Origin of the sequence: Streptomyces viridochromogenes, from assembly GCF_001270495.1 — a bacterium.
GTDB classification, from domain to species: Bacteria; Actinomycetota; Actinomycetes; order Streptomycetales; family Streptomycetaceae; genus Streptomyces; species Streptomyces viridochromogenes_A.
The window spans coordinates 57,672-113,462 of record NZ_LGUR01000072.1; the positions used below are offsets into that span (position 1 = coordinate 57,672).

53 protein-coding genes and 1 tRNA gene (2 of these 54 running past the window's edge) are annotated in these 55,791 nt (G+C 71.7%); 29 read left to right on the forward strand and 25 right to left on the reverse strand.

From position 1 onward, the window contains the following. On the reverse strand, positions 1 to 649 hold the beginning of the coding sequence (locus tag ADK36_RS09070; protein ID WP_048584550.1) for a sugar ABC transporter ATP-binding protein. 911 nt of this gene lie to the left of the window's left edge; 649 of the gene's 1,560 nt are visible here — the first part of the coding sequence; its start codon is at positions 647 to 649; its stop codon lies beyond the left edge, outside the window. After that, complete coding sequence (locus tag ADK36_RS09075) at positions 636 to 1,733, reverse strand: substrate-binding domain-containing protein (protein WP_048584551.1); 1,098 nt, start codon at positions 1,731 to 1,733, stop codon at positions 636 to 638. Before ADK36_RS09075 ends, ADK36_RS09070 begins: the two co-directional genes overlap by 14 nt. Before the next feature lie 541 nt (positions 1,734 to 2,274). Between ADK36_RS09075 and ADK36_RS09080 the strand changes: the two genes are divergently transcribed. From ADK36_RS09080 to mtnB, 3 genes are read left to right on the forward strand one after another with little or no spacing between them, the layout of a single operon-like run. Then, positions 2,275 to 2,874 (forward strand): 1,2-dihydroxy-3-keto-5-methylthiopentene dioxygenase, encoded by a 600-nt coding sequence (locus tag ADK36_RS09080; protein ID WP_048584552.1) that lies wholly within the window; start codon positions 2,275 to 2,277, stop codon positions 2,872 to 2,874. Continuing rightward, positions 2,871 to 3,623 (forward strand): acireductone synthase, encoded by a 753-nt coding sequence (gene mtnC, locus ADK36_RS09085; protein WP_078916509.1) that lies wholly within the window; start codon positions 2,871 to 2,873, stop codon positions 3,621 to 3,623. Before ADK36_RS09080 ends, mtnC begins: the two co-directional genes overlap by 4 nt. Continuing rightward, positions 3,620 to 4,228 carry a methylthioribulose 1-phosphate dehydratase gene (mtnB, locus tag ADK36_RS09090; protein WP_048584553.1) on the forward strand — a complete coding sequence of 203 codons (609 nt, stop codon included), beginning with the start codon at positions 3,620 to 3,622 and terminating at the stop codon, positions 4,226 to 4,228. Before mtnC ends, mtnB begins: the two co-directional genes overlap by 4 nt. A 33-nt stretch (positions 4,229 to 4,261) precedes the next feature. Here mtnB and ADK36_RS09095 read toward each other — a convergent pair whose 3' ends face one another. From ADK36_RS09095 to mtnA, 3 genes are all read right to left on the reverse strand, one after another. Next, entirely contained in the window at positions 4,262 to 5,146 is an 885-nt protein-coding gene (locus ADK36_RS09095; protein ID WP_048584554.1) for a TIGR03620 family F420-dependent LLM class oxidoreductase, read from the reverse strand. Positions 5,147 to 5,217: 71 nt separating this feature from the next. After that, positions 5,218 to 5,550 (reverse strand): ArsR/SmtB family transcription factor, encoded by a 333-nt coding sequence (locus tag ADK36_RS09100; RefSeq protein ID WP_048584555.1) that lies wholly within the window; start codon positions 5,548 to 5,550, stop codon positions 5,218 to 5,220. Between the two features lie 35 nt (positions 5,551 to 5,585). Further along, positions 5,586 to 6,617 (reverse strand): S-methyl-5-thioribose-1-phosphate isomerase, encoded by a 1,032-nt coding sequence (gene mtnA / locus ADK36_RS09105; RefSeq protein WP_048584556.1) that lies wholly within the window; start codon positions 6,615 to 6,617, stop codon positions 5,586 to 5,588. A gap of 234 nt (positions 6,618 to 6,851) precedes the next feature. Between mtnA and ADK36_RS09110 the strand changes: the two genes are divergently transcribed. After that, positions 6,852 to 7,523 carry a FadR/GntR family transcriptional regulator gene (locus tag ADK36_RS09110; RefSeq protein WP_048584557.1) on the forward strand — a complete coding sequence of 224 codons (672 nt, stop codon included), beginning with the start codon at positions 6,852 to 6,854 and terminating at the stop codon, positions 7,521 to 7,523. 244 nt (positions 7,524 to 7,767) lie between these two features. After that, positions 7,768 to 8,754: a PAC2 family protein gene (locus ADK36_RS09115; protein WP_048584558.1), complete on the forward strand. Its 987-nt coding sequence runs from the start codon at positions 7,768 to 7,770 to the stop codon at positions 8,752 to 8,754. Positions 8,755 to 8,820: 66 nt separating this feature from the next. Here ADK36_RS09115 and ADK36_RS09120 read toward each other — a convergent pair whose 3' ends face one another. Then, positions 8,821 to 9,795: an SMP-30/gluconolactonase/LRE family protein gene (locus tag ADK36_RS09120; protein ID WP_048584559.1), complete on the reverse strand. Its 975-nt coding sequence runs from the start codon at positions 9,793 to 9,795 to the stop codon at positions 8,821 to 8,823. A 310-nt stretch (positions 9,796 to 10,105) separates the two neighbouring features. Between ADK36_RS09120 and ADK36_RS09125 the strand changes: the two genes are divergently transcribed. Further along, positions 10,106 to 11,839 carry a S8 family peptidase gene (locus ADK36_RS09125; RefSeq protein WP_048584560.1) on the forward strand — a complete coding sequence of 578 codons (1,734 nt, stop codon included), beginning with the start codon at positions 10,106 to 10,108 and terminating at the stop codon, positions 11,837 to 11,839. 35 nt (positions 11,840 to 11,874) lie between these two features. Then, positions 11,875 to 12,450 (forward strand): hypothetical protein, encoded by a 576-nt coding sequence (locus ADK36_RS09130; protein ID WP_048584561.1) that lies wholly within the window; start codon positions 11,875 to 11,877, stop codon positions 12,448 to 12,450. A gap of 93 nt (positions 12,451 to 12,543) precedes the next feature. On the opposite strand, the gene mshC is transcribed toward ADK36_RS09130, so the two are convergent. The 4 genes from mshC to ADK36_RS09150 all read right to left on the reverse strand — a co-directional run bounded on the left by mshC (position 12,544) and on the right by ADK36_RS09150 (position 16,046). Continuing rightward, complete coding sequence (gene mshC, locus ADK36_RS09135; RefSeq protein ID WP_048584562.1) at positions 12,544 to 13,773, reverse strand: cysteine--1-D-myo-inosityl 2-amino-2-deoxy-alpha-D-glucopyranoside ligase; 1,230 nt, start codon at positions 13,771 to 13,773, stop codon at positions 12,544 to 12,546. Positions 13,774 to 13,874: 101 nt separating this feature from the next. After that, on the reverse strand, positions 13,875 to 14,693 hold the full coding sequence (locus ADK36_RS09140; RefSeq protein WP_048584563.1) for an SCO1664 family protein: 819 nt from the start codon (positions 14,691 to 14,693) through the stop codon (positions 13,875 to 13,877). Then, on the reverse strand, positions 14,657 to 15,247 hold the full coding sequence (locus ADK36_RS09145) for a DUF3090 domain-containing protein (protein WP_048584564.1): 591 nt from the start codon (positions 15,245 to 15,247) through the stop codon (positions 14,657 to 14,659). The genes ADK36_RS09140 and ADK36_RS09145 overlap by 37 nt, the downstream gene beginning before the upstream one ends. 112 nt (positions 15,248 to 15,359) lie before the next feature. Continuing rightward, entirely contained in the window at positions 15,360 to 16,046 is a 687-nt protein-coding gene (locus tag ADK36_RS09150; RefSeq protein ID WP_048584565.1) for a histidine phosphatase family protein, read from the reverse strand. A 62-nt stretch (positions 16,047 to 16,108) separates the two neighbouring features. Here ADK36_RS09150 and ADK36_RS09155 point away from each other — a divergent pair, with 62 nt between their 5' ends. Next, on the forward strand, positions 16,109 to 17,107 hold the full coding sequence (locus ADK36_RS09155; protein ID WP_048584566.1) for a magnesium and cobalt transport protein CorA: 999 nt from the start codon (positions 16,109 to 16,111) through the stop codon (positions 17,105 to 17,107). Between the two features lie 18 nt (positions 17,108 to 17,125). Here the strand turns inward: ADK36_RS09155 and ADK36_RS09160 are convergent, their stop codons facing one another. Further along, positions 17,126 to 17,914 (reverse strand): ferritin-like domain-containing protein, encoded by a 789-nt coding sequence (locus ADK36_RS09160; protein ID WP_048584567.1) that lies wholly within the window; start codon positions 17,912 to 17,914, stop codon positions 17,126 to 17,128. 249 nt (positions 17,915 to 18,163) lie between these two features. Next, on the reverse strand, positions 18,164 to 19,219 hold the full coding sequence (locus ADK36_RS09165; protein WP_048584568.1) for an LLM class F420-dependent oxidoreductase: 1,056 nt from the start codon (positions 19,217 to 19,219) through the stop codon (positions 18,164 to 18,166). A 185-nt stretch (positions 19,220 to 19,404) separates the two neighbouring features. Between ADK36_RS09165 and ADK36_RS09170 the strand changes: the two genes are divergently transcribed. Both ADK36_RS09170 and ADK36_RS09175 read left to right on the forward strand, forming a co-directional pair. Beyond that, positions 19,405 to 20,388, forward strand: a complete 984-nt coding sequence (locus ADK36_RS09170) for an aldo/keto reductase (RefSeq protein WP_048584569.1) — start codon at positions 19,405 to 19,407, stop codon at positions 20,386 to 20,388. Continuing rightward, a complete protein-coding gene (locus ADK36_RS09175) occupies positions 20,385 to 22,592 on the forward strand; it encodes a helix-hairpin-helix domain-containing protein (protein ID WP_048584570.1) in 2,208 nt (735 codons plus the stop codon). The genes ADK36_RS09170 and ADK36_RS09175 overlap by 4 nt, the downstream gene beginning before the upstream one ends. 124 nt (positions 22,593 to 22,716) lie before the next feature. Here the strand turns inward: ADK36_RS09175 and ADK36_RS09180 are convergent, their stop codons facing one another. Next, positions 22,717 to 23,394: a hypothetical protein gene (locus ADK36_RS09180; protein ID WP_048584571.1), complete on the reverse strand. Its 678-nt coding sequence runs from the start codon at positions 23,392 to 23,394 to the stop codon at positions 22,717 to 22,719. A gap of 47 nt (positions 23,395 to 23,441) precedes the next feature. On the opposite strand from ADK36_RS09180, the gene ADK36_RS09185 reads away from it, so the two are divergent. After that, positions 23,442 to 23,630, forward strand: a complete 189-nt coding sequence (locus ADK36_RS09185; protein ID WP_030053310.1) for a DUF5703 family protein — start codon at positions 23,442 to 23,444, stop codon at positions 23,628 to 23,630. 102 nt (positions 23,631 to 23,732) lie between these two features. Here the strand turns inward: ADK36_RS09185 and ADK36_RS09190 are convergent, their stop codons facing one another. The 3 genes from ADK36_RS09190 to ADK36_RS09200 form a co-directional block, all read right to left on the reverse strand. Then, entirely contained in the window at positions 23,733 to 24,569 is an 837-nt protein-coding gene (locus tag ADK36_RS09190) for a chaplin (protein ID WP_053196954.1), read from the reverse strand. 144 nt (positions 24,570 to 24,713) lie between these two features. Further along, positions 24,714 to 24,947: a chaplin ChpH gene (gene chpH / locus ADK36_RS09195; RefSeq protein ID WP_048584573.1), complete on the reverse strand. Its 234-nt coding sequence runs from the start codon at positions 24,945 to 24,947 to the stop codon at positions 24,714 to 24,716. Positions 24,948 to 25,104: 157 nt separating this feature from the next. Then, on the reverse strand, positions 25,105 to 26,430 hold the full coding sequence (locus ADK36_RS09200; protein ID WP_030053307.1) for a M20/M25/M40 family metallo-hydrolase: 1,326 nt from the start codon (positions 26,428 to 26,430) through the stop codon (positions 25,105 to 25,107). 188 nt (positions 26,431 to 26,618) lie between these two features. On the opposite strand from ADK36_RS09200, the gene ADK36_RS09205 reads away from it, so the two are divergent. The 6 genes from ADK36_RS09205 (at position 26,619) to ADK36_RS09230 (ending at position 36,477) form a co-directional block, all read left to right on the forward strand. Further along, a tRNA-Leu gene (locus tag ADK36_RS09205) sits at positions 26,619 to 26,706 on the forward strand. A 125-nt stretch (positions 26,707 to 26,831) separates the two neighbouring features. Then, the gene (locus tag ADK36_RS09210; protein ID WP_048586033.1) at positions 26,832 to 27,182 is read left to right on the forward strand and encodes a hypothetical protein; all 351 of its coding nucleotides are present in this window, start codon (positions 26,832 to 26,834) and stop codon (positions 27,180 to 27,182) included. 153 nt (positions 27,183 to 27,335) lie between these two features. Further along, positions 27,336 to 30,542, forward strand: a complete 3,207-nt coding sequence (locus ADK36_RS09215) for a hypothetical protein (protein WP_053196956.1) — start codon at positions 27,336 to 27,338, stop codon at positions 30,540 to 30,542. 229 nt (positions 30,543 to 30,771) lie between these two features. Further along, on the forward strand, positions 30,772 to 34,632 hold the full coding sequence (locus tag ADK36_RS09220; RefSeq protein ID WP_053196958.1) for a Pls/PosA family non-ribosomal peptide synthetase: 3,861 nt from the start codon (positions 30,772 to 30,774) through the stop codon (positions 34,630 to 34,632). 77 nt (positions 34,633 to 34,709) lie between these two features. Beyond that, entirely contained in the window at positions 34,710 to 36,053 is a 1,344-nt protein-coding gene (locus ADK36_RS09225) for a M1 family metallopeptidase (RefSeq protein ID WP_048586036.1), read from the forward strand. Between the two features lie 4 nt (positions 36,054 to 36,057). Then, a complete protein-coding gene (locus tag ADK36_RS09230; RefSeq protein WP_078916647.1) occupies positions 36,058 to 36,477 on the forward strand; it encodes a YchJ family protein in 420 nt (139 codons plus the stop codon). 25 nt (positions 36,478 to 36,502) lie between these two features. Here ADK36_RS09230 and ADK36_RS09235 read toward each other — a convergent pair whose 3' ends face one another. Beyond that, complete coding sequence (locus ADK36_RS09235) at positions 36,503 to 37,204, reverse strand: FadR/GntR family transcriptional regulator (protein ID WP_048586038.1); 702 nt, start codon at positions 37,202 to 37,204, stop codon at positions 36,503 to 36,505. A 137-nt stretch (positions 37,205 to 37,341) separates the two neighbouring features. On the opposite strand from ADK36_RS09235, the gene ADK36_RS09240 reads away from it, so the two are divergent. The 4 genes from ADK36_RS09240 (at position 37,342) to ADK36_RS09255 (ending at position 41,188) form a co-directional block, all read left to right on the forward strand. Further along, the gene (locus ADK36_RS09240; RefSeq protein WP_048586039.1) at positions 37,342 to 37,860 is read left to right on the forward strand and encodes a gluconokinase; all 519 of its coding nucleotides are present in this window, start codon (positions 37,342 to 37,344) and stop codon (positions 37,858 to 37,860) included. A 115-nt stretch (positions 37,861 to 37,975) separates the two neighbouring features. Next, positions 37,976 to 39,373, forward strand: a complete 1,398-nt coding sequence (locus tag ADK36_RS09245; protein ID WP_048586040.1) for a GntP family permease — start codon at positions 37,976 to 37,978, stop codon at positions 39,371 to 39,373. Positions 39,374 to 39,383: 10 nt separating this feature from the next. Beyond that, complete coding sequence (locus ADK36_RS09250) at positions 39,384 to 40,148, forward strand: SDR family oxidoreductase (RefSeq protein WP_048586041.1); 765 nt, start codon at positions 39,384 to 39,386, stop codon at positions 40,146 to 40,148. A gap of 14 nt (positions 40,149 to 40,162) precedes the next feature. After that, positions 40,163 to 41,188, forward strand: coding sequence for an L-idonate 5-dehydrogenase (locus ADK36_RS09255; protein ID WP_048586042.1), 1,026 nt, complete (start codon positions 40,163 to 40,165; stop codon positions 41,186 to 41,188). 20 nt (positions 41,189 to 41,208) lie between these two features. Here ADK36_RS09255 and ADK36_RS09260 read toward each other — a convergent pair whose 3' ends face one another. The 4 genes from ADK36_RS09260 to ADK36_RS09275 form a co-directional block, all read right to left on the reverse strand. Next, positions 41,209 to 41,832 carry a cytochrome b/b6 domain-containing protein gene (locus ADK36_RS09260; protein WP_048586043.1) on the reverse strand — a complete coding sequence of 208 codons (624 nt, stop codon included), beginning with the start codon at positions 41,830 to 41,832 and terminating at the stop codon, positions 41,209 to 41,211. Further along, positions 41,816 to 42,544 carry a molybdopterin-dependent oxidoreductase gene (locus tag ADK36_RS09265; RefSeq protein ID WP_048586073.1) on the reverse strand — a complete coding sequence of 243 codons (729 nt, stop codon included), beginning with the start codon at positions 42,542 to 42,544 and terminating at the stop codon, positions 41,816 to 41,818. Before ADK36_RS09265 ends, ADK36_RS09260 begins: the two co-directional genes overlap by 17 nt. 85 nt (positions 42,545 to 42,629) lie before the next feature. Then, positions 42,630 to 44,177, reverse strand: a complete 1,548-nt coding sequence (locus tag ADK36_RS09270; RefSeq protein WP_048586044.1) for an APC family permease — start codon at positions 44,175 to 44,177, stop codon at positions 42,630 to 42,632. 36 nt (positions 44,178 to 44,213) lie between these two features. Next, complete coding sequence (locus ADK36_RS09275) at positions 44,214 to 45,164, reverse strand: hypothetical protein (protein ID WP_048586045.1); 951 nt, start codon at positions 45,162 to 45,164, stop codon at positions 44,214 to 44,216. Between the two features lie 306 nt (positions 45,165 to 45,470). On the opposite strand from ADK36_RS09275, the gene ADK36_RS09280 reads away from it, so the two are divergent. The 4 genes from ADK36_RS09280 to ADK36_RS09295 are packed head-to-tail and all read left to right on the forward strand — an operon-like array spanning position 45,471 to position 47,675. Beyond that, positions 45,471 to 46,367: a DMT family transporter gene (locus ADK36_RS09280; RefSeq protein ID WP_048586046.1), complete on the forward strand. Its 897-nt coding sequence runs from the start codon at positions 45,471 to 45,473 to the stop codon at positions 46,365 to 46,367. Positions 46,368 to 46,400: 33 nt separating this feature from the next. Then, positions 46,401 to 46,931 (forward strand): NUDIX hydrolase, encoded by a 531-nt coding sequence (locus ADK36_RS09285; protein WP_048586047.1) that lies wholly within the window; start codon positions 46,401 to 46,403, stop codon positions 46,929 to 46,931. A gap of 25 nt (positions 46,932 to 46,956) precedes the next feature. Continuing rightward, positions 46,957 to 47,349 (forward strand): YidH family protein, encoded by a 393-nt coding sequence (locus ADK36_RS09290; RefSeq protein ID WP_048586074.1) that lies wholly within the window; start codon positions 46,957 to 46,959, stop codon positions 47,347 to 47,349. Next, entirely contained in the window at positions 47,346 to 47,675 is a 330-nt protein-coding gene (locus ADK36_RS09295; RefSeq protein ID WP_048586048.1) for a DUF202 domain-containing protein, read from the forward strand. The genes ADK36_RS09290 and ADK36_RS09295 overlap by 4 nt, the downstream gene beginning before the upstream one ends. Positions 47,676 to 47,699: 24 nt before the next feature. Here ADK36_RS09295 and ADK36_RS09300 read toward each other — a convergent pair whose 3' ends face one another. Beyond that, positions 47,700 to 48,689 carry an NADP-dependent oxidoreductase gene (locus tag ADK36_RS09300; RefSeq protein ID WP_048586049.1) on the reverse strand — a complete coding sequence of 330 codons (990 nt, stop codon included), beginning with the start codon at positions 48,687 to 48,689 and terminating at the stop codon, positions 47,700 to 47,702. A 112-nt stretch (positions 48,690 to 48,801) separates the two neighbouring features. Here ADK36_RS09300 and ADK36_RS09305 point away from each other — a divergent pair, with 112 nt between their 5' ends. The 3 genes from ADK36_RS09305 (at position 48,802) to ADK36_RS09315 (ending at position 51,560) form a co-directional block, all read left to right on the forward strand. Then, positions 48,802 to 49,098 carry a hypothetical protein gene (locus tag ADK36_RS09305; RefSeq protein WP_048586050.1) on the forward strand — a complete coding sequence of 99 codons (297 nt, stop codon included), beginning with the start codon at positions 48,802 to 48,804 and terminating at the stop codon, positions 49,096 to 49,098. A gap of 218 nt (positions 49,099 to 49,316) precedes the next feature. Then, positions 49,317 to 50,339, forward strand: a complete 1,023-nt coding sequence (locus tag ADK36_RS09310) for a phosphotransferase family protein (RefSeq protein WP_048586051.1) — start codon at positions 49,317 to 49,319, stop codon at positions 50,337 to 50,339. A gap of 6 nt (positions 50,340 to 50,345) precedes the next feature. After that, positions 50,346 to 51,560 (forward strand): acyl-CoA dehydrogenase, encoded by a 1,215-nt coding sequence (locus ADK36_RS09315; protein WP_048586052.1) that lies wholly within the window; start codon positions 50,346 to 50,348, stop codon positions 51,558 to 51,560. 203 nt (positions 51,561 to 51,763) lie between these two features. On the opposite strand, the gene ADK36_RS09320 is transcribed toward ADK36_RS09315, so the two are convergent. Genes ADK36_RS09320 through ADK36_RS09330 form a run of 3 tightly spaced genes read right to left on the reverse strand, consistent with a single transcriptional unit; the run spans position 51,764 to position 54,840 of the window. Continuing rightward, positions 51,764 to 52,357 (reverse strand): TetR/AcrR family transcriptional regulator, encoded by a 594-nt coding sequence (locus tag ADK36_RS09320; protein ID WP_048586053.1) that lies wholly within the window; start codon positions 52,355 to 52,357, stop codon positions 51,764 to 51,766. Between the two features lie 48 nt (positions 52,358 to 52,405). Further along, entirely contained in the window at positions 52,406 to 54,070 is a 1,665-nt protein-coding gene (locus ADK36_RS09325; RefSeq protein ID WP_048586054.1) for a class I adenylate-forming enzyme family protein, read from the reverse strand. Further along, on the reverse strand, positions 54,067 to 54,840 hold the full coding sequence (locus ADK36_RS09330; RefSeq protein ID WP_048586055.1) for an SDR family oxidoreductase: 774 nt from the start codon (positions 54,838 to 54,840) through the stop codon (positions 54,067 to 54,069). The genes ADK36_RS09325 and ADK36_RS09330 overlap by 4 nt, the downstream gene beginning before the upstream one ends. A 163-nt stretch (positions 54,841 to 55,003) precedes the next feature. Here ADK36_RS09330 and ADK36_RS09335 point away from each other — a divergent pair, with 163 nt between their 5' ends. Then, a protein-coding gene (locus tag ADK36_RS09335) for an exo-beta-N-acetylmuramidase NamZ family protein (RefSeq protein ID WP_048586056.1) crosses the window boundary here: on the forward strand, positions 55,004 to 55,791 show its 5' portion. The gene runs 445 nt beyond the window's last position; 788 of the gene's 1,233 nt are visible here — the first part of the coding sequence; its start codon is at positions 55,004 to 55,006; its stop codon lies off the right edge, out of view.

The following is a 55,791-nucleotide window of genomic DNA, read 5'->3' on the forward strand; positions in this document are numbered from 1 at the left end:
CCGCGATGCCGTCGTCGCGCATCCTCTCGACCAGCGCGAAGAGGCGTTCGGCCTCGGCGGCGGACAGGGCCGAGGTCGGTTCGTCCAGGATGAGCAGGCGCGGGCGGGTGGCGAGGGCGCGGGCGAGGATCAGCAACTGGCGGTCGGAGAGACCGAGTTCGGTGACGTCCTTGCGCAGCACCGAGTCGCTCCAGTCCAGGCCGAGGCCCGCCTGGATCTCGCGGGCGCGGGCCAACAGTCGGCCGCCGTTCAGGAACGGGTTGCCGCGCGCCTGCGCCAGTTCCTCGAAGACCAGGTTCTCGGCGACCGAGAGGCCCGGCACGATGCCCTCGCCGATGCGCTGGTGGACCGTCTGGATGCCCAGCTGGCGGGCGGCCAGCGGGGAGTGGAGGGCCGCGGGTTCCCCGGCGACCCGCACCTCTCCCCCGTGGTCGGTGTGGACGCCCGAAAGGATCTTGATCAGGGTGGACTTGCCGGCGCCGTTCGCGCCGAGCAGCGCGACCACGCTGCCCGGGGCGATGTCGAGCGTGACGGAGGCGAGGACCGTCTTCCCGCCGAACGCCATGCTGACGTCGGTCAGGCTGACGGCCGCCTTCGCGCGGCCGATGTCATGGCTGATGTCACGGCCGCCGCGGTCAGTGGGCGACATTCGAGATCCAGTCGGCGGTGCTGACCTGGGACAGGTTCAGCGCGGGCAGCGCCTCGCGCAGCTGGTCCATGTTCTCGATCTTCTTCTCACGCAGGAAGCCCTGGGTGATGGCGACGGCCGGGAACTCGACCGAGGTCTTGCCCAGTTGACCGGCCAGTTCCAGCGCGGTCGTGCGGACGACGGCGGCGCCGACGGCGGACGGGTCGGTGCCCGCGGTGGCGACCCAGGGGCTGCCGTCGGCGGTCATGTTCTGGATGTCGGCGTTGGAGACGTCCGCGCCGAAGACCTTCACCTTGTCCTGGAGCTTCTTGTTCTGGACGGCGAGGACGGTGCCCTTGGCGAGTTCGTCGTACGGGGCGAAGACGCCGGTGACGTCGGAGTGCTGGGTGAGGGCGGCGGACACCAGCGGCACGTTGTCGGTCGCCGTGGAGTCGGTGACCTTGCCGACCTTGAACTGCTGCTTCCAGCCCTGGGCGCCGACCGTCGACTTCCAGACACTGTCGCGCTTGTCGAGGGCGGCGTAGCCGGCGACGTTGACGTAGCCGACCTTGGCGTCCTTGCCGACCTCCCTGGCCATCACGTCGAGGACGGCCTGGGCCATGCTCGCGTCGTTCTGCCTGGTGGAGACGACGCCCTTGGTGGCGGTCTCGACGTCGTAGACGACGACCTTGACACCCTTCTTCACGGCCTTGTCGATCTCCGGCTGGATGGTGGCCGGAAATCCATGGTCGACGATGATGGCCTGCGCGCCGGAGTTGATGGCCGAGGACAGGTCGGTGGCCTGCTTGGCGTTGTCGGCCTGGGCGTCGTACACGGTCAGGTCGATCCCGAGGGCCTTGGCCTGGGCCTTGGCGCCGTTGCCCCACTGCTCGAAGTAGTCACCGGCGCCGCTCTGCCGCACCAGGGCCACCTTGACGGCGCCCTTGCTGAAGGGGGCCGGCTTCGCGCCGGTGGCGGCCGCGGCAGAGGCGGCGGTGTCGCCGGTGTTCTTGGAGGCGTCCGTGGACTGCGAGCAGCCCGCGAGGAGCAGGGCGGAGACGGACGCGAGGGAGAGCGCGGCGAGGGGAAGTCGGACACGGGACATGGCGGGGCTCCAGGTGCGGGGAAAGGGTGGGGAGTTGCTGGACCCGGAGCCGGGGACACCGATCGTGGACGGGGGCGCCCCGGGACACGGGGGCGCGGGAGAGCTCCGGATGAGGTCAGCGACAGCTGGCTGTGGTCGACCGGAGCAAGTCCACGTACAGCCGCCGCACGAGCAGCAGCGTCTTCATACGGAGATCATGGGAACGATTTCAGCCACTCGTCAAAGCGGAGCAAGCGGTTTCTCACCACGTGAGACAACGACTTGGTCACACCCTGTCGACACCTCGGCAGGGCCCGGACGGAGTTACGATCACCGGACCGGCACCCCGAACCGGCACAGTGAGGCCCTGATGACGACACCCCGCGCGACAGCGATGCGCATGCCCCGCATGCTCTGCTGTCCCGGCGCGCGGTGTCGCGGCTGACCGACGCCCGACCAGCCGTCCGCCACTGCGCCCTTCCCTCCTCCCCCTGCCGGGTGCTTGTCTCGGTACCCGGACCCACGTTTCCAGCCCCCCGTTCCCTCTCCAGGAGTTGCACCCATGACCCTGCTGACGACCTGGCCCGAGTCCGGACCGCAGACCCTGATCCGCCGCACCTCGGACCCCGCCGAGATCGCCGCGGCCCTGAAGCCGCTGGGCGTGCGCTACGAGCAGTGGCCGATCCGGGAGGACGTCCCGTTCGACGCGGACAGCGACACCGTGTTCGCGGCGTACGGCCCCGAGATCGACCGGCTCAACGCCGAGGAGGGCTTCACCACCGTCGACGTCCTGGGTCTGCACCCCAGCGACGACCCGGAGTTCCCGGCGAAGGCGAAGGCCGCGCGCGAGAAGTTCCTCCAGGAGCACACGCACGACGACGATGACGAGGTGCGCTTCTTCGTCTCCGGTTCCGGCATCTTCTACCTCCATGTGAACGGCGAGGTGCACGCCGTCTTCTGCGAGAAGGGCGACCTGCTGGGCGTGCCGCGCGGCACGACGCACTGGTTCGACATGGGCACGAAGCCGTCCTTCACCGCGATCCGCTTCTTCCACGAGGCGGACGGCTGGATCGGCAACTTCACCGGTTCCACCATCGCCGGCCGCTTCCCGGACTACGACACGATCGCGGCCGGCTACGAGGCCGACAGGGCCGCGGCGTGACCGTGCGGGACATCCGCTTCGACGTGGACGCCGGGAACGCCGTGGACGCCGTGGTGCTCGACATCGAGGGCACCACGAGCGCCACCGGATTCGTCGTGGACGTGCTGTACCCGTACTCGCGCTCGCGGTTCGGGGCGCTGCTCGCCGAGCGCGGGGACGATCCGGCGGTGGCACGGGCGGTCGCGCAGGTGCGGGAGCTGACGGGCGACCCGGACGCCGACGCCGTACGGATCGAGAAGACCCTCAACACCTGGCTGGACGAGGACCGCAAGGCCACCCCGCTGAAGACCCTCCAGGGCATCATCTGGTCCGAGGGCTTCGCGCGCGGTGACCTCGTGTCGCACTTCTACGACGACGTGGTCCCGCGGTTGCGCGCGTGGCACGCGGCGGGCGTACGGCTGTACGTCTACTCGTCCGGGTCGGTGGCCGCCCAGCGGGCGTGGTTCACGAACAGCCCGGAGGGCGACCTGACCTCGCTCGTCTCCGGTCTGTACGACACCGAGAACGCGGGCCCCAAGCAGGAGCCGGAGTCCTACCGGCGTATCGCCGAGGCGACCGGCGTCGCGCCCGCCGGTCTCCTCTTCCTCTCCGACCGCCCCGGCGAGCTGGACGCGGCTCGCGCGGCGGGCTGGCGGACGGTCGGCGTCCGGCGGCCCGGGGAGCCGTACTACGAGCAGGGTGTCGGCGACCACGCGCAGGCGGGGACGTTCGACGAGATCACCATCATCACTTCCGGGAGCAGCACGTGACCGCCGACATAAGCCAACTCGACCTTGAGGAGGCGGGCGCGGTCCTGGCCGCCGAGTCCGCCCGGTTCGCCTCCTTCGGCTGGATGCGGGGCACCTCCGGCAATCTGTCCGTGGTGCTGACCCGTGACCCGCTGCGGCTCGCGGTCACGGCCAGCGGCCACGACAAGGGCGAACTGACACCCTCGGACGTGGTGCTGGTCGACGGGCAGGGTGCCGCGGTGCACGGCGGCAAGCCGTCCGCCGAGGCGGAACTGCACGCGCGCGTGGCCGCGCTGACCGGTGCCGGGGCCGTCGTCCACGTCCACACGGTCGCCTCCGTGGCGATGGGCCGGCGCGAGCCCGGCGGCGTCGTCTTCAAGGACCTGGAGATGCTCAAGGGCGTCGGCCAGCCCGCCCACGACGTCGAGGTGACGTTGCCGGTCATCGCCAACAGCCAGGACATGAAGGTCCTCGGCGACCGTCTGGAGGCCGCGCGCGACCCCCGTATGCCCGCGGTGGTCGTGGCCGGACACGGCCTCTACGTCTGGGGCGACAACCCGCGCCAGGCCCGGCACCACACCGAAGTGGTGGAGTGGCTGCTGGAGTTGGAGCTCACGCGGCGGTAAGGCGACAAGGCACGACGAGAAACGCGCCCGCGGTCAGGCCCCGTACGGCAGCAGCGCCTCGCCGAGCCGCCGCCAGTGCGGCATCGCGGAGCCGCCCGGCGGGGTGCCGATGACCTGTACCGCGACATGGTCGGCGCCCGCCCGGACATGGTCGTGGAGCCGCTCCGCCACCGTGTCCACGTCCCCCCAGAACACGAGGTCGTCCACGAGGCGGTCGCTGCCACCGTGGGCGATCTCGTCGTCCGTGTAACCGAGACGGCGGAACTTGGCGATGTTGTACGAGGAGTCGAGGTACGGGCGCAGATGCTCGCGTGCCGTCGCGCGGGCCTTGTCGGGCTCCGCCTCGAAGAGCACCGCGTGCTCGACGCCGAGGAACGCGTCGGGGCCGAGGATGTCCCTCGCCTGGGCGGTGTGGGCCGTGTTGACGTGGTAGGTGTGGGCGCCTGCGGAGCGGTCCCGGGCCAGGGCGAGCATCTTGGGGCCGTAGGCGGCCAGGATGCGGCGGGCCGGCGTTTGCGGCGCGGGCACGGGTGACTGCTTGGCGAGCGTGTCCAACTCGTCGAGGTACCCGGCCATGGCCGCGAGGGGTTTGACGCCCGGCCTGTGCGCGCCGAATCCCAGACCCAGGACATGCCGGCCCGGGTAGGCGTCGGCCAGCAGCGCGCTCGCGGCGTGGGTCGCGCCCGCCTCCCGCGACCAGATCTGTGCGATGCCGTTGACCACGTGCAGCCGCTCGGTCGAGGCGAGCAGATAGCCGGCCTGGGTGAGCGCCTCGCGCCCGCCCACCTCGGGGAACCACACCGCCCGCCAGCCCAGTTGTTCCAGCTCCTGTACGGAGTCGCGCACCCGCGCGGCAGGCTGGTGCTCGAAGTCGAAGGTGTAGATGCCGAAGGTCCCCAGGTTCCCCAGATTCTCCATGCATCGAAATATTGCAGATTCTCGATATCAAGTCCAACAGGGCGGCACTCGCACGCCCACGTGTCCAACTGCTAGAGGGTTCGCCCGAGTTGGGCCACCAGCTCGGCGATGCGCTCCTCGTCCCGCTTGTAGTGGGTCCACTTGCCCACCCGCGTCGCCCGCACCAGACCCGCCCGCTGAAGCTCCGCCATGTACGCCGACACCGTCGACTGGGCCAGCCCGGCCTTGGCCTGGATGTGGCTCACACAGACCCCGACCTCGGCCGGGTCCGCGATCGCCTCGTACTGCGAGAAGTGCCGCTCGGGCTCACGCAGCCACACCAACAGCTGTAGCCGCACCGGGTTGGCCAGCGCCTTCAGGGCGCCGACCAGATCCGCGTCCGGTGAGATCGCAGCGTCGGCCATGGGTCCGGAGTATAGGTCGCCACCTCCCACGGACTTCAGCGCAGCCTCTCCCCCGGCAGCTCCCCCGCCGACACCTCCAGCACCCCACGCTCGGTGACCAGCCCGGTCACCAGACGCCCCGGCGTGACGTCGAACGCCGGGTTGTGGCCGCGCGAGGCCGCCGGAGCGGTCCGTATGCCACCCCACTCCAGCACCTCGTCCTCGCCCCGGAGTTCGATGTGGATGTCGTCGCCGGTCTTCGTGGCCAGGTCGACGGTCGTCGTCGGCGCCGCCACCAGGAACGGGATCCCTGCGTCCGCGCAGGCCAGGGCGACCCCCACGGTGCCGACCTTGTTCGCGGTGTCGCCGTTCGCGGCGATCCGGTCGGCGCCGACGACCGCCGCGTCGACCTCGCCGCGCAGGATGGTGCCGGCCGCGGCGCCGTCGGCCTGGACGTAGTGCGGGATGCCCTCCTGGACCAGCTCCCAGGCGGTCAGGCGGGAGCCCTGGAGCAGCGGGCGCGTCTCGTCGGCGTACACGACCTCCAGGCGGCCACGGGCGTGCAGTTCGCGGATGACGCCGAGCGCCGTGCCCCAGCCGGAGGTGGCGAGCGCGCCGGTGTTGCAGTGGGTGAGGATGCGCAACGGCCGCTCGACGCCGACCCGTCCGAGCAGCCAGTCGGCGCCGAACGCGGCCATGGCGCGGTTCGCGTCGACGTCCTCCTGCTGGACGGCGGCGGCCTCCTCCAGCACCGCGTCGAGGCCCTCGTCGAAGCGGGTCATGACGCGGTCCACGCACACCATGAGGTTGACCGCGGTGGGCCGGGCGTCACGGACGCGGGCCACGGCCGCGCGTATCTCGTCGGCCGACCAGCCCTCCCGCTCGCCCTGGAGCAGCGCGAGCGCGACGCCGTAGGCTCCCGCGGCGCCGATCGCGGGCGCACCGCGCACGACGAGCCGCTGGATCGCGTCGACCAGGGTGTCCACATCACGGACGTCCATCGTCTCGGTGCGGTGCGGGAGCACGGTCTGGTCGATCAGCGCGAGGCTCGTTCCGGTCCACTGGACGGCACGCAATTCCTCGGGCATGGGCCGCACTTCCTGGGACATAAGAGGACACTCCTAGTACTCCTGTGGGTGTCCGTCACCGTACATGACCTTGGGGAACCACAGTTCGAGACAGCCGCTCCCCCCGGAGGGGGCGCGGCGTGGGCGCGATCGACCTGTTGGTCCACGGCGGAGGCGCTCATCTGAACAGACCGCATAATGTGCCTGAGACGTCGGATGTCTTGCACGACATCCTGAACGACCGGGAGGGCGGCCATGGCAGTCACCGACGAGGCGATCGAGAAGATCAAGGGCATGATCGTCTCCGGCGCGCTGCGCCCCGGCGACCGGCTCCCCAAGGAGAGCGAGCTGGCCGCCGATCTCGGGCTGTCCCGCAACTCCCTGCGCGAGGCCGTGCGCGCTCTGTCACTGATCCGGATCCTGGACGTGCGGCAGGGCGACGGCACGTATGTCACGAGTCTGGATCCGCAGCTGTTGCTGGAGGCGCTGAGCTTCGTCGTCGACTTCCACCGCGACGACACGGTGCTGGAGTTCCTCGCCGTACGCCGCATCCTGGAGCCGGCCGCCACGGCGATGGCCGCGTCCCGGATCAGCGAGCAGCAACTGAACGCGCTGACCAACCAGTTGGACAAGCTCGGCAACGATCCGTCGGTGGAGGAGCTCGTCGCCTGCGACCTGGAGTTCCACCGGGGCATCGTGCAGAGCTCGGGGAACTCGGTGCTCTGTTCGCTCCTCGACGGGCTGTCGGGGCCGACGACTCGGGCCCGCATCTGGCGCGGGCTGACCCAGGAGGACGCGGTCAGCCGGACCCTGCACGAGCACCGGGCGATCCTGGCGGCGCTGCGGGACCGCGACGCGGAGGCGGCGAAGTCGTGGGCGACGGTGCACATCGCGAGCGTGGAGCAGTGGCTGCGGTCCACTCTGTGAGTTCGGCCAGGTGCGCCATGGGAGTGCGCGTCGTCTTGCGGGTGCCGGTTCGTTGTGGCCGCTCGCGCAGTTCCCCGCGCTGCTGGGTCGGCCCACTCGCCCGGGTGAGAGGCTCCGGGGTGTTCCCCGGTGACGAACGGGGCAGTGATCCGTTCACTCCCCCGTGCAAGGGGGCTGCGGGCGCCCCCGCCGCACGCCGTAAGGTTGGGTGGTCAAGCGAGGGCACGTCGGAAGGAGGCACTGGGTGATCGAGCTCGAGGGGGTTCCCGAGCTGATCGACCCGGTCATGGTGGCCGCGTTCGAGGGCTGGAACGATGCCGGCGACGCCGCTTCCACCGCGGTCGCGCATCTGGACAGGGAGTGGAAGGGCGAGGTGTTCGCGGCGCTGGACGCCGAGGACTACTACGACTTCCAAGTGAACCGCCCCACGGTATGGATGGACGCGGGCGTCCGCAAGATCACTTGGCCCACGACCAGGCTTTCGGTGGTCCGCGTCGGCGGCGAGAAGCCGCGTGACCTCGTGCTCGTCCGAGGTATCGAACCGTCCATGCGCTGGCGCTCGTTCTGCAACGAGCTCCTCGGCTTCGCGCACGAACTGGGCGTGGAGCTGGTGGTCATCCTGGGCGCCCTGCTCGGTGACACCCCGCACACGCGTCCGGTCCCGATCAGCGGGACCACGTCCGACGCGGACCTGGCCCAGCGAATGGATCTGGAGGAGACCAAGTACGAGGGCCCGACGGGCATCGTCGGCGTCCTCCAGGAGGCGTGCACACACGCAGGCGTCCCGGCGGTGTCGCTGTGGGCGGCCGTACCGCACTACGTCTCGCAGCCGCCGAACCCGAAGGCGACGCTGGCCCTGCTCAACCGCCTGGAAGACCTGATCGACGTGCGCATCCCGCTGGGCGAGCTGCCCGAGGACGCGCGCGCCTGGCAGGTCGGTGTGGACCAGCTGGCCGCCGAGGACAGCGAGGTCGCCGAGTACGTGCAGTCGCTGGAGGAGGCCCGGGACACCGCGGAGCTGCCGGAGGCGTCGGGCGAGGCGATCGCCCGCGAGTTCGAGCGGTATCTGCGCCGACGGGACGGCGGCGGCCCGACGCCGGGCGGGCACGCCACGGCGGACGGCGGGGAGTCCCCCGGCCCCTTCCTGAGGGACAACCCGAGCGGTCGCGCGAAGCCGCCCAAGCCACCGAAGCCGGGCACCACGGACGACGACGAGTCGTCGGAGGACTGAGAAAGAGACGAAGGAGGGCGGTGCGCGGACTGCGCACCGCCCTCCTTCGTCATACGGGCAGGATCGTCACGCGGGCACGGAGATCACGTCGTACGTCGTCTCCGGTGTCGGTGTCGTGGTGAAGCGCGCGTTGGGCAGGTAGAGGCGGCCCCGGTACGCGGCCACCGTGGTCGGCACGTCGAAGAGCGGGTCGGTGACACGGCGCCGGAAGACGCCGCTGCGGCCGTCCGCGGAGAGCCTGAACACGTCGATCGCGTTCTGCCGGTTCTGCACGACGTACAGCGTGCGTCCGTCCAGCAGCAGTCCGTCGCCGTTGGAGAGCGGGGCCGCGTCGCCGAGGTCGACGAGCCGGGTGACGCCGGTGCGCGGGTTCACGCGGTGCAGGCCGCCCACCCCGGACTGCACGACCAGCAGCGCGGAGCCGTCAGGGGTGCTCGTGATGCCGTTGGCGTTCACGACCTCGCCGGGGACCTGGCTCCAGTCGCCGCTCAGGGTGATCGTCACGACGTCGTCCGCGCCCGGCAGTTCCCCGTGCCGGCCGAGCGGCAGGGCGTACAGCGCGGGCTGGAAGGAGTCGGTGAACCAGGCCGTGCGCGGGGTCAGGAACACGTCGTTGGCGAAGGACGGGGTCGCCGTGGTGAGGACGTACGAGGCGAGGACCTCGCCGGTGCGGGTGTCCACGACGCGGGTGCCCTGGCCGCGTGCGGCGACGAACAGGCGTCCCCGGTGATCGAGTTTGAGGCCGACCGAGGGCGTGCCGGGTCCGGCCGAGATGATGCCGCCCTCGCCGGTGCGCAGGTCGGCGCGGTAGATCGAGCCGTCGCCGAGCGAGCCGAGGTAGGCGTACGGTCCGCCGCCGATGGTGATGCCCTCCGGGCGGAAGCCGTTCGGGAGGTGGATCACGACGGGCCGGGTCTTCCCGGCCGCGGCGGCGGGGGTGCCGGCCGACCCGACGAGCACGGCTCCGGCGGTGGCGGCGCCGGCCGTGAGGAGTCTGCGGCGGGTGGGGCGAGCTGCGAAGGAGCGGTGTTCGGGGGCCACTGTGCGTCCTTCCACGAAGAGGACCAGCCGACAGCTGGTCCAACGGTCAACTGACTCGTCCACCCCACCACACGCCGGATGCCTCCGCAGCCGTAGACAGCCTCTCGACAGCGACTGGGCACATCTGGCCCGATTGTGGCGTGACATCTCTTTCACGCCGGATTGCACACGGTGCCCAATTCAACTTGTTTCAAACCGAGTTGGCGAAATAAGTCTGGACGGACCGGGCCGCGCGTGCTTGGTTGTCCTGCGAAGGCGCGCCGCACCACCCGCACTTGGTATCCGCAGGAACCGAAGGGAGCGGCAGACGATGACCGACCAGGCAGAGCCGGCGCAGGGCCCGGGAGCGTCCGGGCCGGGGCCCGACGGAGCGGGATTCACCTATCGAGGAGCCGAGCGGGAGCTGATCGTCGTCGCCCGCCCGGAGGTCCGGCTGCGGGCCCGGGCCGAGGGCGTCCGCTCGGTGGCGGGCGCCGACGTGTCGGCCCTCGACATGTTCCTCAGTGACGAACAACTCACGCTGGAGCCGCTGTTCGGCAGCGAGGAGCGGCTGCAGCAGGCCGCCCCGCAAGCAGGCGCCGAGGAGGTCCCCGACCTCGCGCTGTTCTACCGGGTACGCGGCGGGGAGAGCCGCGCCGAGGAGCTGCGGGCCCGTATCGCCGCGCTGCCGGGGATCGACACGGCGTATGTGAAGCCGGGCGCGGTACCGGCCGGGTTCGGGCCGATGGGGGCGGAGAGCGGGCGCCTGAAGGAGGGCGCGCCGGTCACGCCCGACTACAGCGGCCGCCAGGGCTATCTGCGGCCCGCGCCCGAGGGCGTGGACGCGCACTGGGCCTGGCAGCGCCCCGGCGGCACCGGTGAGGGCGTGACCGTGATCGACGTGGAGGGCTCCTGGCAGCTGGGCCACGAGGACCTGGCCGCCAAGCTGGCCGGAGTCGTCGTCGGCACCCCGCTGTCCGACCTCGCCTGGCGCAACCACGGCACCGCCGTGATCGGGGTCATCGGCGGTGACCGCACCGAGTACGGCATCACCGGCATCGTGCCGGACACGGTGACCGCGGCCGCGTCCTTCCAGGGCATCGGGACGGCGCCCGCGATCCACGCGGCGGCCGACCGGCTGAGCCCCGGCGACATCCTGCTGATCGAACTGCACCGCCCCGGGCCGCGGTTCGAGTACGCCCAGCGCGACGACCAGCGCGGCTACATCGCGCTGGAATGGTGGCCGGACGACCTCGCCGCCGTCCGCTACGCCACCGCCAAGGGGGTCCTCGTGGTGGCCGCCGCGGGCAACGGCGCCGAGTCGCTGGACGACGCGCTCTACGAGCGTCGCCCGGACGACTTCCCGGAGTCGTGGCGCAACCCGTTCAACCCGTCCAACCCGTCCTCCGGCGCCGTACTGGTCGGGGCGGGCGCCCCACCGCCGGGCACGCACGGCCGTGACCACGGCCCGGACCGCTCACGGCTCGCGTTCTCCAACTACGGCGCCCGCGTGGACGCGCAGGGCTGGGGGCGCGAGGTGACGACCACCGGCGGCTTCTGGGACCGGCCCGGCGACCTTCAGGGCGGGCCCGAGGAGATCGCCTGGTACACCGACACGTTCTCGGGGACGTCGTCCGCCTCCCCGGTCGTGGTCGGCGCGCTGGCCGCCTTGCAGGGCATGCTCAAAGCCGCGGGCCAGCCGCCGATGACCCCCGAGCGCGCGTGTGCCGTGCTGCGGGCGACGGGTTCCCCGCAGCAGGACGCGCCTGGCCGGCCCGCCTCCCAGCGGATCGGCAACCGCCCCGACATCAGGGCGGCGGTCACCCATCTGGTGCCGCAGGCGGTCGGCTCGGGCCTGGCCGAACGCTACTGGGACGAGCTCCTGCCCTACCCACGCGAACTCCCGCCCAGGCTCCGGCTGTTCGTGGCCGGCGGCTGGCGGAACCTCAACCACCCGTCCCCGGAGATCCGCCAGGCGGTCCATACCGCCTTCGCGGGGGGACGGCCCGAAGTCCGAGTGTGGTTCTCGGACGACGAGATCGTCGGCCTGGTGATCACCGGCTGACGCAGCCCATCACATCAAGGGAAGGTGACACCCGAATGAGCACCACCCCGCAGATGAGTCACATGGGACAACAGCAAGGCCAGCAGTTCCCCAGCACATCGCCCTACCAGCAGCAGCCGTTCGGGCAGCAACAGGGCTTCGGCCAGCAGCAGGGCTTCGGCCAGCAGCAGCCGTACGGCATGAGCGGCTCCCTGGAACAGCTCCAGCAGCTCGGCCAGCAGCAGCCGTACCAGCAGTTGCTTCAGCAGCTGGGCCAGCAGCAGTTCGGCGGCCAGCAGCAGGACCAGCAGGCGCAGCAGAACGAGCAGCAGATGCAGCAGCAGTTGCAGCAGGTCGCGCTGGCGGCGGTGCAGCAGGCCGCCCAGCAGCTCCAGGCGCAGGCTCTGGCCTCCGGTGTGGCGGACGGCTTCGTCGACATCGTCCACCCGCTCCAGGGGCAGCCGCATCAGATCTTCCTGCGCATCGACAACCAGTTCCGGGTCCTGAACAACCCGAACCCGCAGATCCACCAGCAGATCCAGCAGGCGTTCGCGTTCGGCCACCAGGTGATCGGCATCTGGGACACCCAGTCGCCGAGCGTGCTGCGCGGCGTCCGGATCCAGCGACTCTGACGGGCACCTGAACGAACGGACGGGCACCTGAGCAAAGGGATCGGGGCGCTTCCTCCCGCGGAGAGGAAGCGCCCCTCTCTCGGTTCCGGATCCCTACAGGGCGACGCCCAGCAGCGCGTCCACGGCGCGCGACACGACGCCGGGGGCGCCGATGTCCGTACCGCCGCTCTCCTCCTGTGCGGCGGCCCAGCGGTCGACCGCCACGAGCGCGGCCGGGGCGTCCAGGTCGTGTCCGAGGGCCTCGCGGATCTCCTCGACGAGCGCCTCGGCGGGCGGCCCGTCGGGCCGGGACACGGCGGCACGCCACCGGTCCAGGCGGGCGACGGCGTCCTGGAGCACCTGGTCGGTCCACTCCCAGTCGGCCCGGTAGTGGTGGGCGAGGAGGGCGAGCCGGATGGCGGCGGGGTCGACGCCGTCGCGCCGCAGCTGCGACACGAAGACCAGGTTCCCCTTGGACTTGGACATCTTCTCGCCGTGCAGGGCGACCATGCCGGCGTGGACGTACGCCTTGGCCATGGGGAACTCGCCGGTCAGCACCTGGGCGTGCGAGGCGCCCATCTCGTGGTGCGGGAAGGCCAGGTCGGAACCGCCGCCCTGGACGTCGAAGCCCATGCCGAGGTGGTCGAGGGCGATGGCGACGCACTCGATGTGCCAGCCGGGGCGGCCGCGCCCGAGCGAACCGCCGTCCCAGCTGGGCTCCCCGGGACGGGCGGCCATCCACAGCATCGGGTCGAGCGGGTTCTTCTTGCCCGGACGGTCCGGGTCACCGCCGCGCTCGGCCGAGAGCAGCCGCATGGCGGCGGCGTCGAGGCCGGAGACCTTGCCGAAGTTCGGGTCGGACTCGACGGAGAAGTAGACGTCCCCGTCGAGTTCGTACGCGGCGCCGGCGTCCCGCAGCCGCTCGACCAGCGGCACGATCCCGGGTATCGCCTCGACCGCGCCGATGTAGTGCCGCGGGGGCAGCATGCGCAGGGCGGTCATGTCCTCGCGGAAGAGGGCGGTCTCCTTCTCGGCGAGGGCGGCCCAGTCGATGTCGTCGCGCTCGGCCCGCTCCAGGAGCGGATCGTCGATGTCGGTGACGTTCTGGACGTAGTGAACCTGCCGCTTGGTGTCGAGCCACACGCGCTGCACGAGGTCGAACGCGTTGTAGGTCGCCGCGTGACCCAGGTGGGTCGCGTCGTACGGGGTGATGCCGCAGACGTAGATACGGGCGACGGGACCGGGGTCGAGGGTGACCAGACCGCCGGTCGCGGTGTCGTGGATCCTCAGGTCGCGGCCCTGACCAGGCAGGGCGGGGACCTCAGAAGCGGGCCAGGCATACATGCCATGAGCCTAACCGGACGGATGTTCCGGATACGAACCGGACCAGGCCGGATGGCCGGTAAGGCCCTCTTGCGCGATACGGCCCTCCATGCAGTACCCCGCTAGACGGGCGGCCACGGAATGGCCGGCCACTCCCCGCTCGGCTCCGGGTACTTCCCGGACGTCAGAAGCGCCTCCACGCGCGCGCGTGTGGCCTCCACCTCGGCGGGGGTGATCAGCCCGGCCAGCCGCACGGCCAGCTCACCGCCCTCCTTCAGCCCCTCCCGCAGGGCGCCGAGCACCTCGCCGGCCTCCCCTCCCAGCGGCTCCCCCGCCCACCCCCACAGCAGCGTCCGCAGCTTGTTCTCGACGTTGAACGTGACGCCGTGGTCGATGCCGTACAGGTGGCCGCCCTCGGTGGGCAGCAGGTGCCCGCCCTTGCGGTCGGCGTTGTTGATCACGGCGTCCAGGACGGCGAGCCGCCGCAGCCGCTCGTCGTCGGCGTGCACCAGCAGGGCGGTCTTCCCCTCGCCGACCTCGGCGAAGGCGATCGCCCTCCAGCCGGGCCCGGGCTCCTCGCCGTCGACCAGGGCGAGCAGCTCGGCCTCGGGCGTCGCCTCGATCCACAGCTGGACCATGCCCTCGCCGTACGGCCCGTCCCGCAGCACGGTGGGCGGTACGAGCCCCCAGCCGGTCGCCTCGGAGACCTCGTACGCGGCGACCTCGCGCTGCGCGAGCGTCCCGTCGGGGAAGTCCCACAGCGGCCGCTCACCGGCGACGGGCTTGTAGACGCAGGACGCCTCCTGCCCCTCGTACGCGACCGTGCAGAACAGGGCCGCGTTGGACGCCTCGCGGATGCGTCCGCGCATCGTCAGCTCACCCTCGGTGAGCAGCTCCACCGAGGTCACGCTCCGCGGCGGTATCCGTTCTGGCGCGGACATACGTGTCCTTCCGGGTCGAGCGGGAGGCTGCACAGCGGACACGGCGGCCGCCCGGCGTTGACGACGTCCAGGGCGCGCTTGGCGAAGGCCCTCGCCTGCGCGCCGGTGAGCCGGACCCGCAGCATCGGGGGCCCGTTCTCCTCGTCCTGGAGGAGCCGCTCCTCGGCCTCGGCCAGGTCCTCCTCGGAGTCGGCGTCGAGCTCCACGAGGGCCTGCGCCTCGACGATCATGCGCTGCTCGTCGCCGTCCCAGGCGAGGGCCATGGTGCCGACGCGGAACTCCTCCTCGACGGGGGTGTCCAGCGGGTCGGTGTCGGCGACCTCGGCGGGCGCCATGGCGGGGACGGCGGCGCTGCCGCCACTACGCCGTACGACCTCGTCGAGCAGTTCGTCCATGCGCTCGGCGAGGGCGGCGACCTGGGTCTTCTCCAGGGCCACGCTGGTCACCCGGGAGCCTGCGGTGGCCTGGAGGAAGAACGTACGGCGCCCGGGCAGTCCGACCGTACCGGCCACGAAGCGGTCCGGGGGGTCGTAGAGGAACACCTGACGGGACACGTCCTGTCTCCATGGGAATCGTGAGTACGGCGACAACTGGGAACGGCTGGATCGACGGCGAGAGCGTGGGTGCGGCGCTGCTTCGACCGCTTCACCCTACTGCGCCGGACGATCACGGTGCGCCCGCGCCGCCTCCGACCGTCGCGTCGCCGGCCGGCGGCTCCTCGCGCGGGGCGAGGGACGCGAAATCACCGGTGTCCCCGAGGCGTACGAGGAACGGCCTCAGGCGGGTGTAGCGGATCGCGGTGACGGAACACGGTTCGACGGAAATCCTCTGGAAGAGGTCGAGATGAAGACCGAGGGCGTCCGCGACGAGGGACTTGATGATGTCGCCGTGCGAGCACATCAGGTACACGGCGTCGGCGCCGTGATCGCGCTCCACGCGCGCGTTCCACTCGCGTACGGCCTCGGCGGCCCGGGTCTGCATCGCCCGCATCGACTCACCGCCGGGGAACGCGGCCGCCGAGGGGTGCGCCTGGACGACCTCCATCAGCGGCTCGTCCCCCAGCTCGGCGAGCTTGCGGCCGGACCAGTCGCCGTAGTGGCACTCCCCGATCCGCTCGTCGGTGTGCGCGGTGAGTTCCGGCCGGGCGTCGAGCAGCGGCCGGATCGTCTCCTGGCAGCGCTGCAGCGGGCTGGTGACGATCTCGGAGACCGGCAGCGCGGTGAGCCGTCCGGGCAGCGCGGCGGCCTGCGCGGCGCCGCGCTCGTCGAGGGCGACGCCGGGCGTCCACCCGGCGAGGAGTCCCTCGGTGTTGGCGGTGGAGCGTCCGTGGCGGACCAGGATCAGGGTGGGCATGCGGCCCAGCGTAGGCATACGACCGGGTGCGCTCGCGAGGGGATGGCGGGAGAATACGCTCCGTGATCGTCGACTGCGCCATCTACGAGGACGGGCGCCGGACGGAGGGGCCGGCGGACTTCTCCGACGCCCTTGATCTGTGCCGCCTGCGGGGCGACGCCTTCGTCTGGATCGGCTTGTACGAGCCCACGGAGAACGAGTTCGACCGGGTCACCGACGAGTTCGGGCTGCACCCGCTGGCCGTGGAGGACGCCCTGCACGCGCACCAGCGGCCCAAGCTGGAGGTCTACGACGACTCGCTGTTCATGGTCCTCAAGCCGGTCGGGTACGAGGCGAAGAGCGACATCGTCTCCTCCGGCGAGGTCATGGTCTTCATCGGCGACTCGTTCGTGGTGACGGTCCGGCACGGCGAGGAGGCGCCGCTGGGGACGGTGCGCAGCCGTCTGGAGCACGAGCCGGAGATGCTCCGGCACGGTCCCACGGCGGTGCTGTACATGATCGCCGACGCCGTGGTCGACCACTACGTGGACGTGGCGGGCGAGTTGGGCACGGACCTGGAGGAGCTGGAGGCGGAGGTGTTCTCGCCGACCGGCGGGGGCTCCCGGCACACGGCGTCCCGCATCTATGCCTTCAAGCGGCAGATCCTGGAGTTCCGCAGGGCCACCGGCCCGCTCGCGCAGCCGTTGTCCCGGCTCGCCGGCACCGGCATGATCGGGGCGCGCGTGCCGTTCGTGCACGACAAGGCGCAGCCCTTCTTCCGCGACGTGAGCGACCACCTCACGCGCGTGAACGAGTCGGTGGAGGGCCTGGACCGGCTGGTCTCCGACATCCTCGCGGCGCATCTCGCGCAGATGAGCGTCCGGCAGAACGACGACGTGCGGAAGATCTCCGCGTGGGCGGCCATGGCCGCGATCCCCACGATGATCGCGGGGATCTACGGCATGAACTTCGAGCACATGCCCGAGCTGCGCTGGACAGGGTCGTATCCGGCGCTCATCGCGGGCATGGTCGCTCTGGAGGTGCTGTTGTACCGGCTGTTCAAGCGCCGGGGTTGGCTGTAGTTCCGCAGGCGGTCCGGGTCAGGCGAACTCGGGCGCCGAGGTGGCCGGGCCGCCGAGGGCGTCGCGTCGTTCGGGCATCTTCAGGGACACCATGCGCCGCCAGCCCGCCAGCCGCTCCCAGGCGTACACGGCGTGGATGCCCGCGGCGAGCACGGCCGCCTTGGGCCGGGGCCAGTCGAGGATGCGGCCCATGTGGTCCATGACCGCGAGGCTGACGTCCCGGTAGATCCGGATCTCCGCGAGCGCGCACTCCCGCAGCGTCCGCTGGATGACCCGCCCGTGGCCCTGGGCGGCGAAGCGCAGGAGTTCCTCGTGGCAGTAGGCGAGGTGGTTGTCCTCGTCGGCCGAGATCATCCTGACCGCGCGGCCGAGGTCGGGGTGGTCGGCGAAGTGCTTGCGCAGCAGCTCCATCTCCTCGGAGGCCCGCTGTTCGGTGACCCGGCTGTGGGACAGGTAGGTGACGATGTCCTGGACGGTGAGCGGCTCCTCGCCCTTGAGCTTCTCGTGGGCGAGTCCGATGCCGTGCCGCTCCAGCAGCATCGTGTAGTCGGTCTCGGGCGGGACGGGGACGGGTTCGAGGCCGCGCTTCTTCATCAGGGCGTTGAAGATCCGCCCGTGCTTGTCCTCGTCCGCCCCGTGCCGGGTGATCTTGGGCGCGAGACCGCGCTCGCTCTGCGGGACGAGCGCGGCGATCCGCGCGTTCTCCCAGCCGCCCTGGGACTCACCGCTGGCCGCGATGGAGCAGAACAGACGGAACGACTCGTCGTTGTCGAGGATCTCCTGGAACAGACTCTTGGCCGAAAGCATCGTGGGGCACCTCTCTGCAGGACGCCGCAGGATTCCGCAAAGAACGAGTCAAATGCGGCGAGAGAGGTGCTGCAACACCTGTGTCGGACAACTCCGCCAAAAGAATGACCATCGGGGTCACGACGGGGGCGTAACCGGGTGGGCACGCGCGCGTTGTTCTGCGTGACGGCCGTGGCGGGGAAGACCCCCGAGCCCCCACCACGGCCGCTGAAAACTTCCCGAGCTGTACGACGCCCGGCGCGCCGCCTCTTACGCGAGCCCGGCGCGCTCCAGGGCCTCGGTGCCGGCGCGGAGCGAGGCGAGCCGCTCGTCGAGCGTGAAGCCCGCGGGCGCGAGGGACAGGGTGGTGACCCCGGCCGCGGCGTAGGCCTTCATGCGGTCGGCGATGCGGTCGACGGAACCCAGCAGCGCGGTCTTGTCGATCAGGTCCTGCGGGACCGCGGCAGCGGCGCCCTGCTTGTCGCCGGAGAGGTACCTTGTCTGGATCTCGGCGGCTTCCTTCTCGTAGCCCATGCGCTGGGCGAGCTGGTTGTAGAAGTTCTGCTTGGGGCTGCCCATGCCGCCGACGTACAGCGCGGTGTAGGGGCGGAAAGTGTCGGCCAGCGTGGCCACGTCCTTGTCGTCGCCCACGGCGAGCGGCAGGGTCGGGCAGACGTCGAACCCGTCGAGGGTCTTGCCCGCCTTCTCGCGCCCGGCGCGCAGGTACTTGATCGTCGTGTCCTCGAGGTGCTCCGCGGAGGGGAAGATCAGCAGGGCGCCGTCGGCGATCTCACCGGTCTGTTCGAGGTTCTTCGGGCCGATGGCGGCGATGTACAGCGGGATGTGCTCGCGCTGCGGGTGCACGGTCAGCTTGATCGGCTTGCCGGGGCCGCCGGGCAGGGGCAGCGTCCAGTGCTGGCCCTCGTACGACAGGCGCTCGCGCGTCATGGCCTTGCGGACGATCTCGACGTACTCGCGCGTGCGTGCCAGCGGCTTGTCGAACTTGACGCCGTACCAGCCCTCGGAGACCTGCGGTCCGGAGACGCCGAGGCCGAGGCGGAAGCGGCCGCCGGAGAGCGAGTCCAGGGTCGCGGCGGTCATCGCGGTCATCGCCGGCTGGCGGGCCGGGATCTGGAAGATGGCGGAGCCGACGTCGATGCGCTCGGTCTGGGCAGCGACCCAGCTCAGCACGGTGGCCGCGTCCGAGCCGTACGCCTCGGCGGCCCAGCACACGGCGTACCCGAGCCGGTCGGCCTCCTGCGCGACGGCGAGGTTGTCCGCGTCCATTCCGGCACCCCAGTAGCCGAGGTTGATCCCGAGCTGCATGGCCGATCCCCTTACCGATCAGTAACGTCCCTTGTCGGCCCGACCTTAGCGCGGCGGACCCCCGGCGGGGAGGCCGGTGTGGCGGGCGTCGCCCCGACGACCGTGGGGATCCCCGGTGACCGTCCTGAAAACTGGTTATCCACAGGCCCCCACATGGCAGGTTCTGGCCAGTAATCTCGGCGTTCATGGAGCAGAGGCATCTCGGCCGCACCGGCCTGCGCGTGTCCCGGATCGGGCTCGGCACCCTCACCTGGGGCAGGGACACCGACGAGCACGATGCCGCGGACCTCTTGAAAACGTTCTGGGAGGCGGGCGGCAGCCTCGTCGACACGGCCGACGTGTACGGCGACGGCGAGGCCGAGTACCTGCTCGGCCGGCTCATAGAGGGGCTGGTCCCGCGCCGGGACCTGGTGATCTCGACGAAGGCGGGCAGCGTGCCCGACCCGGACCGCAGGTTCGACGGCTCGCGCGGCCATCTGCTCTCCGCGCTGGACGCCTCGCTGGCCCGGCTCGGCACCGACTACGTCGACGTCTGGCACATCCACGCCTTCGACCCGTCCACCCCGCTGGAGGAGACCCTCCAGGCCCTCGACCTGGCGGTCAGCAGCGGCCGGGCCCGCTATGCGGGCGTCTCCAACTTCTGCGGCTGGCAGCTCGCCAAGGCGGCGACATGGCAGCTCGCGGCGCCCGGCACCCGGACCCGGCTGGCGAGCACACAGCTGGAGTACTCCCTGCTCCAGCGCGGCGTGGAGCGCGAAGTGCTGCCGGCCGCGCTGGACCTCGGCATCGGCCTGCTCCCCTCCTCCCCGCTCGGCCGGGGCGTCCTGACGGGGAAGTACCGCGACTCCACTCCCGCCGACTCACGCGGCGCCTCGGAGCATCTGGCGCCCTTCGTCGCGCCGTACCTCGACGACACGGCGAGCCGCATCGTGGACGCCGTGCAGACGGCGGCCGACGGGCTGGCCGTCACCCCGCTCCAGGTCGCCCTGGCCTGGGTCCGCGACCGACCCGGCGTGGCCGCGCCCGTCATCGGCCCGCGCAACTCCCAGCAGCTCACGGCGGCATTGTCAGTGGAGGCCCTTAGTCTTCCTGACGAGATCTGCCGGGCGCTCGACGACGTGTCAGCGCCCGTGCACCGCTATCCCGATCACGACTGGAGCACGCTGTGAGCACGGAGCCGCCCGAGACCACGGAGAACACCGAGCCGGGGACGCCGGGCGCCGCGACGGAGGACGCCGGGGCGGAAGCCGCGGCTGCGGCCGGCAGCGAGGGCGCCGACGCCGCTGAGGGTGCCGGGGCGGAAGCCACGACCAAGGACGGCGACGGCGACACCACCGCGCGTTTGTCCGAGGCCGAGGCCGAACTCGCCGCTCAGCGCGTCGAGCGGGAGCGGATCGAGCGGCGGAAGGCCGAGAAGCAGAGGCCCGTCGAGAGCGGGACGAAGCTCAGCGGGAAGGCCGCCGACCTGCTCGCCGCCGTCCGGGCCGTGGAGAGCGGCGCCAAGCCCGCCGCCACCGTGTTCAGCGAGCCGGAGCCACCGCGCCGCCCCACCCCGGAGCCGGCCCCCCGACCGCGGCCCGTGGCGGCCGAGGCGCCCACGGGCCCCGCTCCGGAGACCGTCGAGTCCGTGCGCCGCACGCTGGCCGACGGCGGCGCCCCGGAAGCGCTCGCCCCGCAGGTCGCCGCGGCCCTCGGCGAGGACGCGGCTGGTCAACTGCGCGCGGACCCCTGGCAGTTGCTGCGCGTCGGCGGCGTACGGACCGAGCAGGCCGACGGGTTCGCGCGGGCGCTGCTCGGCGCGGAGTGCGGACCCGACGACGAGCGGCGGGGCCGGGCGATCACCGTCTGGCTCCTGGAGCAGGCGGCCGTGGCCGGGCACACGGCCCTGGAGATGCCGGCGCTCACCGCCACGCTGACCCAGCGGGGTGTGCCCGACGCCGATACGGCCGTGCAGAACACACTGGCCGAGGGCGAGGCCCTGGCCTTCCAGGACGCCCTGGACGAACCCGGCACCCCGGCCCGGATGGACGACGAGGCGGAGGAGGACGAGGAGCGGCCGGTCCGCGTCCTGGTCGGGCTGGAGCGGTACGCCCTCGCGGAGGAGAGCCTCGCCGACGGACTGGCCCGCCTGATCAACTCGGCGCCCAAGCAGGACGGTTCGGCCGAGGAGTGGGAACGGGCCGCGGCGGACGCGGGCTCCGCCGCCGACCTGATCCGCGCGGTCGCGGCACACGGCCTGGTCCTGCACACCGGCGGGCAGGCGTCCCTGGCCGAACCGGCGGCCCTGCTGCACGCCGCGCAGGCTCTGGGGCTGCGGGCCTGGGCGGCCACGCACAGCCCGCTCGCCCGGGGCCGCTTCGCGGCGCTCCTGGGCGGGTCCGGTCGGCCGGACGACCCCGCGCCGACGGGGTCCGTGCCCGGCGTCGCCACCGTGGCCGGTCTGCTCTCCGGTGCCGAAGGGCCCGGCCGGGACGCGGAAGGTGCCTTCGACCTCGATCTGCTCGTCCTGCTGGACGCGCCGCAGCTGGACGTGGAGACGGCGGCCCTGCTCACGGAGTCGTTGCCGGACGGGGCCCGGCTGGTGCTGGCCGGGGATCCCGCGGTGCTGTGGTCGGCGGGGCCCGGCCGGGTGTTCGCCGATCTGCTGGCGGCGCGGATCTGTCCGCAGATCGCCTCGCGGCGGCCGGACCCGGGCCCACTGGGCGAGCTGGTGTCAGGAATCGGCATCGGCGAGCTGAACCAGGTCGAGGCGCCCGGCAAGGAGGTCGTGATCGTGCCGGTGCGCGACGCGGGCGAGGCCGTGCACCGCACCGTGCAGCTGGTCGCGGACTCGGTGCCGCGGGCGATCGGCATCCCGGCCGAGGAGACCCAGGTGATCACCCCGGGCCATGGGGGCGCGGCCGGCACCCGCGTTCTCAACGCCGCGCTCAAGGAACGGCTCAACCCCGGCCCCGGCCGCTTCGGCGGCTTCGACCCCGGTGACCGCGTCGCGTACTCGCCCGCACCGGGCCGTATGGTACCGGGCCACGTGGTCAAGGCGGACGCCGAGGGACTGCACCTGTCCTGTGCGGGCGAGGCCGTCGTCGTACCGAAGGAGCGGGTGGAGCAGTCCGTACGGCACGGCTGGGCGCTGACCGCGCACCAGGCGGCGGGCGCCAGATGGGCCGCGGTGGTCGTGGTGCTGCCCGGCGATGCCGCACAGACGCTGAACCGACCGTGGATCTACACGGCGTTCGGCCGGGCCGACCGCCATCTGTCCGTGGTCCACGGGGTGGAGCAGGCCCTGCCGCGAGCGGTCGCCGAGGTCCCGGCGAAGCCGCGCACGACCCGCCTGCCCGTCCTGCTCGGAACACAGCAGCCGACGCCGAGCTGAGGCGCACCGGACGCGGGGCGCGGGGTGCGGGGAACCGTCACGGACCCACACGCAACGGCTGCGGCCCGGACCTTCTCCGGGCCGCAGCCGTCATGACAGCCGTCGCACCGCCGTCGGCGGCGCGCTACCGCTCCAGTGGCTCCAGATCGTCTTCCTCGTCCTGATCGGCGTCGAGTTCGTCCTCGAAGTCACCCTCGTCACCGATCTCTTCGTCGAACACCGTGCTCACGTCGAAGCGGCAGACCACTCGCTGCGGGTCGACGCCCTCGAAGGGCGCCTCCAGCCATTCACCGGGGTCGGTCTGGTCGTCGGAGGCGGTCACCCAGAGTGTGGAGTCGCCCTCCTCCAGGCCGAACTCCTTGTGCCGGGAGGCGATCTCGTCCGGCTCGAACTCCCCGAACAGGGTGCCCAGCGCCCCGTGCACCGTGCCGGAGCCGTCCGCCTCGTCGTAGTCCGCCGCCTCGATCCGCTGGGCCTGCGCCAGCAACCGCTGTGGCTCCGCCACGGCGTAGTCGCGCCTGATCAGCACACTCAGCGCGTTCGGTTCCTCGGGGCCCGTGTACGGCGGCAACGCGTCCTCCGCACCGGGGATCTCGAAGGGGGTGACCTCGTCGTAGCGGTCGTAGAGCAGCTCGTCGTAGGTCTCGGCGGCCGCGGCCAGCTGGTTGAACGCCTCGTAGACGGCCGGGTCGTCCTCACCCGACCGGCGTTCGACCGCGGCCAGGTGGCGGTCGAGCGCGGTCTTGACCGCCTCGGCGGCGGCGCGTACCTCGGCAGCGGTGGGCTGCACAGCATCAGACATAGTGCAGACGCTATCCGTACCGGGCCCCAGCCCGCACAATAGATGCGATGCCGGAATACGAATTTGTCGACGTGTACGTACCGCGCGGGGTCTCCCGCAAGGACGCCACACGCCTGCTGACGGACCATGCCGAGTACGGACACTGGGAGTTGGACCGCCTGAGCCTGCTGCGCGACGGCAGCCGCAAGGTGCGGCTGCGGCGCCGGATCATCCGCCAGGTGCGGGCCACATGGTGAGCTGAGGCGACGGACGGCGAGACAGGAACAGCAGCAGAGGAACACATGGAGCGTGCCCCGCCGCGGCGGGGCACGCTCCGTTCTGTGCCGGACGGCCGAGCCCTATGCCGAAGGCCGTGCCTTGCGGTACAGCACCGTGCCCGCCAGCAGCGCCCCCGCGCCGACCGGCAGAGCGAGGCCCATCGGCAGGTCGCTGCCGGTCCGGGCGAGCTCCGCGTCACCCCGGGGCTGGGTGACGAAGTGGGCGCCCGGCTGGTTGCCGCCGGAGGAGCCGCCCGGGGTCTCGCCGCCCGCGCTGGGCGGCGTGCTCGGGGTACCGGGGTGGCTCGGCTCGGCAGGGTTCTCCGGGTTACCGGGGTTGCCCGGGTTCCCGGGGTTGCCCGGGTTACCGGGGTTGCCCGGGTTACCGGGGTTGCCCGGCTGCCCGGGGTTGCCGGGGTTGCCCGGCTGCTCCGGCGAACCGGGCGGGTTCTCGTGGCCGCCGCCCGGCGGGGTGTGGCCCCCGCCGCCGTTGTTGGTGCAGTCGTTGCCCTCGGTGGAGTTGCCGATGCCGATGATGTCGACGCTGTTGCCGCACACGTTGACCGGCACATGCACCGGCGCCTCGACGTGGTTGCCGGAGCCGACGCCGGGCGAGTCACTGGCGTGACCGTCGGCCGACGCCCCCGAGCCGCCACCGGAGCCGTGGCCGCCGCCCGTGTTGGCGCAGCTGTTGCCGCTCGCCGGGTTGAGCACGCCGACGACGTCGACCGTGTTGCCGCAGACGTTGACCGGCACGTGCACCGGCGCCTGCACCGTGTTGCCCGACAGCACGCCGGGCGAGTTCGAGCTGGAGCCGTGCGCACCCGAGCCGGTCGCGTGGGCGGCGCCGCCCGCGGCTGCGACGATGCCGGTCGCGGCCGCCACGGTCATCAGGCCCTTGCGGGTGACCTGTCGCATTGCTGAATACCTGCCTTCGACCTTGTTCCGAAGAGAGGACGCCGGAAGTCGACCGACGTCCCGAAAAGGCCGGTCGGCCCCGGAGCGCATGGCACGCGCTCCGGGGCCGACGGGCTCAGCCCTTTTACAGGGCGAGGCACAACGTCACTTGTTGATGCAGGTGTTGCCGAAGGCGGGGTTCAGCAGCCCGATCACCGAGATCGTGTTGCCGCAGACGTTCACGGGGACGTGAATCGGCGCCTGAACGACGTTGCCGGACAGGACACCCGGGGAGTGCACTGCGGCACCCTGGGCACCCGAGTCGGCGACGGCGAGGCCCGCGCCCGCGAGAACCAGCCCACCAGTGGCAGCCGCAGCGGCGACGACCTTCTTGATCATTATTCCTCCTTGTTGGCAATGCGATCACAAGTAGCTGATCGCATCACCTGTAACGAGGAGGAACTAATAGGGCTACGACCTGATGAGCGCGTTCACCCGCCCCGGTCACGGCCAGTACGTCTGGTCGAATACCGAAGTGTGCTTTCAGCGGGCCAATTCAGGACGCATCGATGAACCGGTCGAGCACCCGCACCCCGAATTGCAGCCCGTCCACCGGTACCCGCTCGTCGACGCCGTGGAACATGCCCGCGAAGTCCAGCTCCGGCGGCAGCTTCAGCGGAGCGAAGCCGAAGCCCCGGATGCCCAGGTCGTCGAAGGACTTGGCGTCGGTCCCGCCGGAGAGCATGTAGGGGATCGCCTTGGCCGCCGGGTCCTCGGCCACCAGCGCGGACTGCATCGCCGCGACCAGCGCCCCGTCGAAGCCCGTCTCGACGGCCTTGTCGGCGTGCACGTCCTCGCGCCGCACGTTCGGGCCGAGGATCCGGTCGAGGTCGGCGAGGAACTCCTCCTCGAACCCGGGCAGGAAACGGCCGTCCACGTGCGCGGTGGCCTCGCCCGGGATGACGTTGACCTTGTAGCCGGCGCCGAGCTGGGTGGGGTTGGCCGTGTTGCTGAGGGTCGCGCCGATGAGCTTGGCGATGCCGCCGAGCCGGGCGAGGGTGCCCTCCATGTCCTCCGGGTCCAGCTCTGTGCCGAGCGCGTCGCCGAGTTCGTCGAGGAAGGCCCGGGTGGTCTTGGTGACCCGCACCGGGAACTTGTGCCGGCCCAGCCGGGCGACGGCCTCCGACAGCTCGGTGATCGCGTTGTCCCGGTGGATCATCGACCCGTGCCCGGCCGTGCCGGCCACGGTGAGCTTCATCCAGTGCATGCCCTTCTCGGCCGTCTGGATCAGATAGAGCCGCCGCTCCTCGCTCACGGTGAACGAGAACCCGCCCACCTCGCTGATCGCCTCGGTGACGCCCTCGAAGAGGTCCGGGTGCTTGTCGACGAGGAACCGGGCGCCGAACTTGCCGCCGGCCTCCTCGTCGGCGAGGAACGCGAGCACGATGTCCCGCGGCGGGCGGCGCCCGCTGCGCAGCCGGTCGCGGACGACCGCCAGGGTCATCGCGTCCATGTCCTTCATGTCGACGGCCCCGCGCCCCCACACGCAGCCGTCCGCGACCTCGCCGGAGAAGGGGTGGTGGGTCCAGTCGTCCGCGTTGGCCGGTACGACGTCGGTGTGGCCGTGGATGAGCAGTGCGGGCCGGGACGGGTCCTCCCCCTCGATCCGGGCCACGGTGGAGGCGCGTCCCGGGTGGGACTCGAAGATCTTCGGCTCGAGGCCGACCTCGGCGAGCTTCTCGGCGACGTACTCGGCCGCCTTGCGCTCACCGGGACCCGAGTGGTCGCCGTAGTTGCTGGTGTCGATCTGGATCAGCTCGCGGCAGAGGTCCACGACCTCGTCCTCGCCGGTGACGCCCCTGGCCGTGTCCGTCTCGCTCACGCTGCTTCCTCCCGCACTGTCGCTGCTGGTGGTCCCCCTCATCCTCCCCCTCCCACCGCCCCCGCCCAAGACCGGCCGCGTCCCGTCACACGCCGTTCACGCCACGACGGGGGGTGATCAGGCACCCTCGAAAGCCTGGTAATGTTTCCTCTGTCGCCGCGGGGGAAACCCCGCACGACAGACACCTTGTCCGGGTGGCGGAATGGCAGACGCGCTAGCTTGAGGTGCTAGTGCCCTTTATCGGGCGTGGGGGTTCAAGTCCCCCCTCGGACACCAGCGGAACCCCCAGGCGACTGGGGGTTCTTTCGTTGCACCTGGGCTTTTGTCGTGCCGGGTGATCCTGACGCTTCGGTTCGAAGGAATCCGTCCCGCCGCATCAGCCGGTAACAGATAATGCCGCAATGAACACACAGCGTGCCGTCGCTCTGGGGACCGGCGTGGTGGCATGCCTTCTGGCCGTCGCCTTCCTGGTGGTGAGTCCGGGCCAGGCCGACCACATCGCGACCCTGTTCTCAGCGGTGGTCGCGGTGGTGTCCCTGGGCGTCGCCGTGTGGGCTCTGGTACCCGTGCCACGGCGAGGCGTCGTCCGCGTCGTCAGGACCGGTGACGCGCGTGCCTCGGGTGCCGGCTCGGCGGTGTCCGGGGCCGCGGTGTCGGGTGCGGGTGCCGCCCAGGCGGTCGACGTGCTGCGGACCGGCACCGCCGACGCTTCTGATCAGGGCGAGGCCACGAGCGGGTTCCGCCGGTCCTGACCCCGCCAGGGGCGCGGGACGACACGGGTGGGTAGGCGGCGTGGTCCGCCGGTGGACGCGAGGACGGAGCCATTGGTCGGCAAGGGGCCATCGTGGGGTCGGCGGTCGGGCGTGACGGCTGCGGAGACGGGACTGGCACAGGCTGTCGGAGGCATGGCGGTCTCCGGGGCGCTGCATGTGGAGGGCGATGTCACCCTCGCCGGTCCGGCCGCGGCGCGGACCGGGTATCGCGAGCAGACCCGTCGTATCGCACCCCCGGAACTGCTGGGACGCGAGGAGGAGCTCGCCGCCCTGGCCGCGTTCTGTACCGGACCGGTGGAGAGCCCGTATCTGTGGTTGAGGGGGCGTGCCTGGGCCGGGAAGTCGGCCCTGCTGTCGTGGTTCGCCCTGCACCCGCCCAAGGGGGTGAGGGTGGTGCCGTTCTTCATCACCGGGCGCTTCGCCGGGCAGAACGACCGGATCGCGTTCTGCGATGTGGTGATGGAACAGCTGGCCGCGTACCTCGGGCAGCCGCTGCCCGTGCAGGTGACCGAAGCGACGCGCGAGGCTCATCTGCTGCGTCTGGTCTCCGAGGCCGCCCGCCGGTGCGCGGACGAGGGCAGTCGCCTGGTCCTGATCGTGGACGGACTGGACGAGGACTCCGGTGTCACCGTGCTGCCCCAGTCGTACAGCATCGCCGCTCTGCTCCCTGCCCGGCCGGACGCGGGGATGCGCGTCGTCGTGGCCAGCCGGCCGAGTCCGCCGATCCCCGCCGACGTGCCGCCGAACCACCCCTTGCGTGATCCCTCCGTCGTGCGCGAACTCTCGCCGTCGCCGCATGCGGAGGCGGTCCGGGCGGACGCGGAGCGGGAACTCCAGCGGCTGCTGGACGAGTCGGGGCCGGCCGGGGAGATCCTGGGCCTGATCACGACCGCCGGCGGCGGCTTGAGCGAGGGTGACCTGGCCGAGCTCACGGGCGAATCGGCTTACACCGTCGGGCGCCATGTCCGGACCGTGACGGGCCGCACCTTCATCCCGCTCATCAGCTCGTGGGGCGGTCAGGAGGTGTATGCGCTGGGCCACGACGAGCTGCGCGTCACGGCGCTGTCCATGCTGGGTGGCGGCGCGGTCGCCCGCTACCGCGACCGGCTGCATCACTGGGCAGACGCACACCGGGCGCGGGGATGGCCCCGCGATACGCCCGAGTATCTGTTTCTCGGCTACTTCCGGCTGTTGCAGGACTCGCGTGATCTGCCGCGCATGGTCCAGTGCGCCACGGAGGTCGCCCGCCACAACCGCATGCTCGACACCACCGGCGGCGACGCGGCCGCGTTCACCGAGATCGCGGCGGCGCAGGAGCTGATCCTGGGGCAGGACGACCCCGACCTGCTCGCGATGGCGCGGCTGGCGCTGCACCGCGACAACCTCAAGGCGCGTAACGACCGGATTCCGACCGCGTTGCCCGCCCTCTGGGCGGCATTGGGGAACCACCAGAGGGCGGAGGCCCTCATCCACAGCGTTCTCATTCCCGAGCGCCGCAACAAGGCGGTGCTGTGTCTGCTCGAGACGCTGCTCAGGGCCGGCGACCTGGAACGTGCCAGGGCCCTCGCCGACTCGGCGCCGGGCCCGGGCCCGCGTTCACGAGCACTCGCCGACGTGGCGAAGGCGGCGTGCGCGGCCGGGCAGCTGGAGCTGGCGGAGGAGCTGTGTCTCGCCGTGGAGGATCCGCGCCAGCAGGTGAGCGCGCTCTCGGACCTCGTGCGGGCGGCCGCGCGCGCCGGGGACCAGGTGCGTGCCGTCCGTCTCGTGGCGCGGGCGGAGTCGGTGGCGCGTGGCATCGGCAGAACGCTGCACAGGGCCCATGCGATGGCAGGCGTGGCCACTTCCCTCGATCTGATGGGCGACCACGAACGCGCGTGGTCCTTGGCTCGGACCATTCCGCATCCGTACAAGCAGGCGCGAACGCTGTGCAATCTCGCGGTCGGCGCCGCGCTGGCGGGTGACCGGACCCGCTGCGAAGCACTGTGCCGGGAGGCCGAGGACCTCGCGTGCTCCCTTTCCAGCCCGGGCGAGACGGCCAGGGTGCTGGCGATGCTGGCCCGCACCTCGGCACGCGCCGGCATGCCCGAACGTGCCCGCGAACTGGCCCGCAGAGCCGATGCGCTGGCCCACGTCATCGGCGATCCCGGCCAGCGGGCGACCGCCCTCGCCGGGGTGGTGCCGGCCATCGCCGTCGCCGGAGACCCGGCGCGGGCGCAGCTCCTGGCCCGCGGCATTCCCGTGCCGACGCACAGGATCAATGCGCTGCTGCGGCTGGCGGGAACCGACACCGTCAGTGTCCGGGCGTGCCTCGATGAACTCATCGGTGCGGTGGAGGGTGAGAAGAGGGCTGCCTCCGGGCCCGGTGGCACGGACGGAGACCTCGCCCATTTCGCCCGCACGGCCGCGTTCGAGCTGAGGGAGGGCTCGCTCGCCGAATCGATCGCGTCGCGGGTCCACGACCCGGGCCGTCGGGTACGGCTCCTGCTGGAGCTGGCCACGGGCGCGGCCGTCGACGGTGCTCATGACGAGGCCCGGAGCCTCAGAGGGCAGGCGGAGGCGGCCGTCCCGTCGTTGCCCGATCCGGACGAGAAGACCGAGGCCATGGTGGCCGTCGCGCATGTCGACGTCCTCCTCGGCCAGGAGGCCCGGGCCCGTGCGCTCGCAGAGCAGGTGGAGGCCCGGATGCGTGACGCCGGCTCCAGCACCCGCCATCAGTTGCAGGCGCTGCTCAACCTCGCCCGTGCGATGGCCGTGATGGGTGACGGGGAGCGGGTCAAAGGGCTGGCCCACGAGGTGAGACGGCTCGCCTGCGCCATGTGCGACGAGGGCGAGCGGACACGGGCACTGAACGAGCTGGTGGACGTGGCCGTGATGACCGGGGACCACGGGTGGGCGGAAGAGGTCGCTCGCGATGTCGATCATCCCTTCCGGCGTGCGCTGGCTCTCGTCAAGCTGGCCCGCACCGCCGCGTCGACCGGTGCTCCCGAGCGGGCGGCGCGCCTCGCGCGCGAAGTCGAAGCCCTGGTCGACAGCGCGCACAGCAACGACAACTGGCCTCAGCTGCTCTCCGATCTCACCGACGTGCTCATCACGTTGGGAGATCACGCGCGTGCGGAGGCCGTGGCGCGCAGGATCCGCGACCCCCGCCCGCAGGCACAGGCGCTGCTGAAGGTGGCGAGAGGGACCAGCCCCGCGCATGCCCGGCGGCTGCTCGCCCGGGTGCTGCACACGGCGGGGTGGGCGGAGCCGCTGGCGAGCCTGGGACCGCTGGCGCCGTCGGTGGTGACAGCGGTGGTGGACGGACAACTGGGTCCGTCCAGGGCGTTGACGGACCCGTGAGGCGCTCGTGTGGGGCATGTCTCGTCCGGTCGAAGATCACCAGGTCAGCGTCGGCTCGCCAGCCCCCACGCCGCCCCGAACGGACTTCCCGAGTGGTGAACCAACGGCCGCGAACCTAGCGTCGTACTAAAATTTCCGGCTTGTTACGGAGCTGGAGCCGGACAACCCCAGGCAAACCTGTGGCCCGCCAGCGCCCCGGAGGCATCCGGGATCGAGACGCGAGGACCGGATGGCAGCCATACACGAGGGCAGTGCTCTCGGCCTGCTCGATGAGGAGATCCGCGAGAAGTTCGGCGACACGGCCCGTTTTTCCGGAGGTCAGGCGGCCTCCCCGCGCACCCTCGTCGATGTCTTCGAGGCGTCCGTACGGTCGTTTCCGGACGAGCCGGCCCTGGACGACGGCACGACCAGCCTGACCTATCGTGCCCTGGCCGTCGAGGTGCAGCGGCTGCGGCGCAGGCTCGCCGCGGCCGGGGTCGGGCTCGGGGACCGGGTGGGCGTGCGGGTGCCGTCCGGGACCAATGACCTCTACGTGGCGATCCTCGCCGTGCTCGCGGCCGGTGCCGCCTATGTCCCGGTCGACGCCGAGGACCCGGACGAGCGGGCCGAGCTGGTGTTCGGGGAGGCGGATGTACGGGCCGTCATCGGTGCGGGGCACGAGATCGCCCTCCACGGCACGTCCGCGTCCTCCGCCGGCCGTCCCGGCGTCGAGCACGACGCGTGGATCATCTTCACGTCCGGCTCCACCGGGAAGCCGAAGGGCGTCGCCGTCTCGCACCGCAGTGCCGCCGCGTTCGTGGACGCCGAGGCCGCGCTGTTCCTCACCGAGGAGCCGATCGGGCCCGGGGACCGGATCATGGCGGGTCTGTCGGTCGCCTTCGACGCGTCCTGCGAGGAGATGTGGCTGGCCTGGCGGTACGGCGCCTGTCTGGTGCCGGTGCCGCGCTCGCAGGTCAGGAGCGGTGCCGATCTGGGGCCCTGGCTGGTCGAGCAGGAGATCACCGTGGTGTCCACGGTTCCCACGCTGGCGGCGCTCTGGGAGCCCGAGACCCTCAACGACGTACGCCTGCTGATCTTCGGCGGTGAGGCCTGTCCGCCCGAGCTGGCGCAGCGGCTGGTGACCGAGGGGCGCGAGGTCTGGAACACGTACGGGCCGACCGAGGCGACCGTCGTGGCCTGTGCGTCGCTGATGAGCGGTGCGGAGCCGATCCGAATCGGGTTGCCGCTGGACGGCTGGGAGCTGGCCGTCGTCGACGAGGCCGGGGAGCCGGTGCCGATGGGCGCCAGCGGGCAGCTGGTGATCGGCGGGGTCGGGCTGGCCCGGTATCTCGACGCCGAGAAGGACGCGGAGAAGTACGCCCCACTGGAGTCCCTGGGCTGGGAGCGGGCGTATCGCAGTGGCGACCTCGTCAAGGCGGAGCCCGAGGGCCTGGTCTTCCTCGGGCGGGCCGACGAGCAGATCAAGCTCGGCGGGCGGCGGATCGAGCTCGGTGAGGTGGATGCCGCGTTGCAGGCGCTGCCGGGGGTGGCCGGTGCGGCCGCCGCCGTGCGGACCGCTCGCAGCGGCAATCAGCTGCTCGTCGGGTACGTCGTCACCCAGGACGTCTGGGATCAGGCGGCGGCGGTCGAGAAGCTGCGGGCGGAACTGCCCGCCGCGCTCGTGCCGCTGCTCGCGCCGGTCGAGGAGCTGCCGACCCGTACGTCCGGCAAGGTGGACCGGAACGCGCTGCCCTGGCCGCTGGCGGGCCTGGAGAGCGGCGGTGGTGGACCGGCCGAGCAGCTCTACGGCACCGAGGCCTGGCTCGCGGAGCAGTGGACCGAGGTGCTCGGCATCCCCGTGACCAGCGCTTCCGATGACTTCTTCGCGATCGGCGGCAGCAGTCTGGCCGCCGCTCAGCTGACGACGCGGCTGCGGACCCGGTATCCGAGCTCGGCCGTCCTGGACATCTACCAGCAGCCGGTGCTGCGGAAGCTGGCCCGGCGGCTGGAGGACTCCTCGCAGGACGACGGGGCGGAGCGGACCGTCGCGCCGGTGCCCCGGCGCGCCCAGGTGCTCCAGCTCCTGCTCCTCGTTCCGCTGTTCTCGCTGCTCGGCCTGCGCTGGACGGTCGCGCTGGCCGTGCTCGGGAATCTGCTGCCCGCCTACGCGTGGCTGCCCACGGCCCCTTGGTGGCTGCTCGCCGTCGGAGCCGTCGTCCTGTTCAGCCCGCCGGGGCGGCTCGCGCTGGCCGCCGGGGGCGCGCGCCTGCTGCTCAGGGGTGTGAAGCCCGGCCGGTACGCGCGCGGTGGCAGTGTGCATCTGCGGCTGTGGACCGCCGAGCGGCTGGCCGAGTTCAGCGGGGCGACCTCGCTGACCGGGGCGTGGCTGGAGCGGTACGCGCGGGCGCTGGGCGCCAAGGTCGGGCCCGATGCCGACCTGCACTCGCTGCCGCCGGTCACCGGGCTGCTCAAGCTCGGGCGCGGCGCGGCCGTGGAGTCCGAGGTGGATCTGTCGGGGTACTGGCTGGACGGGGACCGGCTGGAGATCGGCGCCGTGAAGGTGGGCGCGCATGCCGTCGTCGGCACGCGCAGCATGCTCTTCCCCGGTGCCCGGGTGGGCAAGCGGGCCGAGGTGGCACCCGGTTCGGCGGTCACCGGGCAGATTCCCACCGGTCAGCGATGGGCGGGCGCACCGGCCGTCAAGCTGGGCAAGGCCAAGCGCAACTGGCCGAAGGAACGGCCGCGGCGCGGGACGTACTGGCGTGTCATGTACGGCATCACGGGCTTCGCGCTCACCGGGCTGCCGGTGCTGGCGGGCGCGGCCGCGTTCCTCGTGGCCCGGGTGTTCTTCACACCGGACGCGCCCCTCACGGGCGCGGCGCTGGCCCTGGTTCCGGCGACGCTCGCCTTCGGGCTGGCGTACGCCGTGCTGATCCTGATCGCCGTACGGCTGCTGAGCCTCGGGCTGCGCGAGGGCACGCATCCGACGCACAGCCGTGTCGGCTGGCAGGCCTGGACGGTCACGCAGCTGATGGACCGCTCGCGGGAGACGCTGTTCCCGCTGTACGCCGGGCTGGTCACGCCGGTGTGGCTGCGGCTGCTCGGGATGCGGATCGGGCGGGGAGCCGAGGTGTCGACCGTGCTGGCGCTGCCGAGCCTGACCACGGTCGGCGAGGGCGCGTTCCTGGCCGACGACACGCTGACCGCGCCGTACGAGCTCGGCGGTGGCTGGATGCGGATCGGGCGGGCGGAGATCGGGCGGCGGGCCTTCCTCGGGAACTCGGGGATGACCGCGCCCGGGCGGACCGTGCCGGACGGCGGGCTGGTCGGCGTGCTGTCGGCGACGCCGAAGAAGGCCAAGAAGGGCACGTCGTATCTGGGGCTGCCGCCGGTGAAGCTGCCGCGTGCGGCGGCCGACGGCGACCAGAGCCTGACGTACGACCCGCCGGCCCGGCTGCTGTGGGCGCGCGGGCTGGTGGAGCTGTGCCGGATCGTGCCGGTGTTCTGCTCGGCGGGGCTGGCGGTGCTGACGATCGCCGCGCTGTGTGCGCTGGGCGTGTGGGCGCCGCTGCTGGCGGGGCTGGTGCTGCTGGGTGCCGGGGCCGTGGCCGGGCTCGTGTCCATCCTGGCCAAGTGGCTGCTGGTGGGCCGGCATCACAGCGGGGAGCATCCGCTGTGGTCCGCCTTCGTGTGGCGCAACGAGCTGGCGGACACCTTCGTCGAGGTGCTCGCGGTGCCGTGGCTGGCGGGTTCGGTGCCGGGTACGCCGGTGATGACGGCGTGGCTGCGCGGGCTCGGCGCGCGCATCGGCAAGGGCGTGTGGGTGGACAGCTACTGGCTGCCGGAGACGGATCTGGTGACGCTGGAGGACGCGTCCACCGTGAACCGGGGCTGTGTGCTCCAGACGCACCTCTTCCACGACCGGATCTTGCGGACGGATACTGTGGTCCTCCGAGAGGGCGCGACGCTGGGTCCTGGCGGGATCGTTCTGCCCGGCAGCGCGATCGGGGCCCGTACGACGCTGGGTCCCGCGTCGCTCGTCATGGCCGCGGAGTCCGTCCCCGACGACACCCGTTGGCTCGGCAATCCGATCGAGGCATGGCGTCCCTGATGCCGGCCCACCCGGAGCCGGAGAGCGGGGGGTCGGCGGGGAGTGGCATCAGTACGGCGCAGGGAGCACAGACAGCGGTGGCAGTTCAGCAGGCGGCGGGCGCGGACCCGTACTTCCCGGAGCACGGCGATCCCCGGTACCGGGTGCACCGGTACGAGCTCGCGCTGGACTACCGCCCGGGCCCGAACCGGCTCTCGGGGACGGCCCGGATCAACGCCATCGCGGGACGGGCGCCGCTCACCGAGTTCGTGCTGAACCTGGCCGACTTCCGGATCGGGCGGGTCCGGGTCGACGGACGGCAGCCGCACTACACCCATCGCGGCGGGCGGCTGCGCGTCCGGCCCGCCAAGCCCGTCCGCGCCGGTGCCGCCTTCACGGTCGAGGTGCACTGGTCGGGCAACCCCAAGCCGGTGAACAGCCCCTGGGGCGGCATCGGTTGGGAGGAGCTGGAGGACGGGGCGCTGGTGGCGAGCCAGCCGATCGGGGCGCCGTCGTGGTACCCGTGCAACGACCGGCCCGCCGACAAGGCGTCGTACCAGATCTCGATCACCACACCGTCGGCGTACGCGGTCGTGGCGGGCGGGCGCCTGCTGACCCGTACGACGAAGGCGTCCACGACCACCTGGGTGTACGAGCAGTCGGCGCCGACGTCCAGCTATCTGGTCGGGCTGTCGATCGGCAAGTACCAGACGGTACTGCTCGGTGACCCCGGTCTGGGCGGAGTACCGCAGCACGGGCACATCCCGGCGCATCTGCTGCCGGAGTTCTCCCGGGACTTCGCGCGCCAGCCGCAGATGATGGAGCTCTTCCAGGAGCTGTTCGGGCCGTATCCCTTCGACGAGTACGCGGTCGTGGTGACCGAGGAGGAACTCGATGTGCCCGTCGAGGCCCAGGGGTTGTCGCTGTTCGGCGCCAACCACGTGGACGGGGCGCGGGGTTCGGAGCGGCTGGTGGCGCACGAGCTGGCGCACCAGTGGTTCGGCAACAGCGTGTCCATCGCCAACTGGCGGCACATCTGGCTGAACGAGGGCTTCGCGAAGTACGCCGAGTGGCTGTGGTCGGAGCGGTCGGGCGGGCGTACGGCGCAGCAACTCGCCGCCACCGCACACCGGTTGCTGTCGTCGATGCCGCAGGATCTGCGGCTGGCGGATCCCGGGCGCAAGTCGATGTTCGACGACCGGCTCTACGAACGCGGCGGGCTCGTGCTGCACGCGGTGCGCTGCGCGATGGGCGACATCGCCTTCTTCCGCATGCTGCGCGCCTGGGGACAGCTCCACCGCGGCGGCACGGTGACGACGGCCGCCTTCACCGCGCACGTGGCCCGCTTCGCGACCGAGCCGGTGGACGAGCTGTTCGAGGCATGGGTGTACGGGACGGCGCTGCCGCCGCTGCCCGGGGCGCCGACGCGGGTGGCGGGCTAGCACAATGGCGGGCGTGACTACGCGTTCCTGCCCGTGCGGGCTGCCCGAGGGCTACGACAAGTGCTGCGGCCGCTTTCTCCCCCAGTCTCGAACAACCTCGACCGGGGGGACCCCCATCGGCGCGGCGGCCGCGCCGACCGCCGAGGCGCTCATGCGGTCGCGGTACAGCGCGTTCGTCAAGGGTGATGCGGCGTACCTGCTGCGGACCTGGCATCCGCGGACGCGGCCGCCGCGGCTGGACCTCGATCCGGGGATGCGGTGGAGCGGGCTGGAGATCCTGGGGACGACCGACGGTTCGGCGTTCCACTCCACCGGGACGGTCACCTTCCGCGCCTCGTTCCGGGGCGGGTCGCTGCATGAGCGAAGCCGGTTCGAGCGGGTCGACGGGGCGTGGGTGTACGTGGACGGGGAGTTCCTGAGCTAGCGGCTCCCGTACCGCCCGCTACGTCTCATGGCGCCAGGATGTCCAGTTCCTGGAGGGCGCCCATGGTGATCTCGCGGGTCAGGTGTTCGGCGCGCACGGCGTCGCCCGCGCGGACCGCCTCCGCGACCTGGACGTGCAGGGTGACGGCGGCCGGGTCGGGGTCCTCGAACATGACCTCGTGATGGGTGCGGCCCGCGAGGACCTCGGCGACGACGTCCCCGAGGCGGGCGAACATCTCGTTGCCGGAGGCGTTGAGGATGACGCGGTGGAAGGCGATGTCGTGGACCAGGTAGCCCTCCAGCTGGTGGCCGCGTGAGTGGGCGACCATGCCGAGGGCGCACTCGGTGAGTTCGGCGCACTGCTCGGCCGTCGCGTACTTCGCCGCCAGTCCGGCGGCCGCCGGCTCGATCGCCGAGCGCAGCATCGTGAGCGAGCGCAGCTGCTGGGGGCGGTCGGCGCCGGCCAGGCGCCAGCGGATGACCTGAGGGTCGTAGACGTTCCACTCGGCCTTGGGGCGGACGGTCACGCCCACCCGGCGGCGGGACTCCACCAGGTGCATGGACTCCAGAACACGGACCGCCTCACGCATCACCGAACGGGAGACGTCGAAGCGCTGCGCCAGTTCGTCCGTGCGCAGAACGCTGCCCGGCGGGTACTCGCCCGCGGTGATCGCGGGGCCGAGGGTTTCCAGTACTTGGCCGTGCAGCCCCCGGCCCGTTGTGCTCATGCACTCAGCGTACGGGTCAGGTCACGCGATCAAAAAGTCAGACTTATATGTCACAGCCTCTTGAATTCGTCGTACCTAATGAGTTTCAGTTGCGTCGACATCACGTGTCGACGAAGACAGCAGACAGTGAGGCAGCGATGAGTACCCCCCATGTCGTCGTGGTCATGGGCGTCGCGGGCACCGGCAAGACCACCATCGGTCCCCTGCTCGCCGCCCGGCTCGGCGTCCCGTACGCCGAGGGCGACGACTTCCACCCGCAGGCCAACATCGCCAAGATGTCGGCCGGCACCCCGCTCGACGACGACGACAGGTGGCCGTGGCTCGACGCCATCGGCGCCTGGGCGCACGAGCGGGCCGGACTCGGCGGGGTGGTCAGCTGCTCGGCGCTGAAGCGGTCGTACCGTGACCGGCTGCGGGCCGAGGCGCCCGGCGTCGTGTTCGTGCACCTCACCGGCGACCGGGCCCTCATCGAGGACCGGATGACGCACCGCCAGGGGCACTTCATGCCGACCGCGCTGCTGGACTCGCAGTTCGCCACGCTCCAGTCGCTCGGGGCCGACGAGGCCGGAGTCGCCGTGGATGTCGCCGGGAGCCCGGAGGAGATCACCGAACGGGCCGCCAAGGCGCTGGACGAGCTCCCCCGGTCGGACTCGTAACACGCGCCGTCACACCCCTCGCACCATCCTTCGCACCACCTCTGACACCCCCCAACACACCCCCCACTGCAGTACCCCTCTCCCCCAACACCCCGTACCTGCAAGGGAAACCCCCGTGACCAGACTCAGTGTCGAGATGCTGGCAGCAGACCCGGTCGAGCCCATCACCACGGCCGGCCACGCTCAGCTGGGCATCGTCGTCCTGGCGGGCATCGCCGTCATCGTGCTGCTCATCACCAAGTTCAAGCTCCACGCCTTCCTGTCGCTGACCATCGGGTCGCTGGCACTGGGGGCGTTCGCCGGGGCACCGCTCGACAAGACCATCGTCAGCTTCACCACCGGGCTCGGCACCACGGTGGCCGGCGTGGGTGTGCTGATCGCGCTCGGCGCCATCCTCGGCAAGATGCTCGCCGACTCCGGCGGCGCCGACCAGATCGTCGACACGATCCTCGCCAGGGCGAGCGGCCGTTCGATGCCGTGGGCGATGGTGCTGATCGCCTCGGTGATCGGACTGCCGCTGTTCTTCGAGGTCGGCGTCGTACTGCTGATCCCGGTCGTGCTGATGGTCGCCAAGCGCGGCAACTACTCGCTGATGCGCATCGGCATCCCGGCCCTCGCCGGACTGTCCGTGATGCACGGCCTGGTCCCGCCGCACCCGGGGCCGCTGGTCGCGATCGACGCGGTCCAGGCCAACCTCGGTGTCACCCTGGCGCTCGGCGTACTCGTCGCCATCCCGACGGTGATCATCGCCGGTCCGCTGTTCTCGAAGTACGCGGCCCGCTGGGTCGACGTTCCCGCCCCGGACCGGATGATCCCGCAGCGCACCTCGGAGGACCTGGAGAAGCGGCCCGGCTTCGGTCCCACGCTGGCGACCATCCTCCTGCCCGTCGTCCTGATGCTCTCCAAGGCACTGGTCGACATCGTGATCGACGACCCCGAGAACACCGTGCAGCGCGTGTTCGACGTGATCGGCTCGCCGCTGATCGCGCTGCTCGCCTCCGTGCTCGTGGGCATCTTCACGCTGCTCAGGCCCGCCGGGTTCGGCAAGGAGCGGGTCTCGCCGCTCGTCGAGAAGAGCCTCGCCCCCATCGCCGGCATCCTGCTGATCGTGGGCGCGGGCGGCGGCTTCAAGCAGACGCTGATCGACACCGGCGTGGGGCAGATGGTCCTGGACATCTCCAAGGACTGGTCGATCCCGGCGCTGCTGCTGGCCTGGCTGATCGCGGTGGCGATCCGGCTGGCGACGGGTTCGGCGACGGTCGCGACGGTCTCGGCCGCGGGGCTCGTGGCGCCGCTGGCCGCCGACATGTCGTCGACCCACGCCGCCCTGCTGGTCCTCGCCATCGGCGCCGGCTCGCTCTTCTTCAGCCATGTCAACGACGCCGGGTTCTGGATGGTGAAGGAGTACTTCGGCCTCAGCGTCGGCCAGAACATCAAGACCTGGTCCGTCATGGAGACGATCATCTCGGTGGTCGCCGGCGGTCTGGTCCTCCTGCTCTCGCTGATCATTTAGGGATACGACGATGACGGCTCACCCCCTCTTCGACATCAGCGGCCGCACTGCCCTGGTCACCGGCTCCAGCCGGGGCATCGGCCTCGCGCTCGCCCAGGGTCTGGCGGAGGCCGGCTGCACGGTGGTCCTCAACGGACGGGACGGCGAACGCCTCGCCGAGGCCGCCGCCGGCCTGCCCGGGGACCGGGTCCACACGGCCGTGTTCGACGTGACCGACGGTTCCTCGGTGGCCGCCGGGATCGCGGATGTCGAGGAGCGGGTGGGCCCGCTGGACATCCTGGTCAACAACGCGGGCATGCAACTGCGCGCCCCGCTGCTGGAGTTCACCGACTCCGACTGGCACCGCATCCTGGACACCAATCTCACCAGCGCGTTCCTGGTGGGCCGGGAGGCCGCCCGCCGGATGACGGAACGCGGCCACGGAAAGATCGTCAACATCTGCTCGCTCCAGAGCGAGGTCGCCCGCCCGGGCATCGCGCCCTACGCCGCCACCAAGGGCGCGCTGAAGATGCTCACCAAGGGCATGTGCGCCGACTGGGGCCCGCACGGCGTCCAGGTCAACGGCCTCGGCCCCGGCTACATCGAGACCGAACTCACCCAACCCCTCGTCCAGGACGAGGAGTTCAGCGCCTGGGTACGGCGACGCACCCCGGCCGGACGCTGGGGCCGTACCGAGGACCTGGTGGGCGGGGTGCTGTTCCTCGCCTCTCCGGCCGCGGACTTCGTCAGCGGACAGGTGCTGTATGTCGACGGCGGCATGACGAGCGTGCTGTGAAGGAGGCCCCGGGGATGCTCGGTTGCGTGATCCATGGTGCGGGCGACCTGCGGGTCGAGGAGCTGCCGGTACCGGCTCCGGGCCCCGGACAGGCGCTGGTGGCCGTGCGCTACGGCGGGGTCTGCGGCTCCGATCTGCACTACTGGCGGCACGGCGGGGTCGGCGACTTCCGGCTCAGGGAACCGATGCTGCTCGGGCACGAGGTGGTCGGGACGGTCGTCGCGTACGGCGACGGAGCCTCGGGGCCGGTCGCCGGTACGGCCGTCGCGGTGCACCCCGCCACTCCCTGCGCGGTGTGCCCGGAGTGCGCGGACGGCCGGCGCAATGTCTGCCGGGACACGCGCTACCTCGGCAGCGCGGCCCGCTTCCCGCATGTGCAGGGCGGATTCGCCGCCCGGGTGACGGTCCCGGCCGGCCAGTTGAGGCCGCTCCCGGCCGGCCTCGACCTGCGCCGCGCGGCGCTCGCCGAGCCGCTGTCCGTCGCGCTGCACGCGGTGCGGCGGGCCGGGGAGGTGGCGGGGAGGCATGTCCTGGTCACCGGTGCCGGGCCCATCGGGTGCCTGGTGGTCGCGGCGGCGAAGGCGGCCGGGGCGGCCCGCGTCACGGTGACGGACCTGCTGCCGACGGCTCTTGAGTACGCGCGGATCGCCGGCGCCGACACCCTCGTACGGGCCGACGATCCGGACGATGCCGGGTGGCCCTCCGAGGTCGACGTGGCGATCGAGGCGTCGGGCGTCGCCGCGGGCCTGGACACCTGTCTGCGGCTGGTGCGGCGTGGCGCGGTCGTGGTGCAGCTGGGGATGCTGCCGCCGGGGCGGAGTCCGTTCGCGGGGAACCTCGTCGTGAGCCGGGAGATCGAGCTGCGCGGGGCGTTCCGCTTCGACACGGAGTTCGACGCGGCGCTGGAACTGCTCGCGGCCGAGGCGTCGTTCGACGGGCTGGTCAGCGCGGTCGTGCCGGTGCGGGAGGCCGGGGCGGCGTTCACGCTGGCGGCGGACCGGGGCCGGTCCTGCAAGGTGCTGCTGGACTTCGGGGACTGACGCCTGGCCTCCGCTCCGCCTCACTTCCGCCAGAGGGGGTGCTCCCGCTCGGCCCACTCCCGGCTGACGGAGCCGGTCCGCATGCCCCTGCGGGCCTCCGGATCCCCCAGCGCCATCCCGATGTGTCCCGCGAGGACGATGCCGATGGTCAGGGCCAGCCAGTCGTGGACGAAGGTCGCGCTGGTGCGCCACACCAGGGGCGTGAGATGGGTGAACCACATGATGAGACCGGTGCCCAGCATCACCAGCGTCGCGCCGGCGATCCACGCGGCGTAGATCTTCTGCCCGGCGTTGAACTTGCCCGCCGGACGGGACGCGGCCCGCTTGTCGCGGCGCAGGGCGGCGCGCAGCCACACGCGGTCGTGCGGGCCGAAGCGGTTGAGGAAGCCGAGGTCGCGGCGGAAGGCACGGGAGGCGAGGCCGGCCAGGACGGGCACGGGCAGGGCGAGGCCGGCCCACTCGTGGACACGGACCACGAGTTCGCGGCGCCCGACGAGTTCGGCGAGCTGCGGGACGTACAGACAGGCCGCCGTCACCACGCACACCCCCATCAGCGCGGCCGTCGTACGGTGCGCCCAGCGCGAGGCGCGGCCGAAGCGCCGGACGCCGGTGGACCGGCCGGGTGCGTCAAGTCGTAGGGGCATCGTCGCGTCCGTTCGAACGGCCGACCCAGGCGTCGACGTCGTAGCCCCGTTTCTCCCAGTAGCCGGGCTGCACGTCCTTGGTGACGGTGATGCCGGAGAGCCACTTGGCGGACTTGTAGAAGTACATGGGCGCCACATAGAGGCGGACGGGGCCGCCGTGGGCGTGGTTCAGGTCCTTGTCCTGCATGCGCAGGGCGACCAGGACGTCCGCGCGGCGGGCCTGGTCGAGGGTGAGGCTCTCGCTGTACGCGCCGTCGAAGCAGGTGAAGCGCACCGCTCCGGCGCCCTGGCGTACTCCCGCGGCGTCGAGGAGCCGGGACAGGCGCACCCCTTCGAAGGGTGTGTCGGGGACCCGCCAGCCGGTGACGCACTGGACGTCGCGCACCATCCGGGTCTGGGGCAGGGCGCGCAGCTCGGCCAGTGTGTAGGTGCTGGGGCGGTCGACAAGGCCGTCGATGGTGAGGCGGTAGGTGGTGGCGTCCTTGCGGGGGACGGAGGAGGCGACCGAGTAGTAGCGGAACCCGCCTCCGTTCGGGAGCAGGCCGGTCAGGCCGGTGGGGTCCTTGTCGGACGCGCTCGCGAGGAAGGACTCCAGGCCGCGCTGGAGGGTGGGCGCGGTGACCACGCCGAGGGCGCCCAGGCCGAGGGTGCCGAGGAGGACGCGGCGGCCGACGGGTTTGCCCCGCGGCTCTTCGGGTTGTTCGGAGTTCACGTACTTATCGAACACCCGCGTCCCGTCGCTGGACCAGGGAACGCGGGTGCCCGTCAGATTTCCGTAACCACCTCTCACCCGGCTCTCATGAGTCGCCGCCGGCCGCCTTCTCCAGTTGGAACGCCTCGTTGCCGAGCCCGATGCGGGCGTGTGTCTCGGGCGCGCGGGAGCGCAGGAGCACGCCCTGGGCCAGGCCGACGGCCAGGGCGACGGCGATGACGGCGGGCAGCGCCCAGCTCAGGGCCGAGTCGGGGCCCGCCCCGATCAGGACGTCGAAGTCCTTGACGGTGTAGACGACGATGAAGGCCAGCGCGAGGACGGCGAGCCCGGCGGCGGCCAGCCGCCAGAACTGGGCGGCGACGGCCCCGCGGCGGACGAAGAAGACGACGACGGAGACCGAGGCGGCGGCCATCAGGGCGGCGACGCCCAGCGCGCCGAGGCTGCCCATCCAGGTGAACAGGTGCAGAACCGGTGCGGTCGGGTCACCGGTCGGCTTGTCGTCGGCGAACGCGAACGCGGCGACGACCACGAGCGAGATCCCGGTCTGGAGGAGCGAGCCGGTGCCGGGGGCGCCGCTCGCGCCGCTGGTCCGGCCGAACGCGGCGGGCAGCAGGCCCTCGCGGCCCATGGCGAAGGCGTAGCGGGCGACGACGTTGTGGAAGCTGAGCATCGCCGCGAACATGCCGGTCACGAACAGCACGTGCAGGACGTCGGTGAACCCGGTGCCGAGCAGGTCCTCGGTGAGGAAGAACAGCAGTCCGGCGCTCTGCTCCTGTGCGGTACCGACGATCGCCGAGGGCCCGGCGGCGACGGTGTAGGCCCAGCAGCTGATCGTGTAGAAGACGGCGATGCCGCCGATGGCCAGGTACATCACGCGGGGCACGAGGACGTGCGGGCGGCTGGTCTCCTCGGCGTAGACGGGGGCCTGCTCGAAGCCGAGGAAGGCGGCGACGCAGAAGCACAGGGCGGTGCCGATGCCCGCGCCGGTGAGGGTGTCCGGGTTGAAGGCGTGCAGGGACAGGCCCTCCTTGCCGGGGTCGGCGAGCGCGGCGACGTCGAAGACGACCACGAGCGCGACCTCGATGAGCAGCAGCACACCGAGCACCCGCGCGTTGAGGTCGATCTTCAGCCAGCCGAGCCCGCCGACGAGGAGCACGGCCGCCAGGGCCGGTATCCACCAGGCGACCTCCGTCTCCAGGTAGGTGGCGAAGAGCCCGGAGACCTCGAAGCCGAAGATGCCGTAGATGCCGACCTGGAGTGCGTTGTAGGCGACGAGCGCGACCATCGCGGCGCCGGCGCCGGCGGTGCCGCCGAGGCCGCGGGAGATGTACGCGTAGAAGGCGCCGGCGTTGTGGACGTGCCGGCTCATCTCGGCGTATCCGACGCTGAACAGCGCGAGGACGAGGCCGAGGATCACGAAGAGCAGGGGCTGTCCGAGGACGCCCATCACCCCGAAAGTCGTGGGCATGACACCCGCGACGACCATCAGAGGGGCCGTCGCGGCGAGCACGGACAGCAGCAGGCCCGTCGTGCCCAGCCGGTCGGCGCGCAGGGCACGGTCCTGCCCCTTGAACGTACTGATGCCGCCGCCGTCCGCGGTGGCCGTGCTCGTGCTGGAACTGCCCGTGGTCATCGGGGACCGTCCTTGGGTCGACTGCGGTTGGGGGCGTTACGCCGTGCCGAGCGCGGTGTCGCGTGCGGCGCGGAAGGCGGGATACGGATCGCGGTCCGGGTACGACCACGGGGTGGGGGTGGCGTGCTCGCCGATGCGGTGGAACAGGGCGGCGGCCTCGGCGCCGCGGCCCTCGCAGACCTTGGCGTGGGCGAGGTAGTTCAGATCGATCAGGCGGCGCGGGTGGCCCTCCTGCTCCCACTCCAGCCACCAGTCGAAGGCGGCGCGCATCACCTGCCGGGCCCGGCGGCCGCTCCAGTGCCCGGAGGCGGTCGCGTCGCGCTGCTCGTGTCCTGCCCCCGCGAGAACGCGGTAGCGCTCGGCGTGGGCGACGACCGGGAGGATGGCGAGCGGGGAGTCGGCGGGGGCGTGCTCGGCGGCGGCGTTGGCGAAGTCGTAGACCTCGTGGAGCGGGTCGGGGCCGGTGCCGGTGCGGCGCTCGGCGAGGCGGGCGATCATCAGGTGGTGGGCGTGGTGGTGGTCGGCGTACCGGGCGCGGACCTCGGCGAAATGGCGCCGCACCTCTTCCTCGGCGCCCAGGGCGCTCTCCAGCATGAGCAGGCCGAGCCAGGGGGTGGGGTCGGCGGGGGCGAGCGCGGCGGCGGTGTGGCAGGACTCGCGGGCGCGGACCGGTTTCTCCTTGCCCCGCAAGGCGCGCCGGACCTTGGCGTGGGCGAGCAGGACGGCGGCGTCGGCGGAGTCGGGCTCGGCGAGCAGCCAGTCATTGGTCCAGGGGGCGCAGTACGGCTCCCGGGCGAGGACGGTGACGCGGTGCCCTCTGCGGTCCCAGTCGTCGCCGGTCCGGGCGAGCAGCGAGCGGGCCGTCTGCCATCTGCCCTGGGCCAGCGCGGTACGGGCCGCGGCGAGCTCGGCGTCGTCGAGGGCCGCGTCGAAGGCGTGGGTTGCGCGCTTGCGGCCGCGGCCGAGGGGTGGCGGAGGTGGGGACACCGTTTTGGGTTCTGTAGGGGGAGAGAATGTGGACTGTCATCAACCGATCACACACAGCAAATCCGCAGCCAACGGTTCACGTCAAGGGCCGCCGACGCGTTACACGCGTCAACTCGCGTGACGCGTGGGGCAGTTGTGGCAGACCACCTGCCCGCAATGTCGGATTTGTTCTAATGGTGTGGCGTTCGTCATAGCGTTGTCGTCGCGGGCATCGCAGGATTGCGGGACGCGCATGCCGGGCCCAAGGCCGCTACAGTCGGCCCTTACGCACCCCGTCCGCCCGGCAGGATGATCGAGGTACGCAGCGTGTCGCTACAGATTCTGATACTCGCCGTCAGCGCTGCATGCTGTCTGGGCTTCGGCTTCGTACTGCAGCAGAACGCGGCACAGAAGGCGCCGCTGAGCGACTTCCTCTCCCCCCGGATCCTCCTCGACCTGATGAAGGTGCCCCGCTGGCTGGGCGGCATCGGGTTCATGGTGGTCGGCATGGCCCTGGGCGCGATGGCGCTGGGCCAGGGTGAGATCTCCCTGGTGGAGCCGTTGCTGGCGACCAACCTGCTCTTCGCGCTCGCACTCTCCCGCCGCCAGACCAAGCAGCCACTGGGCCGCCAGGGCTGGACGGGTCTCGCCCTGCTCGCGGGCGGCGTGACGGCGTTCATCGTCGCCGGCCAGCCCCACGGCGGATCGGCGCCCAGCGGCCCCTTCCGGCAGTGGCTGATCATCGGCGTCATGGTCGGGGTGGCCCTGCTGCTCACGGCGTACGCCAAGCGCTCGCGGCTCAGCTCGGGCCCTGCCCTGCTGGCCACGGCCGCCGGACTGCTGTACGGCGTGCAGGACGCCCTGACGCGCGTGACCGGCCAGCGTTTCGCCGAGGGCGGCATGACCGAGATCCTCACCAGCTGGCAGCCGTACGCCGTCGTGGCGCTCGGCCTCACCGGCCTGATCCTGGTCCAGAGCGCGTTCGAGACGGCTTCCCTGCGTATGTCCCTGCCCGCCCTGACCGCGGCGCAGCCGCTGGCGGGCATCCTCTGCGGCGTCGGCTTCCTCGGCGACCGGCTGCGCGCCGACTCGGGCGCGCTGGCGTGGGAGGCCGCCGGGCTCGCCGGGATCGTGGTGGGCATCATCATGCTGGGGACGCATTCCGCGATGCCGTGCGGGGCGGTCCAGCCGAAGCGGGCCGCGGCGGCGGTGGCGACGAGCTGACCGCACGGGTGCCGCCCTGGTTGGATGGCCCCCATGAGCGCTGCTGACGAGATCCTCGACATCGTCGACGAGCAGGACCGGGTCGTCGGACAGTCCCCGCGCGGCGAGGCCTACGCCAAGGGGCTGCGTCACCGCAGCGTCTTCATCGAGGCCCGGGACGCGCAAGGCCGCCTCTTCGTGCATCGCCGCACACCGACGAAGCTGGTGTTCCCGTCGCGGTACGACATGTTCGTCGGCGGAGTGGTCGGCGCGGGCGAGTCGTACGACGACGCCGCTCTGCGCGAGGCCGAGGAGGAACTCGGCGTGAGCGGCCTGCCGCGTCCCACGTACCTCTTCAAGTTCCTCTACGACGACGGCGCCGGGCAGACCTGGTGGTCGGCCGTGTACGAGGTGCGCTGCGAGCTGCCGGTGAGCCCGCAGGTGGAGGAGGTCGCCTGGCACGACTTCCTGCCGGAGACCGAGGTGGAGCGGCGGCTGACCGAGTGGGCGTGGGTGCCGGACGGACTGGCGGCGTACGAGCGGCTCAGGGCCTACCGGGCGGGCGGCACCGACAGCGCCCTGTGACCGACGCCCGGATAGGGTCGTGCATGTGATCGAGTTCGTACGAAACGTCCGGCTGTGGTTCGCGCCCCAGGAGGTCCGGCAGGAAGGCGGCACCCCCGACTACCGGTTCTCGCTGGCCAACGAGCGCACCTTTCTGGCCTGGCTGCGTACCGCCCTCGCCCTCATCGGCGGCGGCTTCGCGGTGGACCAGTTCCTGCCGGACCTGCGCTGGGGGTGGCGGGTCGGGCTGGCGCTGGCGTTGCTCGCGGCGGGCGTGCTGTGTTCGCTGCGCGCGGTCAATCACTGGGTGCGCTGCGAGCGGGCGATGCGCCGGGGCGAGGATCTGCCGGTGTCGCGGTTCCCGGCGGTGCTGAGCCTCGTGGTCGCGGTCGTCGCGGTCGCGATGGTCGTCGTCGTACTCGTCGGGTGGGAGGGGTGAGCGCCGGGCCGGTCGCGGAGCCGGTGCGTGACCCGGGGCTCCAGCCCGAGCGGACGCGCCTCGCGTGGCGCCGTACGACACTGTCCGGGGCCGCGGCCGCCGTACTCGCCGTCAAGACCGCGCTGCACGGCGGCGTCTCGGTGGTCGGGATCGTCGTCTGTGCCCTGTGCTGCGGGCTGTGGCTGGGCTTCCTGGCCCTCGCCCACCGCCGCATCCGCATCCTGGCCTCGTCGGCCGAACCGGCCGCCCTGGCCCCCCGGCATGCCACGGCCACGGTCCTGTTCACCGTGGCCCTGGCCGTGTGCGGTGCCGCCCTCGTCCTCTGAGGCACTCGAAGAGCACTCGAAGAGCTACGGACCCTGGTCCGTCTCCTGCCACAGCCCTTCCGGTGCCACCGGCTCCTCCTCCGTCTCCCAGTCCACCGTCACCACGATCTTGCCGCGGGTGCGGCCCTCCTGACTCAGCCGGTGGGCGTCGGCCGCCCGTTCCAGCGGGAACGTCTCCGAGACGTGGACGGCCACCACGCCCTCCTCCGCCAGCTCGGACAGCCGCAGCAGGTCCGCGGCGTCGGGGCGGACGAAGTAGTAGCGGCCGCCGTAGTCGAAGACGTCCGGGTCGGCGATCGACACCAGGCGGCCCTCCGGGGCGAGGAGGTTGGCCGAGGTCTTCAGCGCCTCGCCGCCGACCGTGTCGATCACGGCGTCCACGCCTTCGGGCACAAGCCCCCGCACCCGTTCGGTCAGCCCGTCGCCGTACTCGACCGGTTCGCCGCCGAGGCCGCGGACGAAGTCGTGGTTGTGCGCGCTCGCCGTACCGATCACCCGGGCGCCCAGATGGCGGGCGAGCTGGACGGCGATCGAGCCCACGCCGCCGGCCGCGGCGTGCACGAGGACGGTCTCGCCCTGCCTGACCTGGAGGACCTTGATCAGCACCTGATACGCCGTCAGCCCCACCAGCGGCAGACCGGCCGCCTCCTCCCAGGTGAGGTTGCGGGGTTTGCGCGCGAGGGTGCGGACGGGGGCGGCGACGTACTCGGCGAAGGTGCCGTGGGAGAGGAGGTCCTCGCGGACATAGCCGATGACCTCGTCGCCGACGCCGAACTCCGTGACGGACACACCCGGTTGGACCACCACCCCGGAGACGTCCCAGCCCGGCACCACCGGGAAGGCCGGCTCCAGCATCCGGTCCATATAGCCCTCGCGGCACTTCCAGTCGACCGGGTTGACGGCCGCGGCCCGCACCTTGACCAGCACGGAGTCGGGGCCGACGCGCGGGTCGCGCACCTCTCCGTATGCGAGCACCTCGGGCCCGCCGTAGCGTGAGTAGCTGATGCCCTTCATGGGTTCGACCCTCCGGGGTGACGGGACGCCACGCAAGCCGAATAACCCGATATGCGGCGTTCGCGTGGCAGCCTGTCCGACGTCACGACCCGCACCTCCGAAGGTGAGCACCATGAGCACCCTGCATGTGGAACACCCCTCCCACACCCACACTCACGGACCGGACTGCGGGCACACCGCGGTACCGCACGGCGACCACACCGACTACGCGCACGACGGTCACCTCCACCGCGAGCACAGCGGTCACTGGGACGAGTGCGAGGCGAACGGGCACGTCGCGCACGACGGCCACACCCATGAGCACGGCGCCGACTGCGGGCACGAGAGCGTCCTGCACGGCGACCACGTCGACTACCTCCACGACGGCCACCGGCACGCCTCGCACGAGGGCCACTGGGACGACCACTGAGCCCGACGGGGCCGTTCCGACACGCCCGCGAGCCCGCTGGGCGACTCCGCCCCTTCGGCGCACTGGCCGAGAAAGACCACCGACGGCTCCCCGACGCCCTGCGCGGGGAGCCGTCGGCCTATCGTGGCCCCGATCACGTTCGACTCCCCCACTGGACTACATACCGACTGGTCGGCATCATTGGTCGGGTCTGGTTCACCTGCCTGTAGGAGCGATGTATGAGCCCCGACCACCCGCCCGGTCTCGATCTCGACCGGCTGCGCGGCCTGCTCGAGCGCGAGCGGCCCGGTCTGGCACAGGGTCCGCTGACCGGCCGGCTGATCGAGGGCGGACGGTCGAACCTCACCTACGCGGTCTCCGACGGCACCTCCAAGTGGGTCGTACGACGTCCCCCGCTCGGCCATGTCCTCGCCACGGCGCACGACATGAAGCGCGAGCACCGGGTCATCAGCGCGCTGCACCCGACGAACGTCCCGGTGCCGCGCCCGGTGCTGCTGTGCGAGGACGAGGAGGTCGTCGGGGCGCCGTTCTACGTCATGGAGTTCGTCGAGGGCACCCCCTACCGCACCGCCGACCAGCTGGCCCCGCTCGGCCCCGAGCGCACCCGGGGCGCGGTGCTGTCGCTGGTGGACACCCTCGTCGAACTGCACGCGGTGGATCCCGCCGAGGTGGGCCTCGCGGACTTCGGCCGGCCCGAGGGCTTCCTGGACCGGCAACTGCGCCGCTGGGGCAAGCAGTTGGACGCCTCCCGCAACCGCGAGCTGGCCGGCATCGACGAGCTGCACGCGACGCTCGGCCGCCGGCTGCCCGCCTCCCCCGCCGCGGCGGTCGTGCACGGCGACTACCGGCTCGACAACGTCCTCATCGGTGCGGACGACACGATCAAGGCGATCCTCGACTGGGAGATGTCCACGCTCGGCGATCCGCTGACCGACCTGGGCCTGCTGGTGATGTACAGCATGCCGCTGGGCATGCCCGACTCCCCCGTCTCCACCACGGCGCAGGCCCCGGGGCACCCGGAACCGGCCGAACTGATCGAGCGGTACGCCGCGCGCTCGGGGCGCGACGTCTCCGCGGTCTCCTGGTACACGGCGTTCGCCTGGTTCAAGCTCGCCGTGATCCTGGAGGGCATCCACTACCGCTACACGCTGGGCCAGACGGTCGGCCGCGGCTTCGACCGCATCGGCGACCTGGTCCCCGTCTTCATCCAGCACGGCCTCACCACCCTTCAGGAAGGCTGATCCGCCATGGACTTCGCGTTCGACGCACGCACCGAGGAACTGCGCGCCAAGCTGCTCGCCTTCATGGACGAGCACGTCTATCCGGCGGAGGCCGTGGCGGAGGAGCAGCGGGCCGCGCTGGCATCCCCGTGGGACACCCCGGCCGTGGTCGAGGAACTGAAGGCCGAGGCGCGCAGGCAGGGCCTGTGGAACCTCTTCCTGCCCGACGCCGAGTACGGTGCCGGCCTCACCAACCTCCAGTACGCCCCGCTCGCGGAAATCACCGGCCGTTCCCCGCAGCTGGCGCCCACCGCCACGAACTGCGCGGCGCCCGACACCGGGAACATGGAGGTGCTGTCCCAGTTCGCCGACGAGCAGCAGAAGAAGCAGTGGCTGGAGCCGTTGCTCGCCGGTGAGATCCGCTCGGCGTTCGCGATGACCGAGCCGGAGGTGGCCTCGTCCGACGCCACCAACATCACCACGCTGATCGAGCGGGACGGCGACGAGTACGTCATCACGGGCCGCAAGTGGTACATCTCCGGGGCGATGAACCCGGACTGCAAGATCTTCATCGTGATGGGCAAGACGGACCCGGACGGCGCGGACATCCGCCGCCAGCAGTCGATGATCCTGGTCCCCCGCGACACGCCGGGTGTCACGGTCAAGCGCGCCATGCAGGTGTTCGGCTACGAGGACCACTACCACGGCGGCCACGCCGAGGTGGTCTTCGACCACGCGCGTGTGCCGGCCTCCAGCCTCATCGGTGAGGAGGGCGGCGGCTTCGCCATCGCGCAGGCGCGGCTCGGTCCCGGCCGGATCCACCACTGCATGCGGCTGATCGGCATGGCCGAGCGGGCGATCGAGCTGATGTGCCGCCGGGCCGCCTCCCGTACGGCGTTCGGCAAGGCGCTGGCCCAGCAGGGCGTGGTGCACAACTGGATCGCCGACGCGCGCGTGACGGTCGAGCAGCTGCGGCTGCTGGTCCTGAAGACGGCCTGGCTGATGGACACCGTCGGCAACAAGGGTGCCCACACGGAGATCCAGGCCATCAAGATCGCCACGCCGCGGGCGGTCGTCGACATCATCGACCGGGCGATTCAGCTGCACGGGGCGGGCGGTGTCAGCCAGGACTTCCCGCTGGCCGAGCTGTATGCCGGGGCGCGGACGCTGATGATCGCGGACGGTCCGGACGAGGTACATCAGCGGTCGCTGGCGCGGCGGGAGCTGAAGAAGTACGTGTGACGGCGGGGCGGCGGTGGGGGAATCTCGCCCCCGCCGCCCCTACCCGTCCCGTCCCTGGGGGCTGCGCCCCCAGACCCCCGCTGTCGGCCCTTCGGGCCTCGTCCTCAAACGCCGGACGGGCTGAGAATGCCTGGCGAATCCAGCCCCTCCGGCGTTTGAGGAGCGGGGTCTGGGGCGGCGGGGGCGAGGAAAGCTCCGTGCGATTACGGGCGTAGCGCCCGCAGCAGCAGGTCCGCCAGGTGGTCGGCGACCTGCTGAGGGCTCATCGGGCCGTCCGGTCGGTACCAGGTCGACAGGTGGTGAACGGACCCGAAGTGGTAGTCCACCACCAGGTCGGCCGGGGTCGCCTTGGAGAAGACGCCCGCCTCCTGGCCCTCCTCGACGAGCGCACGGAAGCGTTCGTGGTAGCGCCGGCGCTCGGCACGCACCTGCTTGTTCTTCTCCGGGCTCAGATGGTGCATCGAGCGGAAGAAGATCATCGCGTCGTCGAGGTTCTCGATCGTCGTGACGACGACGTCCGCGGCCGCGCCTCTGAGCCGCTTCTCGATGGGCTCGTCGGCGTCCGCGAAGGCGTCGAGCCGCTCCTGCTGAACGCGCAGCACGCGCGCGTACACCTCGTGCAGAAGGTCGTCCTTGGAACCGAAGTAGTGGTACAGCGCCCCCTTGGTGACGCCGGCCGCCTCCACGATCTCCTGCACCGAGGTGCGGTCGTAGCCCCGCTCGGCGAAGAGCCGGGTGGCGGCGGCGAGCAACCGCTGGGGGACGGGCGTACCGTCTCCGTCCGTCGTCCTGGCCACTGTGCCGCCACCTGCCCTTCCGAGATGTCTGCCGACTGAACAGCCGTCTTACGCGCGGGAACGAAGGTCCCGTCGGAGGATCTTCCCACTTGCCGTCTTCGGCAGGTCGGGCAGGATCTCCACCTGCCGCGGATATTTGTAGGCGGCCAGTCTCTCCCTGCAGTACTCGGCGAGTGCGTCGGGGTCGGCTTCCGCACCCGGACGGAGGCTGATGTATGCCTTGACGGTCTCCCCGCGGTACCCGTCGGGCACCCCGACGACAGCGGCCTCGCGCACCGCCGGGTGGGTGTAGAGCACGTCCTCGACCTCACGCGGCCAGACCTTGAAGCCGGACGCGTTGATCATGTCCTTCTTGCGGTCGACGACGTACAGCCAGCCCTCGGCGTCCATGAAGCCGATGTCCCCGGTGCGCAGTTCTCCGTCGGGGAAGGTCTCGGCGGTGGCGTCGGGGCGCCGCCAGTAGCCGGGGACGACCTGCGGGCCGCGTACGAGGATCTCGCCCTGTTCGCCCAAGGGGACCTCCTGGCCCTCGTCGTCGACGATCCGTACGACCGTCTCGGGCCCCGGCAGCCCGACGGCGAGCGTCCCGGAGACCGGGTCGACGGGGGCCTCCAGGCCGGGCGGGACGGAGGCGCAGGGGGCGGTGCACTCGGTGAGGCCGTATCCGTTGCGGATGTACGGCCCGAAGCCGGCCCGGAACTTCTCGACCAGGGCGGGTGGCAGCGGGGCACCGCCGGAGGAGATCATCCGGAAGGAGGCGAAGTGGTCGCGGGTGACGTCCGGGTGGGCGGCCAGCGCCATGAAGGCGGTCGACGGGCCGACGGTGTAGTGCGGCCCGTGCTCGGCGAACGCGCCGAGCACCACCCCCGCCTCGAAGCGGTACGCCAGCACGAGCACGCCCGCGCTGTTGAGACAGGCTGCGAGCTGGGCGACCATCCCGGTGATGTGGAACAGCGGCGCCATCGCGAAGTAGACGGGCGGGTCGGGCAGCTCCAGGCTGGTCCGCTGCCGCTCCGCGTTGTACATGATGTTGCCGTGCGTGTTGGTGGCGCCCTTCGGGGTGCCGCTGGTGCCCGAGGTGTAGCTGATCAGCGCGATGTCGGACGGGCCCAGGTCACGGCCCTCCGGCGCCTCGTGGCCGGCCCGGGCCACGGCCGTCAGATCGTCGGTGTCCTCGGCCTGAGGGAGCCGCTCGAAGGCCAGCACGCGCGCGTCGTTGCGCGTCTGGAAATCCAACTCGCACCCGGTGAGCACGATCCGCACCGGCGAGTCGGCCGCCGTCTCGCGCAGATACGCGTCCCAGGCCCGGTCGGAACAGATCAGCGCGGCCACCTCACCGTCCCGCAGGACGTGACCGACCTCCCCCGACTTGTACATCGGGTTGACGGGTACGACGACCGCCCCCGCCTTCCAGGCGCCGAGCAGGGCGAGCACGAAGTGCGGGGAGTTCTGCAGCAGGATCGCCACCCGGTCGCCGCGCTCCAGGCCGCGGGCGGCGAGGTGGCCGGCGACGGAGTCGCTGAGCTCGTCGACCTCGCGATAGGTCAGGCGGCCGTCGAAGTAGGCGAGGCAGCTGCGCTCCGGGGTCTCGGCGACCACCCGGCGCAGGGCGTGCACGAGGGTGTGGGCCGGGTCGACGGGGGTGCGCTGGGCGTCGCTGAGCAGCGCCAGCCAGGGCTTGGCGGCGTAGCTGGAGGCGGAGGCGTCGGTCACTGGCTCGCCTCCCACTTCTGCTGGAGGTGGTTCATGCCGGCCAGCCAGCGGTCGGGCTCGGCGGCACGCGCCTGGTAGTACCCGGCGACCTCGGCGTGCGGAAGGATCAGGAAGCGGTCCTCCTCCATGCCCTTGAACAGGGCGTCGGCCACGTCCTCCGGCGCGATGGCGGTGGGCTTGAGCACCAGGTCCCCCGCACTGCCGGTGGCGTCCAGCATGTCGGTGCGCACGCCCTGGGGGCAGATGGCGTGGACCTTCAGACCACGGTGCCGGTACGTCAGCGACAGGTACTCGGCGAAGGCGAGGGCGCCGTGCTTGGTGACGGCGTAGGGCGCGGCGCCGATCATGGTGAGCAGCCCGGCGGCGGAGACGGTGGAGACGAACCGCCCGCTGCCACGCTCCAGCCAGCCCGGGAGCAGCTCATGGGCCGCGCGGACGTGTGCCATGACGTTGACGTCCCAGGACAACGACCAGGACTTCTCATCGAGCGCCTGCCCCGGATCCGCGCCCCCGAAGGCGACACCGGCGTTGGCGCAGTAGACGTCGACGATGCCGCCGAGCGCGTCCCGGGCGTCGGAGACGATCGCGGAGGCGTCACCGGGGACGGCGATGCCACCGATCTCGTCGGCGACGGCAGCGGCCTTCGCCCCGTCGAGGTCGTTGACGACGACCCGGGCCCCTTCGGCGGCGAACCGACGGGCCAGCGCGGCCCCGATGCCGCCCCCGGCTCCCGTGACGACCACTCCGGCACCTTGAACGGCTTCCACCATCGGTCTCCTTCGACTGCGGCTCGACTGCATAGCCAGACTAACCGGTCGGTATGTCACAGGGAAGGGCCACTGCAACGCCCCCAAGGGGCGCGGGGACCTGCGCGACGAGCCACGAATCACCGGCACCTTCCCCACAACCTGCGGGAGCAATACCGTGCCCCCCATGCGCCTATCCAGACGAGCACTCCTCGCAGCGACAACGGCAGCAGCGTCCCTACCTTCGGCAGCGGCGGCGTCCGAGCGCCGCAGGCCACCGCAAACCGGCTTCGAACGGCTCGCAGCCGACGGCTACGCACTCCTCGACGGCCGCCGCGTCGGAATCGTCACCAACCCCACCGGCATCACCCGCAACGTCCGCCACATCGTCGACGTCATGCACGCGGACGACCGCGTGAACCTGACCGCCGTCTTCGGCCCCGAACACGGCTTCCGCGGCACCGCCCAGGCCGGCGGCTCGGAAGGCCGCTACGACGACCCGGCGACCGGCCTCCCCGTCTACGACACGTATCTCAAGAGCGGTCGGCCCCTCGCGGACATCTTCACGGCCTCCGGCGTCGACACGGTCGTCTTCGACATCCAGGACGTGGGCGCCCGCTTCTACACCTACATCTGGACCCTCTACGACTGCATGGAGGCGGCCCAGCTGGCCGGCAAGCGCTTCGTGGTGCTGGACCGGCCGAACCCGGTGACCGGACGGTCGGCCCAAGGCCCGGTGCTGCACAAGGAGTTCGCCACCTTCGTCGGCCGAGAGCCCATTTCGCAGGCGCACGGCATGACGGTCGCGGAGCTGGCGCGGCTGTTCAACGGGGAGTTCCTCACGACCCCGGTGCCGCTGGAGACCGTACGGATGACGGGCTGGCGGCGGTCCGACTTCCACGACGCCTCGGGCCTGCCCTGGGTCCCGCCGAGCCCGAACATGCCGACGCCGGACACCGCCCTCGTGTACGCGGG

Bases quoted from the DNA above. Each gene is read 5' to 3' on its own strand.
- ADK36_RS09100 (WP_048584555.1), bottom strand. From the start codon at position 5,550: ATGGCCGACGCTGCGATCTCACCGGACGCGGATCTGGTCGGCGCCCTG.
- mtnA (WP_048584556.1), bottom strand. From the start codon at position 6,617: ATGCCCGAGGAATTGCGTGCCGTCCAGTGGACCGGAACGAGCCTCGCG.
- ADK36_RS09260 (WP_048586043.1), bottom strand. From the start codon at position 41,832: ATGCCCCTACGACTTGACGCACCCGGCCGGTCCACCGGCGTCCGGCGC.
- ADK36_RS09170 (WP_048584569.1), top strand. From the start codon at position 19,405: ATGGAGCAGAGGCATCTCGGCCGCACCGGCCTGCGCGTGTCCCGGATC.
- mshC (WP_048584562.1), bottom strand. From the start codon at position 13,773: ATGTATGCCTGGCCCGCTTCTGAGGTCCCCGCCCTGCCTGGTCAGGGC.
- ADK36_RS09270 (WP_048586044.1), bottom strand. From the start codon at position 44,177: ATGACCACGGGCAGTTCCAGCACGAGCACGGCCACCGCGGACGGCGGC.
- ADK36_RS09185 (WP_030053310.1), top strand. From the start codon at position 23,442: ATGCCGGAATACGAATTTGTCGACGTGTACGTACCGCGCGGGGTCTCC.
- ADK36_RS09075 (WP_048584551.1), bottom strand. From the start codon at position 1,733: ATGTCCCGTGTCCGACTTCCCCTCGCCGCGCTCTCCCTCGCGTCCGTC.
- ADK36_RS09125 (WP_048584560.1), top strand. From the start codon at position 10,106: ATGACCGACCAGGCAGAGCCGGCGCAGGGCCCGGGAGCGTCCGGGCCG.
- ADK36_RS09215 (WP_053196956.1), top strand. From the start codon at position 27,336: ATGGCGGTCTCCGGGGCGCTGCATGTGGAGGGCGATGTCACCCTCGCC.
- ADK36_RS09255 (WP_048586042.1), top strand. From the start codon at position 40,163: ATGCTCGGTTGCGTGATCCATGGTGCGGGCGACCTGCGGGTCGAGGAG.
- ADK36_RS09250 (WP_048586041.1), top strand. From the start codon at position 39,384: ATGACGGCTCACCCCCTCTTCGACATCAGCGGCCGCACTGCCCTGGTC.
- ADK36_RS09235 (WP_048586038.1), bottom strand. From the start codon at position 37,204: ATGAGCACAACGGGCCGGGGGCTGCACGGCCAAGTACTGGAAACCCTC.
- ADK36_RS09330 (WP_048586055.1), bottom strand. From the start codon at position 54,840: ATGGTGGAAGCCGTTCAAGGTGCCGGAGTGGTCGTCACGGGAGCCGGG.
- ADK36_RS09110 (WP_048584557.1), top strand. From the start codon at position 6,852: ATGGCAGTCACCGACGAGGCGATCGAGAAGATCAAGGGCATGATCGTC.
- ADK36_RS09130 (WP_048584561.1), top strand. From the start codon at position 11,875: ATGAGCACCACCCCGCAGATGAGTCACATGGGACAACAGCAAGGCCAG.
- chpH (WP_048584573.1), bottom strand. From the start codon at position 24,947: ATGATCAAGAAGGTCGTCGCCGCTGCGGCTGCCACTGGTGGGCTGGTT.
- ADK36_RS09240 (WP_048586039.1), top strand. From the start codon at position 37,342: ATGAGTACCCCCCATGTCGTCGTGGTCATGGGCGTCGCGGGCACCGGC.
- ADK36_RS09160 (WP_048584567.1), bottom strand. From the start codon at position 17,914: ATGCTTTCGGCCAAGAGTCTGTTCCAGGAGATCCTCGACAACGACGAG.
- ADK36_RS09210 (WP_048586033.1), top strand. From the start codon at position 26,832: ATGAACACACAGCGTGCCGTCGCTCTGGGGACCGGCGTGGTGGCATGC.
- ADK36_RS09230 (WP_078916647.1), top strand. From the start codon at position 36,058: ATGGCGGGCGTGACTACGCGTTCCTGCCCGTGCGGGCTGCCCGAGGGC.
- ADK36_RS09150 (WP_048584565.1), bottom strand. From the start codon at position 16,046: ATGCCCACCCTGATCCTGGTCCGCCACGGACGCTCCACCGCCAACACC.
- ADK36_RS09285 (WP_048586047.1), top strand. From the start codon at position 46,401: ATGAGCGCTGCTGACGAGATCCTCGACATCGTCGACGAGCAGGACCGG.
- ADK36_RS09315 (WP_048586052.1), top strand. From the start codon at position 50,346: ATGGACTTCGCGTTCGACGCACGCACCGAGGAACTGCGCGCCAAGCTG.
- ADK36_RS09180 (WP_048584571.1), bottom strand. From the start codon at position 23,394: ATGTCTGATGCTGTGCAGCCCACCGCTGCCGAGGTACGCGCCGCCGCC.
- ADK36_RS09140 (WP_048584563.1), bottom strand. From the start codon at position 14,693: ATGTCCGCGCCAGAACGGATACCGCCGCGGAGCGTGACCTCGGTGGAG.
- ADK36_RS09080 (WP_048584552.1), top strand. From the start codon at position 2,275: ATGACCCTGCTGACGACCTGGCCCGAGTCCGGACCGCAGACCCTGATC.
- ADK36_RS09300 (WP_048586049.1), bottom strand. From the start codon at position 48,689: ATGAAGGGCATCAGCTACTCACGCTACGGCGGGCCCGAGGTGCTCGCA.
- ADK36_RS09095 (WP_048584554.1), bottom strand. From the start codon at position 5,146: ATGGAGAATCTGGGGAACCTGGGGACCTTCGGCATCTACACCTTCGAC.
- ADK36_RS09190 (WP_053196954.1), bottom strand. From the start codon at position 24,569: ATGCGACAGGTCACCCGCAAGGGCCTGATGACCGTGGCGGCCGCGACC.
- ADK36_RS09305 (WP_048586050.1), top strand. From the start codon at position 48,802: ATGAGCACCCTGCATGTGGAACACCCCTCCCACACCCACACTCACGGA.
- ADK36_RS09165 (WP_048584568.1), bottom strand. From the start codon at position 19,219: ATGCAGCTCGGGATCAACCTCGGCTACTGGGGTGCCGGAATGGACGCG.
- ADK36_RS09220 (WP_053196958.1), top strand. From the start codon at position 30,772: ATGGCAGCCATACACGAGGGCAGTGCTCTCGGCCTGCTCGATGAGGAG.
- ADK36_RS09310 (WP_048586051.1), top strand. From the start codon at position 49,317: ATGAGCCCCGACCACCCGCCCGGTCTCGATCTCGACCGGCTGCGCGGC.